At 58.3% G+C, this 56,280-nt stretch carries 57 protein-coding genes, 3 tRNA genes and 1 other RNA gene (2 of these 61 running past the window's edge); 17 read left to right on the top strand and 44 right to left on the bottom strand.

Features of this window, described 5'->3' with window-relative positions:
• The 3 genes from modB to D7S44_RS01960 all read right to left on the bottom strand — a co-directional run.
• On the bottom strand, positions 1-110 hold the 5' end (the start) of the coding sequence (modB, locus tag D7S44_RS01970; protein ID WP_120451531.1) for a molybdate ABC transporter permease subunit. 580 nt of this gene lie to the left of the window's left edge; the window shows 110 of its 690 coding nt (coding positions 1-110); it begins with the start codon at positions 108-110; its stop codon lies off the left edge, out of view.
• On the bottom strand, positions 107-880 hold the full coding sequence (gene modA, locus D7S44_RS01965) for a molybdate ABC transporter substrate-binding protein (protein ID WP_120451529.1): 774 nt from the start codon (positions 878-880) through the stop codon (positions 107-109). Before modA ends, modB begins: the two co-directional genes overlap by 4 nt.
• Positions 881-1,014: 134 nt before the next feature.
• The gene (locus D7S44_RS01960) at positions 1,015-1,167 is read right to left on the bottom strand and encodes an AcrZ family multidrug efflux pump-associated protein (protein ID WP_120451527.1); all 153 of its coding nucleotides are present in this window, start codon (positions 1,165-1,167) and stop codon (positions 1,015-1,017) included.
• 134 nt (positions 1,168-1,301) lie between these two features.
• Between D7S44_RS01960 and modE the strand changes: the two genes are divergently transcribed.
• The 6 genes from modE (at position 1,302) to gpmA (ending at position 8,006) form a co-directional block, all read left to right on the top strand.
• Positions 1,302-2,084, top strand: a complete 783-nt coding sequence (modE, locus tag D7S44_RS01955; RefSeq protein WP_120451525.1) for a molybdenum-dependent transcriptional regulator — start codon at positions 1,302-1,304, stop codon at positions 2,082-2,084.
• A gap of 76 nt (positions 2,085-2,160) precedes the next feature.
• Positions 2,161-3,633 carry a molybdate ABC transporter ATP-binding protein ModF gene (modF, locus tag D7S44_RS01950; protein WP_120451523.1) on the top strand — a complete coding sequence of 491 codons (1,473 nt, stop codon included), beginning with the start codon at positions 2,161-2,163 and terminating at the stop codon, positions 3,631-3,633.
• 234 nt (positions 3,634-3,867) lie between these two features.
• A complete protein-coding gene (gene galT / locus D7S44_RS01945; RefSeq protein WP_120451521.1) occupies positions 3,868-4,917 on the top strand; it encodes a galactose-1-phosphate uridylyltransferase in 1,050 nt (349 codons plus the stop codon).
• Positions 4,914-6,062, top strand: coding sequence for a galactokinase (gene galK / locus D7S44_RS01940; protein ID WP_120451518.1), 1,149 nt, complete (start codon positions 4,914-4,916; stop codon positions 6,060-6,062). The genes galT and galK overlap by 4 nt, the downstream gene beginning before the upstream one ends.
• Positions 6,056-7,090: a galactose-1-epimerase gene (gene galM, locus D7S44_RS01935; protein WP_120451516.1), complete on the top strand. Its 1,035-nt coding sequence runs from the start codon at positions 6,056-6,058 to the stop codon at positions 7,088-7,090. Before galK ends, galM begins: the two co-directional genes overlap by 7 nt.
• A gap of 163 nt (positions 7,091-7,253) precedes the next feature.
• On the top strand, positions 7,254-8,006 hold the full coding sequence (gene gpmA, locus D7S44_RS01930; protein WP_103794935.1) for a 2,3-diphosphoglycerate-dependent phosphoglycerate mutase: 753 nt from the start codon (positions 7,254-7,256) through the stop codon (positions 8,004-8,006).
• Between the two features lie 96 nt (positions 8,007-8,102).
• On the opposite strand, the gene aroG is transcribed toward gpmA, so the two are convergent.
• Positions 8,103-9,155, bottom strand: a complete 1,053-nt coding sequence (gene aroG, locus D7S44_RS01925) for a 3-deoxy-7-phosphoheptulonate synthase AroG (RefSeq protein ID WP_120451514.1) — start codon at positions 9,153-9,155, stop codon at positions 8,103-8,105.
• Between the two features lie 288 nt (positions 9,156-9,443).
• On the opposite strand from aroG, the gene D7S44_RS01920 reads away from it, so the two are divergent.
• The 4 genes from D7S44_RS01920 (at position 9,444) to zitB (ending at position 14,451) form a co-directional block, all read left to right on the top strand.
• Positions 9,444-9,800, top strand: a complete 357-nt coding sequence (locus tag D7S44_RS01920) for a YbgS-like family protein (protein ID WP_120451512.1) — start codon at positions 9,444-9,446, stop codon at positions 9,798-9,800.
• A gap of 88 nt (positions 9,801-9,888) precedes the next feature.
• Complete coding sequence (locus tag D7S44_RS01915) at positions 9,889-10,470, top strand: response regulator transcription factor (protein WP_120451510.1); 582 nt, start codon at positions 9,889-9,891, stop codon at positions 10,468-10,470.
• Positions 10,452-13,505, top strand: a complete 3,054-nt coding sequence (locus D7S44_RS01910) for a hybrid sensor histidine kinase/response regulator (protein WP_120451508.1) — start codon at positions 10,452-10,454, stop codon at positions 13,503-13,505. Before D7S44_RS01915 ends, D7S44_RS01910 begins: the two co-directional genes overlap by 19 nt.
• Positions 13,495-14,451, top strand: coding sequence for a CDF family zinc transporter ZitB (zitB, locus tag D7S44_RS01905; RefSeq protein WP_120451506.1), 957 nt, complete (start codon positions 13,495-13,497; stop codon positions 14,449-14,451). The genes D7S44_RS01910 and zitB overlap by 11 nt, the downstream gene beginning before the upstream one ends.
• Here zitB and pnuC read toward each other — a convergent pair.
• From pnuC to D7S44_RS01890, 3 genes are all read right to left on the bottom strand, one after another.
• Entirely contained in the window at positions 14,445-15,167 is a 723-nt protein-coding gene (pnuC, locus tag D7S44_RS01900; protein WP_120451504.1) for a nicotinamide riboside transporter PnuC, read from the bottom strand. The genes zitB and pnuC overlap by 7 nt on opposite strands.
• Before the next feature lie 10 nt (positions 15,168-15,177).
• Entirely contained in the window at positions 15,178-16,239 is a 1,062-nt protein-coding gene (nadA, locus tag D7S44_RS01895) for a quinolinate synthase NadA (RefSeq protein ID WP_120451502.1), read from the bottom strand.
• Between the two features lie 139 nt (positions 16,240-16,378).
• Positions 16,379-16,897, bottom strand: a complete 519-nt coding sequence (locus D7S44_RS01890) for a methylated-DNA--[protein]-cysteine S-methyltransferase (protein WP_120451499.1) — start codon at positions 16,895-16,897, stop codon at positions 16,379-16,381.
• A gap of 157 nt (positions 16,898-17,054) precedes the next feature.
• Between D7S44_RS01890 and D7S44_RS01885 the strand changes: the two genes are divergently transcribed.
• A complete protein-coding gene (locus D7S44_RS01885) occupies positions 17,055-18,527 on the top strand; it encodes an AlkA N-terminal domain-containing protein (RefSeq protein ID WP_120451497.1) in 1,473 nt (490 codons plus the stop codon).
• A gap of 111 nt (positions 18,528-18,638) precedes the next feature.
• On the opposite strand, the gene D7S44_RS01880 is transcribed toward D7S44_RS01885, so the two are convergent.
• The 23 genes from D7S44_RS01880 to sdhC form a co-directional block, all read right to left on the bottom strand.
• Positions 18,639-18,772, bottom strand: a non-coding RNA gene (locus D7S44_RS01880) — RtT sRNA.
• 43 nt (positions 18,773-18,815) lie between these two features.
• A tRNA-Lys gene (locus D7S44_RS01875) sits at positions 18,816-18,891 on the bottom strand.
• A gap of 42 nt (positions 18,892-18,933) precedes the next feature.
• Positions 18,934-19,009 (bottom strand) — tRNA-Lys (locus D7S44_RS01870).
• Between the two features lie 68 nt (positions 19,010-19,077).
• A tRNA-Lys gene (locus D7S44_RS01865) sits at positions 19,078-19,153 on the bottom strand.
• A 166-nt stretch (positions 19,154-19,319) separates the two neighbouring features.
• Positions 19,320-20,132 carry a cell division protein CpoB gene (cpoB, locus tag D7S44_RS01860; RefSeq protein WP_120451495.1) on the bottom strand — a complete coding sequence of 271 codons (813 nt, stop codon included), beginning with the start codon at positions 20,130-20,132 and terminating at the stop codon, positions 19,320-19,322.
• 9 nt (positions 20,133-20,141) lie between these two features.
• The gene (pal, locus tag D7S44_RS01855; RefSeq protein WP_120451493.1) at positions 20,142-20,666 is read right to left on the bottom strand and encodes a peptidoglycan-associated lipoprotein Pal; all 525 of its coding nucleotides are present in this window, start codon (positions 20,664-20,666) and stop codon (positions 20,142-20,144) included.
• A gap of 50 nt (positions 20,667-20,716) precedes the next feature.
• Entirely contained in the window at positions 20,717-22,012 is a 1,296-nt protein-coding gene (tolB, locus tag D7S44_RS01850; RefSeq protein WP_120451491.1) for a Tol-Pal system beta propeller repeat protein TolB, read from the bottom strand.
• Between the two features lie 112 nt (positions 22,013-22,124).
• Complete coding sequence (gene tolA / locus D7S44_RS01845) at positions 22,125-23,447, bottom strand: cell envelope integrity protein TolA (protein ID WP_120451489.1); 1,323 nt, start codon at positions 23,445-23,447, stop codon at positions 22,125-22,127.
• Positions 23,448-23,473: 26 nt separating this feature from the next.
• Positions 23,474-23,902 (bottom strand): colicin uptake protein TolR, encoded by a 429-nt coding sequence (gene tolR / locus D7S44_RS01840; protein WP_033751683.1) that lies wholly within the window; start codon positions 23,900-23,902, stop codon positions 23,474-23,476.
• Positions 23,903-23,915: 13 nt separating this feature from the next.
• Positions 23,916-24,602: a Tol-Pal system protein TolQ gene (gene tolQ, locus D7S44_RS01835; protein ID WP_120451487.1), complete on the bottom strand. Its 687-nt coding sequence runs from the start codon at positions 24,600-24,602 to the stop codon at positions 23,916-23,918.
• Positions 24,599-25,003: a tol-pal system-associated acyl-CoA thioesterase gene (gene ybgC / locus D7S44_RS01830; protein WP_120451485.1), complete on the bottom strand. Its 405-nt coding sequence runs from the start codon at positions 25,001-25,003 to the stop codon at positions 24,599-24,601. Before ybgC ends, tolQ begins: the two co-directional genes overlap by 4 nt.
• 177 nt (positions 25,004-25,180) lie before the next feature.
• Positions 25,181-25,474, bottom strand: coding sequence for a cyd operon protein YbgE (ybgE, locus tag D7S44_RS01825; protein WP_120451484.1), 294 nt, complete (start codon positions 25,472-25,474; stop codon positions 25,181-25,183).
• Positions 25,474-25,587 (bottom strand): cytochrome bd-I oxidase subunit CydX, encoded by a 114-nt coding sequence (gene cydX, locus D7S44_RS01820; protein WP_120451481.1) that lies wholly within the window; start codon positions 25,585-25,587, stop codon positions 25,474-25,476. Before cydX ends, ybgE begins: the two co-directional genes overlap by 1 nt.
• A gap of 15 nt (positions 25,588-25,602) precedes the next feature.
• Positions 25,603-26,742: a cytochrome d ubiquinol oxidase subunit II gene (gene cydB, locus D7S44_RS01815; RefSeq protein ID WP_120451479.1), complete on the bottom strand. Its 1,140-nt coding sequence runs from the start codon at positions 26,740-26,742 to the stop codon at positions 25,603-25,605.
• A gap of 11 nt (positions 26,743-26,753) precedes the next feature.
• Entirely contained in the window at positions 26,754-28,325 is a 1,572-nt protein-coding gene (cydA, locus tag D7S44_RS01810; RefSeq protein WP_120451477.1) for a cytochrome ubiquinol oxidase subunit I, read from the bottom strand.
• A gap of 615 nt (positions 28,326-28,940) precedes the next feature.
• A complete protein-coding gene (gene sucD, locus D7S44_RS01805; protein ID WP_013025067.1) occupies positions 28,941-29,816 on the bottom strand; it encodes a succinate--CoA ligase subunit alpha in 876 nt (291 codons plus the stop codon).
• A complete protein-coding gene (sucC, locus tag D7S44_RS01800; RefSeq protein ID WP_120451475.1) occupies positions 29,816-30,982 on the bottom strand; it encodes an ADP-forming succinate--CoA ligase subunit beta in 1,167 nt (388 codons plus the stop codon). The genes sucD and sucC overlap by 1 nt, the downstream gene beginning before the upstream one ends.
• Positions 30,983-31,055: 73 nt before the next feature.
• Positions 31,056-32,276: a 2-oxoglutarate dehydrogenase complex dihydrolipoyllysine-residue succinyltransferase gene (gene odhB / locus D7S44_RS01795; protein ID WP_120451473.1), complete on the bottom strand. Its 1,221-nt coding sequence runs from the start codon at positions 32,274-32,276 to the stop codon at positions 31,056-31,058.
• Positions 32,277-32,292: 16 nt separating this feature from the next.
• Positions 32,293-35,100 carry a 2-oxoglutarate dehydrogenase E1 component gene (sucA, locus tag D7S44_RS01790; RefSeq protein ID WP_120451471.1) on the bottom strand — a complete coding sequence of 936 codons (2,808 nt, stop codon included), beginning with the start codon at positions 35,098-35,100 and terminating at the stop codon, positions 32,293-32,295.
• Positions 35,101-35,303: 203 nt separating this feature from the next.
• The gene (locus D7S44_RS01785) at positions 35,304-36,020 is read right to left on the bottom strand and encodes a succinate dehydrogenase iron-sulfur subunit (protein WP_120451469.1); all 717 of its coding nucleotides are present in this window, start codon (positions 36,018-36,020) and stop codon (positions 35,304-35,306) included.
• Between the two features lie 14 nt (positions 36,021-36,034).
• Positions 36,035-37,801 carry a succinate dehydrogenase flavoprotein subunit gene (gene sdhA, locus D7S44_RS01780; RefSeq protein ID WP_120451467.1) on the bottom strand — a complete coding sequence of 589 codons (1,767 nt, stop codon included), beginning with the start codon at positions 37,799-37,801 and terminating at the stop codon, positions 36,035-36,037.
• Entirely contained in the window at positions 37,802-38,149 is a 348-nt protein-coding gene (gene sdhD, locus D7S44_RS01775; RefSeq protein WP_120451465.1) for a succinate dehydrogenase membrane anchor subunit, read from the bottom strand.
• Positions 38,143-38,532: a succinate dehydrogenase cytochrome b556 subunit gene (sdhC, locus tag D7S44_RS01770; protein ID WP_081136285.1), complete on the bottom strand. Its 390-nt coding sequence runs from the start codon at positions 38,530-38,532 to the stop codon at positions 38,143-38,145. The genes sdhD and sdhC overlap by 7 nt, the downstream gene beginning before the upstream one ends.
• Before the next feature lie 633 nt (positions 38,533-39,165).
• Here sdhC and D7S44_RS01765 point away from each other — a divergent pair.
• A complete protein-coding gene (locus D7S44_RS01765; protein WP_120451463.1) occupies positions 39,166-40,455 on the top strand; it encodes a citrate synthase in 1,290 nt (429 codons plus the stop codon).
• 201 nt (positions 40,456-40,656) lie between these two features.
• On the opposite strand, the gene nei is transcribed toward D7S44_RS01765, so the two are convergent.
• The 11 genes from nei to D7S44_RS01710 all read right to left on the bottom strand — a co-directional run bounded on the left by nei (position 40,657) and on the right by D7S44_RS01710 (position 49,862).
• Entirely contained in the window at positions 40,657-41,445 is a 789-nt protein-coding gene (gene nei, locus D7S44_RS01760) for an endonuclease VIII (protein WP_120451461.1), read from the bottom strand.
• A gap of 10 nt (positions 41,446-41,455) precedes the next feature.
• Positions 41,456-42,103: a pyroglutamyl-peptidase I gene (pcp, locus tag D7S44_RS01755; protein WP_120451460.1), complete on the bottom strand. Its 648-nt coding sequence runs from the start codon at positions 42,101-42,103 to the stop codon at positions 41,456-41,458.
• Between the two features lie 7 nt (positions 42,104-42,110).
• Positions 42,111-43,127 carry a DUF979 domain-containing protein gene (locus D7S44_RS01750; RefSeq protein WP_120451458.1) on the bottom strand — a complete coding sequence of 339 codons (1,017 nt, stop codon included), beginning with the start codon at positions 43,125-43,127 and terminating at the stop codon, positions 42,111-42,113.
• The gene (locus D7S44_RS01745) at positions 43,127-43,855 is read right to left on the bottom strand and encodes a DUF969 domain-containing protein (RefSeq protein ID WP_120451456.1); all 729 of its coding nucleotides are present in this window, start codon (positions 43,853-43,855) and stop codon (positions 43,127-43,129) included. Before D7S44_RS01745 ends, D7S44_RS01750 begins: the two co-directional genes overlap by 1 nt.
• 53 nt (positions 43,856-43,908) lie before the next feature.
• Positions 43,909-44,646 carry a 5-oxoprolinase subunit PxpA gene (pxpA, locus tag D7S44_RS01740; protein ID WP_120451454.1) on the bottom strand — a complete coding sequence of 246 codons (738 nt, stop codon included), beginning with the start codon at positions 44,644-44,646 and terminating at the stop codon, positions 43,909-43,911.
• Positions 44,636-45,568 carry a 5-oxoprolinase subunit PxpC gene (gene pxpC / locus D7S44_RS01735; protein ID WP_120451452.1) on the bottom strand — a complete coding sequence of 311 codons (933 nt, stop codon included), beginning with the start codon at positions 45,566-45,568 and terminating at the stop codon, positions 44,636-44,638. The genes pxpA and pxpC overlap by 11 nt, the downstream gene beginning before the upstream one ends.
• Positions 45,562-46,218 carry a 5-oxoprolinase subunit PxpB gene (gene pxpB, locus D7S44_RS01730; protein WP_120451450.1) on the bottom strand — a complete coding sequence of 219 codons (657 nt, stop codon included), beginning with the start codon at positions 46,216-46,218 and terminating at the stop codon, positions 45,562-45,564. Before pxpB ends, pxpC begins: the two co-directional genes overlap by 7 nt.
• A gap of 136 nt (positions 46,219-46,354) precedes the next feature.
• The gene (locus D7S44_RS01725; protein ID WP_120451448.1) at positions 46,355-47,098 is read right to left on the bottom strand and encodes a type 2 GTP cyclohydrolase I; all 744 of its coding nucleotides are present in this window, start codon (positions 47,096-47,098) and stop codon (positions 46,355-46,357) included.
• Between the two features lie 16 nt (positions 47,099-47,114).
• Positions 47,115-48,542: a deoxyribodipyrimidine photo-lyase gene (gene phrB / locus D7S44_RS01720; protein WP_120451446.1), complete on the bottom strand. Its 1,428-nt coding sequence runs from the start codon at positions 48,540-48,542 to the stop codon at positions 47,115-47,117.
• Position 48,543: 1 nt separating this feature from the next.
• Positions 48,544-49,500: a YbgA family protein gene (locus D7S44_RS01715; protein ID WP_120451444.1), complete on the bottom strand. Its 957-nt coding sequence runs from the start codon at positions 49,498-49,500 to the stop codon at positions 48,544-48,546.
• Between the two features lie 161 nt (positions 49,501-49,661).
• A complete protein-coding gene (locus D7S44_RS01710) occupies positions 49,662-49,862 on the bottom strand; it encodes a YbfA family protein (RefSeq protein ID WP_120451442.1) in 201 nt (66 codons plus the stop codon).
• A gap of 233 nt (positions 49,863-50,095) precedes the next feature.
• On the opposite strand from D7S44_RS01710, the gene kdpE reads away from it, so the two are divergent.
• Positions 50,096-50,770 carry a two-component system response regulator KdpE gene (kdpE, locus tag D7S44_RS01705; protein ID WP_120451441.1) on the top strand — a complete coding sequence of 225 codons (675 nt, stop codon included), beginning with the start codon at positions 50,096-50,098 and terminating at the stop codon, positions 50,768-50,770.
• A 117-nt stretch (positions 50,771-50,887) separates the two neighbouring features.
• Here the strand turns inward: kdpE and pgm are convergent, their stop codons facing one another.
• Together pgm and seqA are read right to left on the bottom strand one after the other, a co-directional pair.
• Positions 50,888-52,528, bottom strand: a complete 1,641-nt coding sequence (pgm, locus tag D7S44_RS01700; protein WP_120451439.1) for a phosphoglucomutase (alpha-D-glucose-1,6-bisphosphate-dependent) — start codon at positions 52,526-52,528, stop codon at positions 50,888-50,890.
• A 25-nt stretch (positions 52,529-52,553) separates the two neighbouring features.
• Entirely contained in the window at positions 52,554-53,105 is a 552-nt protein-coding gene (gene seqA, locus D7S44_RS01695) for a replication initiation negative regulator SeqA (RefSeq protein ID WP_120451437.1), read from the bottom strand.
• Positions 53,106-53,355: 250 nt separating this feature from the next.
• Between seqA and ybfF the strand changes: the two genes are divergently transcribed.
• The 4 genes from ybfF to fur all read left to right on the top strand — a co-directional run bounded on the left by ybfF (position 53,356) and on the right by fur (position 56,014).
• Positions 53,356-54,120 (top strand): esterase, encoded by a 765-nt coding sequence (ybfF, locus tag D7S44_RS01690; protein ID WP_120451436.1) that lies wholly within the window; start codon positions 53,356-53,358, stop codon positions 54,118-54,120.
• Between the two features lie 154 nt (positions 54,121-54,274).
• Positions 54,275-54,550, top strand: a complete 276-nt coding sequence (gene ybfE, locus D7S44_RS01685; RefSeq protein WP_120451434.1) for a LexA regulated protein — start codon at positions 54,275-54,277, stop codon at positions 54,548-54,550.
• 135 nt (positions 54,551-54,685) lie between these two features.
• Positions 54,686-55,216 carry a flavodoxin FldA gene (fldA, locus tag D7S44_RS01680; RefSeq protein WP_081136329.1) on the top strand — a complete coding sequence of 177 codons (531 nt, stop codon included), beginning with the start codon at positions 54,686-54,688 and terminating at the stop codon, positions 55,214-55,216.
• Positions 55,217-55,570: 354 nt separating this feature from the next.
• Positions 55,571-56,014, top strand: a complete 444-nt coding sequence (fur, locus tag D7S44_RS01675) for a ferric iron uptake transcriptional regulator (protein WP_120451433.1) — start codon at positions 55,571-55,573, stop codon at positions 56,012-56,014.
• A 57-nt stretch (positions 56,015-56,071) separates the two neighbouring features.
• Here the strand turns inward: fur and D7S44_RS01670 are convergent, their stop codons facing one another.
• Positions 56,072-56,280 carry the 3' portion of a hypothetical protein gene (locus D7S44_RS01670; RefSeq protein WP_120451431.1) on the bottom strand. It continues 187 nt past the right edge of the window, so only the last 209 of its 396 coding nucleotides appear in the window; the start codon falls outside the window, past its right edge — the gene reads right to left on this strand; its stop codon occupies positions 56,072-56,074.

The raw sequence follows: 56,280 nt of genomic DNA, 5'->3' as shown, positions 1-56,280 counted from the left end.
ACCAGAATCCAGGCCACAAGGATGCCAAACGGCAGGCTAAACAGCACTGCAATGCTGGAGACTTTCAGGCTGAGCATTACCGCCTGCCATTCGGGATCGCTGAGTATCATGCTTTCGGGGAGAATCCGTACTGTTTAAACACTGCGGCCGCTTCCGGGCCTTTCAGATAATCATAAAACGCCTTAACGGCGGCGTTATTATGCGCTTTTACTATCGCCATGGGATATTCAACCGGCTTATGGCTGGAGGCCGGGAAAGTACCGACCACCTGCACTTTATCGCTGGCGACCGCGTCCGAACCGTAGACGATGCCGTAAGGCGTCTCATTGCGCTCCACCAGCGCCAGCGCGGCGCGGACGTTATTGGCGCGCGCCAGCGACGGCGATACCGTCTGCCAGGCACCCAGCTTTTGCAGCGCTTCCTGCGCATAGATGCCGGCCGGAACATGGTCAGGATCGCCTACCGCCAGACGTTCGCCTTTCAGCAGGCTTTTCCAGTCGGTTTGTTCATTCAGCGTAACGGGCTTCGCGCTGTCGCTGCGCGGCGCGACCAGCACCAGCTCGTTACCGAGCAAGGTCACGCGCGTGGCGTCATCCATGCTCTTTTTCGCGACGGCGTCATCCATCCACTGCTGATCGGCTGAAATAAAGAGATCGGCGGGCGCGCCCTGTTCAATCTGGCGCGCCAGCGTGGAGGAGGAGGCAAAAGAGGACACCACTTCCACGTCGGTTTTCTTTTTATATTGCGTCGCAATTTCCTGCAGCGCGTTGGTCAGCGACGCGGCGGCGAAGACAGTCACTTTTTCAGCGGCCACAGCCTGCCCGGCCAGCGTGACGCTCAGCGCAGCGGCAAGCCCCCAGCGGTACGAACGAAATGTCATGAGTTTTCTCCTGTTATGCGTTATGTAAGCGATGATACAACGCAGATGTGGGGAGCGTTACAAAATTATCGGCAGGAAAAGGAGAAGGTTGAGCGGGCGCAATAAAAACGCCCGCTTAAGCGGGCGTCGGGAAATCAATGGGTGGAGCGTGAAGAGTGCTCGCGGCGGCCAAATTTCGAGATGACGTTGAACACCTCGCCCAGACCATAAATCAGGCCCAGCATAATCGCCATTACCACCGGCACCATAATCACCGCCACAGCAAGGCTTTTAATCAGTTCCAGCATGGAAGTCTCACTCAGCAAAGCAAAAAAGTGATTGTAACGTCTGAGGAAAAAAACGCACTGCCCTTTTCGTGCTTTTACTTTTTACGTCCGACACCGCTATGATCGTTGCATTCACATCTTCTGGAGAAGCGACTATGCAGGCTGAACTTTCCCTTACCATCCGGCTGCAGCAGAAGCTGTTTGCCGATCCGCGCCGTATGACGTTACTGAAACGCATCCGCGAAACCGGCTCTATCAGCCAGGGCGCGAAGCTGGCGGGCATCAGCTATAAAAGCGCCTGGGACGCGATCAACGAGATGAACCAGCTGGCTGACGAAACCCTGGTGGATCGCGCCACCGGCGGCAAAGGCGGCGGCGGCGCGCAGCTGACGCGCTACGGCGAGCGTCTTATTCAGCTGTTTCAGCTGCTGGAACAGATTCAGCAAAAGGCGTTCGACGCCCTGCAAAACGACTCAGTACCCCTCGACAGCCTGCTGGCGACCATCGCGCGCTTTTCGTTGCAGACCAGCGCGCGCAACCAGCTATTCGGCACCGTGGTGGCGCATGACGAACAGCATGTGGTGCAGCGCCTTCAGGTGCGGCTGGCGGACGGCGCAACCCAGCTTAACGTCGCGCTGACCCAGCGCAGCGTCGAGCGCTTGCAGCTCGAAGCGGGCAAAGAGGTTCTTGTGCTGATTAAAGCGCCATGGATTCAGGTCAGCCGCGAGGCGTCGCAGGCGGATAATCAGCTCAACGCGCAGGTGAGTCAGATTGAGCCAGGAGAGCAGATGAGCGAAGTGCTGATGACCCTGCCGAGCGGCGAAATCCTCTGCGCGACGCTGCCTAATCAGCAGGTGCAGCAGCAGAATCTGCAGCCAGGAGAGAGCGTGACGGCGAGTTTTAATGCCGAACACGCGATTATTGCTACGCTGCTCTGATCGATGCGCCATGATTTGACTTCCCTGACAGCTGTGGTTACAACTCGGTAATACAGTGCATAAAATGGGATAAATCATGGCTTCATTGCAAATTTCGCAAGGCACGTTTCGTCTTAGCGACACCCGATTACTCAACCTTAACGATTTGCGGCTGACAGGCGGCCAGAGCTGGGCCTTTGTCGGCGCCAACGGCAGCGGCAAATCGTCGCTGGCGCGCGCGCTGGCGGGCGAGCTGACGCCGGAAAAAGGCGATTTTATCAGCCAGTTCGCGCGTCCGACGCGTCTGTCGCTGGAGCAGCTGCAAAAGCTGGTCACCGATGAATGGCAGCGCAACAACACCGATCTGCTGAGCGAAGGCGAAGATGATACCGGCCGCACCGCGCTGGAGATTATCCAGGACGAGATAAAAGATAACGCGCGCGCACTGGCGCTGGCGGAGCGGTTCAGGATTGGTTATCTGCTCGACCGGCGCTTTAAATATCTTTCCACCGGCGAGACGCGCAAAGTCCTGCTCTGTCAGGCGCTGATGAAACAGCCCGATCTGCTGATCCTCGACGAGCCCTTTGACGGCCTTGATGTCGCCTCGCGCGCCAGCCTGACGGAGACGCTGGCGAGCCTGCAGCAGCCTGATGTCGCTCTGGTGCTGGTGCTCAACCGTTTTGACGATATTCCCGATTTTATTCAGCAGGTAGGCGTGCTTGCGGAGTGCACCCTGACCCACGTCGGCGCGCGCGATGCGATCCTGGCGGAGGCGCTGGTGGCGCAGCTGGCGCACAGCGAACAGCTGGAGGGGATGGCCCTGCCGGAGCCGGACGCCCCCGATCAGCTTCCACAGCTGGCAGCGGATGCGCCGCGCGTCATACTGCGCAACGGCGTGGTCTCTTACAATGATAAAGCGGTAATTAACGGGCTGAGCTGGCAGGTTAACGCCGGCGAACACTGGCAAATTGTCGGCCCTAACGGCGCGGGTAAATCGACGCTGCTGAGTCTGGTCACTGGCGATCATCCCCAGGGCTACAGCAACGATCTCACGCTGTTCGGCATCAGGCGCGGCAGCGGCGAAACCATCTGGGATATCAAACAGCATATCGGCTATGTCAGCAGCAGCCTGCATCTCGACTATCGCGTCAGCGTGAACGTGCGCACCGTGATCCTCTCCGGCTTTTTCGATTCGATCGGCCTCTATCAGGCGGTATCGGAACGGCAAAAGGCGCTGGCGCGGCAGTGGCTGGCGCTGCTCGGCATGGACAACGCGCTGGCCGACGCGCCGTTCCACAGTCTCTCCTGGGGTCAGCAGCGGCTGGTGCTGATCGCGCGCGCGCTGGTGAAGCATCCGGCGCTGCTGATCCTTGATGAGCCGCTTCAGGGACTGGATCCCATCAACCGCCAGCTGGTGCGCCGTTTCGTCGATATTCTGATTGGCGAAGGCCGCACGCAGCTGCTGTTCGTTTCGCATCATGCCGAAGACGCCCCGCGCTGCATTACCCATCGCCTGAGCTTTGTCCCTGCCGCAGAGGGCTACGCCTACCAGCAGGAGAGCCTGCGTTAATCAGCGCGACGCCGCCCGGCGGCGTCCGCTTATCCCGCCTGCCCCGCCTCATGTAACCGCTACCATTGCTTAGCCTTTTTAAGTTACTTATCCCACAGAGAAAGGCTTTGAATAAGAATTTTCAGCTTGTGTAAACGATTCCATTTATCCAGACTTGATCACGCTTTATCGGGCGCTGATGTGCTACTTTTTAACAATGCCTGTCTGGCTTTTTGACGTTAACCAGGACTCAACATGGAAAAATTTAACCCGGTCGATCATCCGCATCGCCGTTACAATCCGCTGATCGATCAGTGGATCCTCGTTTCGCCACACCGTGCCAAACGTCCCTGGCAAGGCGCGCAGGAAACCACATCGCAAGAGACGCTGCCGGCGCACGATCCGGACTGCTTCCTCTGCGCGGGCAACACGCGCGTCACCGGCGACAAGAACCCTGACTATAAAGGCACTTACGTCTTCACTAACGATTTCGCCGCGCTGATGACCGAGACGCCAGAGGCGCCGGAAAGCAGCGACGTGCTGATGCGCTGCGAAAGCGCACGCGGCACCAGCCGAGTGATCTGCTTCTCGCCGGACCACAGCAAAACGCTGCCGGAGATGTCGCTGCCTGCGCTGGAAGAGGTGGTAAAAACCTGGCAGGAGCAGACCGCCGATCTCGGCCAGCGCTATCCCTGGGTGCAGGTTTTTGAAAACAAAGGCGCGGCGATGGGCTGCTCCAATCCTCATCCACATGGTCAGGTGTGGGCCAACAGCTTTTTACCCAACGAAGCGCAGCGCGAAGACACTAATCAGCGCGCCTATTACGCCGCGCACCGCTCGCCGATGCTGGTGGATTACGCCGCGCGCGAGCTCAGCGACGGAAGCCGCACCGTAGTCGAGACCGAACACTGGCTGGCGGTGGTGCCCTGGTGGGCGGCCTGGCCGTTCGAGACGCTGCTGCTGCCGAAGAAAGCGCAGGTTAAACGCCTGAACGATCTCTCGCCTGAGCAGAGCGCAGATCTGGCGAAGGCGCTCAAGCAGCTGACCAGCCGCTACGACAACCTGTTCCAGTGCTCTTTCCCCTACTCCATGGGCTGGCACGGCGCGCCGTTCAACGGTGAAGAGAACGATCACTGGCAGCTGCACGCGCACTTTTACCCGCCGCTGCTGCGCTCGGCTACGGTTCGCAAATTTATGGTCGGCTACGAAATGCTGGCCGAAACCCAACGCGATTTAACGGCGGAACAGGCGGCGGAACGCCTGCGCGCCGTTAGTGATATTCATTTCCGCGAGGCAAAACAATGAGCTTAAAAAGCACCACGCAGCAGATTTTCACCGACACCTTTGGCTATGCGCCGACCCACACGATCCAGGCGCCAGGCCGCGTCAACCTGATTGGCGAACACACCGACTACAACGACGGCTTCGTGCTGCCGTGCGCCATCGACTATCAGACGGTGATTGCCTGCGCGAAACGCGACGATCGTCAGGTGCACGTCGTCGCGGTGGATTACGATAATCAGCAGGACAGCTTCTCGCTCGACGCGCCGATTATGAGCGTGAAAGAGCCGATGTGGGCCAATTACGTGCGCGGCGTGGTGAAACATCTGCAGCAGCGTGACGCCAGCTTCGGCGGCGTAGATATGGTGATCAGCGGCGACGTACCGCAGGGCGCTGGCCTGAGTTCGTCAGCGTCGCTGGAAGTGGCGGTCGGCACCGTATTTCAGCAGCTTTATCACCTGAAGCTCGACGGCGCGGCCATCGCCGTCAACGGTCAGGAGGCAGAGAACCAGTTCGTCGGCTGCAACTGCGGCATTATGGATCAGCTGATCTCCGCGCTGGGCAAGAAAGATCACGCCATGCTGCTCGACTGCCGCACGCTCGGCACCCGTCCGGTCTCTATGCCGAAAGATATCGCGGTGGTGATCATCAACTCTAACTTCCGCCGCAATCTGGTTGGCAGCGAATACAATACGCGCCGCGAACAGTGCGAAACCGGCGCGCGCTTCTTCGCCCAGCCTGCGCTGCGCGACGTAGATATCGAACAGTTCAAAGCGGTAGAGCACGAGCTGGATCCGCAGGTAGCAAAACGCGTGCGTCACGTTCTGACCGAAAACGCCCGTACGCTGGAAGCCGCCGACGCGCTGAGCAGAGGCGACCTGAAACGCATGGGCGAACTGATGGCGGAATCACACGCCTCAATGCGCGATGACTTTGAGATCACCGTTCCGCCGATCGATACGCTGGTCGAGATCGTCAAAGCGGAGATCGGCGAGCGCGGCGGCGTACGTATGACCGGTGGCGGCTTCGGCGGCTGCGTCGTGGCCCTGATGCCGTTCGATCTGGTCGATCAGGTGAAAGCGGCGGTCGCGGAGCAGTACGAAGCGAAAACCGGCATTAAAGAGACGTTCTACGTCTGCACCGCCTCAGAAGGAGCCGGCCAATGTTAAGCGACGTCAATTCACACGCGCCAGACGGCCAGCCGTGGCGCATTACCGTTTTACGCAACGCCAACGGCATGGTGGCGACGTTTATGGACTGGGGCGCGACCTGGCTGTCGGCGCGCGTGCCAATGCGTGACGGCAGCGTGCGTGAAGCCCTGCTCGGCTGCGCCACGCCTTCCGACTACCTGCATCAGGATGCCTATCTCGGCGCGACTATCGGACGCTATGCCAACCGCATCGCCAATGCGACGCTGACGCAGCAGCATATTCAGCTGGCGGCGAATCAGGGCGAGCATCAGCTACACGGCGGGCCGCAGGGTTTCGACAAGCGCCGCTGGCAGATCGTCAGCCAGAGCGAAACCAGCGTGGTTTACCGGCTTGACTCGCCAGACGGCGATCAGGGCTATCCAGGCAATCTGCTGGCGCAGGTGCGCTATGAGCTGGACGACGACAATTGCCTGTCGATCAGCTATCAGGCCGAGGTCGATAAGCCCTGCCCGGTCAACCTGACGAACCACGCCTACTTTAATCTTGACGCGCATCATGGCGACGCGCGCCAGCATCGCTTACAACTGCTGGCCGAACATTATCTGCCTGTCGACAGCGCCGGTATTCCCAACGCGCCGCTGAAAGCGGTGACAGGCACCAGCTTCGATTTTCGCGAGGCGAAAATCGTGGCGCAGGATTTCCTCGCCGACGCGGATCAGCAGGCGGTTAAGGGCTACGATCACGCCTTTCTGCTCGACAGCGCTGGCGACGCCAGCCAGCCTGCCGCGCAGCTCTGGTCCGCCGACGGCGAATTGCAGCTGACCGTGATGACCGCCGCGCCCGCGCTGCAGTTCTATACCGGCAACTATCTGGCGGGAACGCGCGCGCGTGAGCAGGAAAGCTATACTGCTTTCCAGGGTATTGCGCTTGAGAGCGAATTTTTACCGGATTCGCCGAATCATCCTGAGTGGCCCCAGCCCTCATGCTGGCTGCAGCCGGGCGAGCGCTGGGAGTCCGTGACGCGCTACCGCTTTACGCCGCGCTGAGCCGCCGGATGAAAAACGCGCAGTGCGTCGCCGACAGGCTTACGCCCTGCGCCGTTTTCCGCTATGGTATGGCGCTATCCATGTGCCGCCGGGCGCGCGCGTCGGGTTGGTTGCAGCAAGGTTTCCATTATCGTAGAAACATCAAAGAGTTAAGGAGTTAACTATGGCCGTAACTAAGCTGGTTCTGGTCCGCCACGGCGAAAGTCAGTGGAACCAGGAAAACCGCTTTACCGGATGGTATGACGTGGACCTTTCTGATAAAGGTCGCACCGAAGCCAAAGCAGCCGGTCAGCTGCTGAAAAAAGAAGGTTTCGTCTTCGATTTTGCTTACACCTCCGTGCTGAAACGCGCCATTCACACTCTGTGGAATGTTCTTGATGAGCTGGATCAGGCCTGGCTGCCGGTTGAGAAATCCTGGCGTCTGAACGAGCGCCACTATGGCGCGCTGCAGGGTCTGGACAAAGCGGAAACCGCTGCCAAATATGGCGACGACCAGGTGAAACAGTGGCGTCGCGGCTTCGCGGTTACACCGCCGGAGCTGGATCGCAGCGACGAGCGTTTCCCCGGCCATGACCCGCGCTATGCGAAGCTGAGCGCTGAGCAGCTGCCGACCACTGAGAGCCTGGCGCTGACCATCGATCGCGTTATCCCTTACTGGAACGAGAGCATTCTGCCGCGCATCAAAAGCGGCGAGAAAGTGATCATCGCTGCGCACGGCAACTCGCTGCGCGCGCTGGTGAAATACCTCGACAATATGAGCGAAGATGAGATCCTTGAGCTGAACATCCCGACCGGCGTTCCGCTGGTTTATGAGTTCGACGAGAATTTCAAACCGATCAAACACTACTATCTGGGCGATGCGGACGAGATCGCGGCGAAAGCTGCAGCCGTCGCTAACCAGGGTAAAGCGAAGTAAGCGTTAGCTGAAATGCAGAAAGGCCAGAAAGATGTCTGGCCTTTTTTATTGCTGCCGCTCGGGTGGTGACGTGAACGGCATCTGAGTCGCTGCTAATCAGCCGCGGCGCTGCTTAACGGCGGCCGCCAGCTGGCGCAGCACTTTATCTGTGTCACTCCAGCCGATGCAGGCGTCGGTAACGCTCTTGCCGTAGACCAGCGGCTCGCCGCTCTCCAGGCTCTGATTGCCCTCGACCAGATGACTTTCAATCATCACGCCCATAATGCCGTGCTCGCCGCCTGAAATTTGCGCCGCCACGTCATCTGCTACTTCCATCTGCTTCTGATACTGCTTGCTGCTGTTGGCGTGGCTGAAGTCGATCATCACCTGCTGAGGCAGACCGGCCTTCTCCAGCCCGGCTTTTACCGCGCTGACGTGCTGCGCGCTGTAGTTTGGCTCTTTGCCGCCGCGCAGAATGATATGGCAGTCCGCATTGCCGCTGGTTTCCACAATCGCCGAGTGGCCGTACTTGGTCACAGAAAGGAAACAGTGCGGCGAACCGGCGGCGTTAATCGCATCGATAGCCACTTTGATGGTGCCGTCGGTGCCGTTTTTGAAGCCGACCGGACAGGAGAGTCCTGACGCCAGTTCGCGATGCACCTGCGACTCGGTGGTGCGCGCGCCGATGGCGCCCCAGCTCATTAAGTCCGCCACGTACTGCGGCGTAATCATATCGAGAAACTCGCCTGCCGCTGGCAGTCCGCTGTCATTGATCTCCAGCAGCAGCTGGCGCGCCAGACGCAGGCCGTCGTTCAGCTGGAAGCTGCCATCCATATAGGGATCGTTAATCAGCCCTTTCCAGCCCACGGTGGTGCGCGGCTTTTCAAAATAGACGCGCATCACCACTTCCAGCTCGCCTTTCAGTTCGTCACGCAGCTTCAGCAGGCGCGAAGCGTACTCTTTTGCCGCCTGCGGATCGTGAATCGAACAGGGGCCAATTACCACCAGCAGGCGATCGTCCTGGCCCTGCAAAATCTGATGGATAGCGTCGCGGGCGCGGGCAACGGTGCGAGCGGCATTATCGGTTGCGGGAAATTTTTCCAGCAGCGCAACGGGAGGCAGCAGCTCTTTGATATCCCGAATGCGTAAATCATCGTTCTGGTAATTCATTAATCATTCCATTTATTTCTGGCCCAACGCGCGTCGGGCACAACCCGCCCAATTTATCCCGTTGCGCCCGGAGTGTAAATTCAGGACGCATCTTAAATGCACGCGTGAAATTTGCATTTATAGGGTTCTCAACTAGGCTTTTACTTGTAAGCACTGAGGAATGGTTCGCTTACATTATTTATCTCTTCCGGACGACCTTTGGGTGAAATTAAATTTCGCCGGAACATCTTTGCGTCAAACTGCAGCATCGGGTTTCAAACAGCAGCTTTCATTGATTACAGGAGCATAATGATGAATAAATTTGCAATGATTTTTCTGACGGCGGCAATGACATTAGGCAGCGGCGCGGCAATGGCCGACAATAACGGTACCGCTAACCAGGCGGCTGAAGCAGGCGCGGCAGCGGGCGGCGCAAAACAGAATCTGCCGCCGAATAAAGTCAATAATGACAAGATTAATAACACTGACACCAATACTAATCCTGCGGCTAATGGCGGCAGCACGAGCGGCAGCAATATGTCCGCTAACGAAATGGATCAAAATAGCCAGTGTAAAGATGGCAAGTGCCCGGATATTAACAGCAAGGTGCAAACCAAAGAGGGCGGCGGTAAAGTCGACCGTAAAACCGACGGCACCACACAGTAATATATTCTGGAGAGCTTCGGCTCTCCATTATTTTTCTCTACGCTAACTTCCGCTATGCTGGGGCAATGAATCCTGTCAGGAAATTTTCATGGCCTCGCTGTTGTTGATAGATGACCATCCGCTGGTTGAAGTGGCGCTGGAAGCCGCGCTTGAACGAGCGCCCTTCCCCATCCTTTTACGGTCCGCCGCCAGCGAACAGCAGGCGCGCCAGCTGCTGACGCAGCCCACTGATATTATCGTGCTGGATATCGGGCTGCCGGACGGCGACGGGCTGGAAATCCTGCGTCGCCTGAAGATCCACTTCCCCTTGATCCCGGTTCTGATCTATTCGGCTCAACAGAGCAGTCACTATTTGCGCAGCGCGCAGGCGCTGGGCGCGGCAGGCTATGTCGTCAAAAGCCAGCGTATGGAGCAGCTGCTGAGCGCTATTCTCGCCGTGCTGGGCGGCCAGCTCGCTTTTCCGCCCGCCGCTGACGCGCCTGCCCTGCCGCTCACCAGTAAAGAACAACAGGTGCTGGCACTGCTGGCGACCGGCCTCTCTAATCTGCAAATCGCCGAACAGCTGCATATCAGCAACAAAACCGTCAGTACCCATAAAAAGAATATTCTGGAAAAAACCGGCGCGCGCTCGGTGGTGGAGCTGGCTGACCTGTGGAAAGCGCAGCAGTGAAATGGCTGCTACTGCTGCTCTCTCTGGTCGTTACCCTAACCTGGGCGGAAGTGCGGCCGGTCAGCAGCCTGGATCTGCCGATGATGATGCCTGTCAACGGCGCCGATACGATGCAGGGAAAAACGCTGCGCGTCGGGCTGCTGGAGGAGAGTAACGCGCCCTGGACGATGCGCGTCGGCGACGAGCTGTACGGTCTTGACGCCGATGCGCTGGCCGCGCTGCATCAGCTCACCGGCGCCCGCTTCACACTAAAGCTGTTCGCCGATCGCGCGCAGCTGATGGCAGCGCTGCAGAGCGGCCAGATCGATTTTGCGCTGGGCGCGCTGCCGAACCCGCTGCCGGCGGGCGTGCTGCACAGCGAAAGCTGGTTCAGCAGTCCGCTGCGCATCTATCGCAGCCAGCGCAACGCGCGCGCCGTGATGTTCAATAGTCAGAACGCGCAGCTCGCTATTAGCGGCGTGACGCTGGCGCAGCTGCCCGCAGCGGTTGCGGAAAAACATCGCTGGCGCACCTACAGCAACGATCTCCAGGCGCTCTCCACGCTGCTGAATCAGCAGAACGACTATGTGGTGGCGGATGAGATCAGCGCCAGTTTTCTGCTCAGTCAGCTGCAGCAGGGGGAGATCTATCAGATCGCCTCACAGCTGGATGTCGGCCAGCTGACGCTGCGCGCTTTCGCCCGTGATGCCGGGCTGATCGACTGGCTGAATCAGAGTCTGCGCCAGCTGCCTGCCGAGCTGGTGACCAATCTGCAGTCGCGCTGGGGCGCACCGCTGCCGCGCTATCAGGATACGCAAACCCTGATGCTGAGCGCGGCGGAGCGCGCATGGCTGCGCGCGCATCCGGTGATCGACTACGCGGCGGAAAGCGACAACGCGCCCTGGAGCTACCGTGACAGCAACGGCGCGGCGCGCGGCTACAGCGTCGATCTGCTGAACGCTATCGCGCAGAGCAGCGGCGTTCGCTTCGCGCCGCGCTGGGTCGCTGGCCCGCAACAGGCTGATGAACTGCTGGCGCAGCATCAGGTGATGCTGCGGCTGACACAGCCGCTCAACGGCGAAGCGACGCAAAACGCCACGCTGCCGGTCTGGCGCGCGCTGTGGGGCATTTATAGTCGGCGCGACGCCAGCTTTAGCCGCTGGCACGATCTGTCGGGCAAACGCATCGGCCTGTTGCGCGACGATGTGGCGACGCAACTGTTGCCGCCGGACGTGACGCCGCAGGTATTTACCGATCGCGCCAGCCTGTACGACGCGCTGGCGAATGGGCAGATCGATGCGCTGGCCGATAATGTATTGTCGGCGCGCTGGCGCATCGCCGGACGCTACGGCGATCGGCTGCATCTCGCCTTCGCCGCCAGCGATATCGCCTGGCCGATCGCGCTGGGCGTGACCGCCGACCAGCCGCTGCTGCGTCCGCTGATCAACCGCGCGCTACAGCAAATTCCCGTCGACACGCAGCGTCAGATGCGTGACGGCTGGCTGACGCCGCCGCAGCCGGGCAATGTGATGGCGATGCGCGCACTGCCGCGGCTGGTGCTCGCCGCGGCGGGCGCGGCTATCGTCATTTTACTGCTGCTGCTGGCGCGCCGTTACTGGCAGCAGCGTCGCGAGCGTCTTCAACGTCAACAGGCCGAGCGCGCCAATGCGATGAAAAGCCAGTTTCTTGCCACCGTCAGCCATGAGTTACGTACGCCGATGCAGGCGATTCTGGGTCTGCTGGAGCTGGAAAAAGCGCGCTCCGCGAACCTGGCGCTGGTCTACAGCAGCGCCCGTTCGCTGCTGACGCTGCTGAACGATCTGCAGGATCACGCGCGTATTGAGAGCAACAGCTTTGCCCTTGCGCCGCGTCCGCTGGCGCTGGGGGAATGGCTGGCGCAGCAGCAGCGCTTTTATCATCCGCTGATGCGCGTGGACGGCCCGACGCTGAGCGTCGAGGCGCTGACGCCGCTGCCGGATCGCGTGATGATAGATGCGGATCGGCTGCAGCAGGTGATCAATAACCTGATGACCAATGCGCTGAAATTCACGACCGAGGGCGAGATACGCCTGACGCTCGCCGCCGACGAACGGCTGGTATTTACTTTGCGCGACAGCGGCAGCGGCATTCCGCCGGAAGAGCAGGCGAAGCTGTTCGATCCCTGGTATCAGGCGCCGTCCGGCAAAAAGGTATCGGTGCAGGGCAGCGGGCTGGGGCTGTTTATCTGCCGGGAGATTGTGCAGCGCATGGGCGGCGACATCGCGCTGCGCTCGCAGCCCGGCAGAGGCACCGACGTGACGGTGACGCTGCCGCTGCAGCGCTGCGAGGCCGCGCCGCAGGAGAACGCTATCCTGCCCCGCTACGCCGCGCTGCGCGTCGCCATCGTCGACGATCATCCGGCGAATCTGCTGGTGTTGCAGCAGCAGCTGGCGCGGTTCGCGGTTGAGGCGGACTGTTTTGCCGAGGGGCGCGCCCTGCTGCGCGCCGACGCCGCTCGGCCCTACGATCTGCTGTTTATCGACCAGATGATGCCGCACCCGGACGGCCAGCTGCTGCTGCGGCTGCTGCGTCGCCGCGACCGCCAGCGTCAGACGCTGCCGATGCGGGTGCTCTGCTCCGCAGACGCGCAGTTGCTCAGCCTGCCTCTGCAGGAGAACGAACGCGTGCTGATCAAGCCAGTGCAGCTCAGCGATCTCGCCGCGCTGCTGGCGCATTTCGATCGGGACCCGCTGGCGGCGCTGGATGATAATCTGCGGCAGCTGGCGCAGCAGAACGAGAAATTTCTGGCGCGTCTCAGCCAGACTCTGCGCGACGCGCTGAACAGCGACGTGGCGCGCATTACAGCGGCGCGCGCGACAAGCGACTGGACACAGCTGGCGGAGGCGGCGCATCGCCTGAAGGGAAGCTGGCTGCTGATCGGTATGCAAGAGGGTGCCGCACTCTGTCAGCAGCTGGCCGATCGCGCTAAACAGCAGCAGGACGCGCCGGACGACTGGGATTTGCTACTATTACTCACCAACAGGTTACTGAAAAAACTGGACTCTTATGGCTCATAATCACTCTCATAGCGCGCCGGCAGGCAATCGTAAACGCCTCGCGGCCGCCTTCGCCGTGACGGCACTCTTTATGGTGGCGGAGGCGGTTGGCGGATGGATCTCCGGCTCGCTGGCGCTGCTGGCCGATGCCGGACATATGCTCACCGACGCCGCCGCGCTGCTGATGGCGCTGCTGGCGGTGCATTTCGCCCAGCGCAAACCCAACGCCCGTCACACCTTTGGCCTGCTGCGTCTTACCACGCTGGCGGCGTTCGTTAACGCAATAGCCCTGCTGGTGATCACCGCGCTTATCGTCTGGGAGGCGCTGCGCCGCTTTTACCAGCCGCAGCCGGTAACCGGCGGCCTGATGCTCGGCATCGCCATCGGCGGCCTGCTGGCGAATATGCTCTCTTTCTGGCTGCTGCACCATGGCAGCGAGGAGAAGAACCTTAATGTGCGCGCTGCTGCCCTGCACGTGATGGGCGATCTGCTCGGCTCGGTCGGCGCGATTGTTGCGGCGTTGATTATTCTTTATACCGGCTGGACGCCCATCGACCCGATTCTGTCTCTGCTGGTGTCGCTACTGGTGCTGCGCAGCGCCTGGGCGCTGCTGCGCGAAAGCCTGCACGAACTGCTGGAGGGCGCGCCGGAAGTGATCAATGCGGAGAAGCTGACGCGCGATTTAACGCTGAATATTCCGGAGGTGCGCAACGTGCACCATGTGCACGTCTGGCAGGTGGGCGAGAAACCCGTGGTAACGCTGCACGTGCATGTGATCCCGCCTTACGATCACGATGCGCTGCTGCAGCGTATCCATCACTATCTGCACCAGAAGTATAAAATTGAACACGCTACGGTGCAGATGGAGTATCAGCCGTGCGCCACGCCCGACTGCGAGCTTGGCTTTAGCGATAGCTCAGAGCCGGCGCATCACCATCATCACGGCGAACATGCGCATCCTCACTGACGCGCCAGCGCGCGCGAGCCATGCTGGCGCGCGCTCGCTATCCACATGCGCGAACCGTTAACCGCAATCAGCGTCAGAATCACATACTCCAGCGCCATGGCGTAGACGCCCTGACGCGCGAAGATCATGACGCTGATGATGTCGATAACCACCCACAGCAGCCAGTTTTCGACATATTTACGCGTCATCAGGATCATCGCCACGATAGAGAGCACCATCATGCTGGCGTCCCAGAACGGAAAGGCATCGGGCTGCAGCGTCGGCATCGCAACCTGCAGGCCAAGCGCGTTCATCAGCGATACGGCGATCTGGGTCAGGAAAGCGAAGACCGGATCGATATAGCGCGTCATCAGCGCAATGGCGACGACGCAGACCGCCCCCCAGCCCAGCGCTTTCGGCAGCGGCAGCCAGCGGATTTTCAGCGCAGCCTGGCGATCGTCGGTTTGTCGACTCCATGCGTACCAGCCATAGACATTCGCGACGAAGAAGAAAAGCTGCAGCAGCAGGCTGGCGTAGAGCTGGATCTGAAAGAAGATCGCGGCGAACAGCGTGACGTTGATCAGGCCGAACGGATAGTTGATGACTTTCTCCAGACTGGCAAGCCAGATGCAGAGCAGCCCCGCCAGCGTGCCGATGGCTTCAATCCATGAAAGATCGTAGCCGCCCGCGCCGAGCGGAATATGAACCAGGATATTGCTTGTGCTGAAAAAATCCATCATCTGTTCCTCAGGCGTTCCCTTTGACCTTAAGTTTAAGTTCCGCAGCAAAGGATAGCATGCGGTTGAGCGGCAATAATGCCGCCTCGCGCAGCGCAGCATCAACCGCTATTTCATGCTGCGCGCCGCCCTGCTCCAGCCCTTCGGCAATGGCTTTAAGGCCGTTCATCGCCATCCAGGGGCAGTGCGCGCAGCTGCGGCAGGTGGCGCCTTCGCCCGCGGTGGGCGCTTCCAGCAGCGTTTTTTCCGGCACCGCCTGCTGCATTTTGTAGAAGATGCCGCGATCGGTCGCCACGATCATTTGCGGATGCGGCAGCCGCTGCGCCGCCTGAATCAGCTGGCTGGTCGAGCCGACCGCGTCAGCCAGATCGACCACCGCCTGCGGCGATTCCGGATGCACCAGCACCGCCGCGTCGGGATAAAGCGCTTTCATGCGCAGCAGCGCCTGGGTTTTGAATTCGTCATGCACAATGCAGGCGCCCTGCCAGCAGAGCACGTCCGCGCCGGTTTTTTGCGTAACGTAGCGGCCGAGATGACGATCCGGCGCCCAGATGATCTTTTCGCCCAGGCTGTCGAGATGGTCGATCAGCTCAACCGCAATGCTGGAGGTCACAACCCAGTCAGCGCGCGCTTTGACCGCCGCCGAGGTGTTGGCGTAAACCACCACGGTACGGTCGGGATGGGCATCGCAAAAAGCGGTGAACTCTTCAATGGGGCAGCCGAGATCAAGGGAACATTCAGCCTGCAGCGTTGGCATCAGCACGGTTTTTTCCGGGCTGAGGATTTTGGCGGTTTCGCCCATAAAACGCACGCCCGCCACCAGCAGCGTTGAGGCGGGATGCGTGCTGCCAAAGCGCGCCATCTCCAGCGAGTCCGCTACGCAGCCGCCGGTCTCTTCCGCCAGCGCCTGGATTTCCGGATCGGTGTAGTAGTGAGCCACTATCACCGCATTGCGTTCTTTTAGCAGGCGTTTGATTTTGCTGAGGTAAAATTGTTTTTCGTCGGCACTGAGCCGCGCGGGTTTGGCCGGAAAGGGCCAGGCTGCGTTTTCTGTATCGAATAAAGCACTCATTACACCGCTCTCGTTTTATCAAATGAACGAAAATCATTTAAAATAGCGGATATATGCGTTCATTCCGCCATCGTGTTTTATATGCTAAACACGATAGCGGAAACGACCCGTGGTGTCGTGCTCTTTTTTAAGCAGCAGCTTAGCGCGGCTCCTCGACGAACAGCGGCAGCACGCCCGCTTTTTGCGGCATTTCCAGATCCAGCAGGAAGGCTTTGACCTCCAGCCCGCCGGCAAAGCCTGTGAGCTTGCCGTTGGCGCCGATAACGCGATGACAGGGCGCGACGATAGAGAGAGGATTTCTGCCGTTCGCCGCCCCCACCGCGCGCACCGCCTGCGGATGCCCAATCTGGCGGGCGATTTCGCTGTAGCTGCGCGTTTCTCCAAAGGGGATCGCCACCAGCGCATTCCACACTTTTTTCTGAAACTCGGTGCCGACGAAGTCGAGCGGCAGCGTAAAGCAGCGGCGTTCGCCGGCAAAATATTCCCGCAGCTGACGCTCGGCTTCAATAAGGACTGGATGCGCCTCATCGCGCGTTTGTGGCAGAAAGCGCGAACCATGCGGGTCGTCGTTTTTCCACAGGATGGCTGCGAGTCCGCGCTCGCTCGCCACCAGTTTCAGTTCGCCCACCGGCGTGGAGACAAGTTTGAAGTGATACATGATGCCGTTCTCCCGGTTTGAGACAGTCTCTATTGTCGCATTTTATCCATGGCGCGCTGGCCGTTTTCGGTCATCAGGCTAAACTGCTTTGCTGTCCGAAAACAGCGAGTCTGCATCAAAAACCGGGTATAGGCTCTGTTTATTTGCAGGAGTCATCATGTTCGATTCTGAGATTGCTTATCAGGCGTTAACCTCGCGCGATACCCGTTTCGACGGCGTTTTTTTCGTCGGCGTCACGTCGACCGGCATTTACTGCCGCCCCATCTGTCCGGTTAAAGCGCCGCAGCAGAAAAACTGCCTGTTTTTCGCCAGCGCCGAAGCGGCGGAGAAAGCCCATTTTCGTCCCTGCTTGCGCTGTCGGCCCGAGCTGGCGCCGGGCAATGCGCCGGTCGACCAGCCTCACCGCGTGGCGGATCGGCTGATTCAGCGTATTGAAGAGGGCATGCTGGAGGAGCGCGAAGGGCTGGAGGCGATCGCCGCCGAGTTTGGCGTTAGCCTGCGTCAGCTACGTCGTATCGTGCAGCAGGAACTTGGCGTATCGCCGCTGGAGCTGAAGCAGACGCGCCGTATGCTGCTGGCGAAGCAGCTGTTGACGGAGACGCAGCTGCCGGTGACGGAAGTGGCCTACGCCAGCGGTTTCAGCAGCCTGCGCCGTTTTAACGACGTGTTTCGGGCGCGCTATCGCATGACGCCGAGCGCGCTGCGAAAAGGCATCAGCGCCGCGACGCGCACACAGCCGGGCGACAGCGCCACGCTGCGCCTTGTGTATCGCCCGCCCTATGACTGGGAGGCGATGCTGGCCTTTTTGCAGACGCATGTCATGAAAGAGGTCGAGGCGGTGCAGGATGGCACCTACCGGCGCACCGTGGCGCTGGGCCGCTGTCGCGGCTGGGTCAGCGTGTCCCATTTGCCTGACAAGAGCGCGCTGCAGGTCACTTTTTCCACTTCGCTGACGCCGGTGTTGCCGCTGCTGCTTCGACGACTGCGCGATCTTTTCGACCTCAACGCCCAGCCGCAGATAATTGCCGCCTGTCTGGCTCAGGATGCGTTACTGGCTCCCAGCCTGATAGCGCATCCCGGTTTACGTGTGCCGGGCGCATTCGACGCGTTTGAGCTTGGCGTGCGCGCTATTATCGGCCAGCAGGTGACGGTTAAGGCCGCCACCACCGTCAGCAGCCGCTTTGCCGCCGCCTTTGGCGAGCCCTGCGAGACGCCCTTCCCCGATCTGACGCGCTACACAGCCCAGCCAGAGCGCATTGCCAGCCTGACGGTAGACGATGTTGCGCCGCAGGGTATCGTCAGCGCGCGCTCGCGCGCCATTATCGCTTTTGCGCAGGCGTGCGCAGCAGGAACGCTGCGCTTTAACGCCACTCAGTCGCCGGAGACGGTAATGAAACAGCTGGTCGCGCTGCCGGGCATTGGCCCCTGGACGGCGCACTATATTGCTATGCGCGCCCTGCGCTGGCCGGACGCTTTCCCCAAAGAGGATATCGCCATCCGTAATAATCTTGGCGGCCTGAAGCCGTCTGAGGCGGAGGCGCGTTCCCGGCAGTGGCGTCCATGGCGCAGCTATGCGGTGATGCATATCTGGGAGAGCCTTACGGCTGCGAAGGCGAAGAAAAGGTCGTAACCGAGAGGAGGGCGCGGAAATAAAATTTGTCCTGCGCAGGCTCTCATCCTGCACGTTAAGCTCAGGTGCACAGAAACGAAAAAAGCGCCCATAAGGCGCTTTTTTCTGAACTGGTGGGTCGTGCAGGATTTGCCTCGGCCCGTCCGGGGCCTCGCCCTCGGGGTGATGCTTCGCATCAGCCTGAATCGCTCCGGCGATTCAGTCGAACCTGCGCAGGCTCTCATCCTGCTCGTTAACCTTGTACGCGCAAAAACGAAAAAAGCGCCCGTTGGGCGCTTTTTCCTGAATTGGTGGGTCGTGCAGGATTCGAACCTGCGACCAATTGATTAAAAGTCAACTGCTCTACCGACTGAGCTAACGACCCGCTTGGGGCTTACAACCCGCAAACCTGAAGCCTGCGAAAAGATGGTGGGTCGTGCAGGATTCGAACCTGCGACCAATTGATTAAAAGTCAACTGCTCTACCGACTGAGCTAACGACCCATCTTTAGGTTGTGAAGCGATGCTGAAGTTTCGCAGTAACAGAGAAAAGAACCTGTTCGCTGAGAAGATGGTGGGTCGTGCAGGATTCGAACCTGCGACCAATTGATTAAAAGTCAACTGCTCTACCGACTGAGCTAACGACCCATCTTCAGGCTTGCCAGACACATTTGTAATCTGTCCCGGCAACGGCGGCATATATTACTGATTTACCGATGTAGCGCAACCCTTATTTTCCACCAGCGGCGTCAACTGCTTACCTTTCATGCTGCCAGACCAGAAATCAGGCAAAATCCGGTGCTGGCTGCACAAATTACAGCCCGTCGAGGCGTTTTTGCGCCTGCTTTGCTGAATCGGTATTGGGGTAAAGTTTGATCACCTGCTGGTAAACCGCTTTAGCTTTCGCCGTGTCGTTTTTCTCCTGCATGATGACGCCAACCTTTAGCAACGCTTCAGAGGCTTTCGGCGACTTCGGGTAATTTTTCACCACGGTGGCGTAATAATAAGCCGCGTCGTCTTTTTTACCTTTGTTGTAATTCAACTGCCCCAGCCAGTAATTGGCGTTCGGCTGATAAGTTGAATCAGGATAGCGCTTCACCCACGCCTGCAGCGCGGCGATCGCCTGGTCATACTGTTTCTTTTCCAGAATCAGCGCTACCGCAGCGTTATAGTCGCTGTTAGCGTCGCCGCTCTGCACCGGCGCGCCTGATGAGGCCGCTGCGGCGCCTGCGCCCGCACTGGCCGCCGCACCCGCACCTGCATCAGCGCCTGCAGCCGGTGCGGCAGCGCCGCTTTGCGCCGCATTATTCGCGCCGCTGCTGCTCAGGCTGTCGATCTGCTGATAGAGCTGCTTTTGCCGCTCGATGACCTGATTAAGCTGGTAGCTGTTTTGCTGGATTTGCCCGCGCAGGGAATCGATATCGCTTTGGTTGTCGCTCATCTGCTGCTGCAGTTGCTGCAGAAGCTGAGCCTGGGCATTGGAAATTCGTTCAAGATTGGTGACACGGTCTTCGACCGAGCCAGAGCCGACGCTACTGATTGACGCCTGGGCATTAGCGGCCCAGGGGGCCGCTACGCCAACCAGTAACGACAGACCCAACAGATGAAGTCTGAAGTTACTAATCATGTGATTCTCTTAGTAGACCAGAACGGCACGACGGTTTTTAGAGTAAGCCGCTTCGTCATGACCCAGAACAGCCGGTTTCTCTTTACCGTAAGAGACGATTGACATCTGGTCAGCTGACACGCCTTTGCCCTGCAGGTACATCTTCACGGCGTTAGCACGACGCTCGCCCAGTGCGATGTTGTATTCCGGCGTACCGCGCTCATCCGCGTGACCTTCGATGGTCACTTTGTATGACGGGTTGCCGCGCAGGAAGGCTGCGTGCTGGTCCAGCATCTGAGCGTAATCAGACTGCACGTCATATTTGTCCAGACCGAAGTAAACGATGTTGTTCTGCTGCAGCTGCTGCATCTGCAGACGCGCCTGCTCGTCAGAAGACATGTTGCCGCTGCCGTTCATGCCAGAACCGTTGCCGTAAGCGCCATCAGCGCCCATGCCAGTCTGGTCGTTATTGTTGTTTTTGTGTGAGCTACAAGCGGCTACAGCCAGAACCGGCAGAGCCAGCATCAACCCTTTCAGCACTTTGTTCAGTTGCATTTCAAAATCCCATTATTGTTAGATGTTTGCTTAACCCGCAGAAACGGGTATCACAGATACGGCGACCAGGCAGGGAATTTAACCTGTCCATCGGTTGCCGGAAGACGCGCTTTGAAACGCCCATCGGTTGAGACCAACTGCAACACGGAACCCATCCCCTGAGTAGAGCTATAGATTACCATCGTGCCGTTCGGTGCCAGGCTTGGCGTTTCATCCAGGAACGTGTTCGTCAACGTTTGGACGGCACCCGTTTCCAGATCTTGTTTGGCGACGTGCTGCGCACCACCGCTGGTGCTGATCATCACCATAGACTTACCATCGGTTGAGACGTCCGCATCCTGGTTTTGTGCGCCTTCCCAGGTAATACGCTGCGGCGTGCCACCGTTGATGCCAATTTTGTAGATTTGCGGCGCACCAGCCTGATCCGAGGTATAGGCCAGCGTCTGGCTGTCCGGGAACCAGGTCGGTTCGGTGCTGTTATAGCGTCCGTCGGTTATCTGACGCGTCTGGCCTGAGCCCAAATCCATTACGTAAAGGTTAAGACTGCCGGTTTTCGACAGGGCGAACGCCAGTTTAGAGCCGTCCGGAGAGAACGCCGGCGCGCCGTTGTGACGCGGATAAGAAGCGACCTGACGGATAGCGCCGTTAGAGAGCGTCTGCACCACCAGCGCCGATTTGCCGCTTTCAAAGGTGACGTAAGCGACTTTGGAACCGTCCGGCGACCATGCAGGCGACATCAGCGGCTGCGGCGAGCGATGCACCACAAACTGGTTGTAACCATCGTAATCCGCTACGCGCAGCTCATACGGGAACTGGCCGCCGTTGGTCTGCACGACGTAGGCGATACGGGTGCGGAACGCGCCCTTGATGCCCGTCAGCTTTTCAAATACTTCGTCGCTGGCGGTGTGCGCCGCATAGCGCAGCCACTGTTTCGTGACCTTGAAGGAGTTCTGGGCGATAACATTGCCCGGCGAACCGGCGGTATCGACCAGCTGGTAAGAAACCTGATAGCTGCCGTCCGGGTTCGACTGAACCTGACCGACGACTACCGCGTCGATGCCCAGCGCGGTCCATGCCGCAGGCTGAACTTCCTGGGCGCTGGTCGGCTGCTGCGGCAGACGAGAAACGTCCAGCGGATTGAACTTGCCGCTGTTGCGCAGGTCAGCGCCGACGATGCCGCCGACATCTTCCGGCGCCGCGCCGGAACCGGCCCATTTAAAAGGCACAACGCCAATTGGACGGGCCGTGTTGACGCCCTGTGTAATTTCGATGCGGACTTCTGCATGCAGCATGGCCGCCCACAACAGTATAAAAAAGCCTAACGTGACACGAAGAGCTTGCTTCATCTTATCTCCCTTATCTGAACCTCAGTCCACGATAACTGGCACAGTTCCTGAAAAACATGACTTCTGTTTGTTTACGGCTTAACCATAGATCAAGCTGACGTAAGATACTGCATTATTGCGGCTTGAAATCCAGCGGCGCGTTCTTAAAGACCTGATAAACGTCCTGCGTCGGCGGCTTAGGAATACGCGCCTGACGCGCGGCCGCTAACGCCGCCTGACAGAGCGCGGGATCGCCCCCTTCCGCTTTGGCGTCAATCAGCAAACCATCCGGCGCCAGCTTGATGCGCAACGTACAGGTACGACCCTTGTAGTTTTCCCAATCGTAAAACTTACTCTGGATCGCTGCCTGGATCTGGCCCGCATAGTTGCTGATATCCGCACCGGACGCGCCCGATTTTTTCTGGTTGCCCTGCCCTGCCGGCGCGCCGCCGCTGGCGTTGCCGCTCTTCGGCGCATTTTTGCCGGAGGTGAGGCCGCCAAGCAGATCGTCAACGTCGCTGCTGTTTTTCGCCGCTTCCGCCGCTGCTTTTTTCTTCGCATCGGCTTTCGCTTTAGCCGCCGCTTCCGCTTTGGCCTTCGCCTCGGCAGCTGCTTTCTCTTTCGCGGCCTCCGCCTTCTCTTTCGCGGCCTCCGCTTTTTCTTTGGCTTCCTGCGCGGCCTTCTCTTTGGCCGCTTCGGCTTTCTCTTTCGCTTCCTCAGCGGCCTTCTCTTTTGCCGCCTCGGCTTTTTCTTTCGCTTCCTGCGCGGCTTTCGCTTTGGCATCCGCCGCTGCTTTCGCTTTCGCCTGCGCCTCGGATTTTGCCTTCGCGTCAGCAGCTGCTTTGGCGTCAGCAACCGCTTTCTCTTTCGCAGCAGCGGCGGCGGCGGCTTTCGCCTGCTCTTCCGCCTTTTTCTTCGCGTCGGCAGCAGCCTGTTTTGCCTGCTCTTCCGCTTTCTGCTTCGCTTCAGCGGCGGCTTTCGCCTGCGCCTGCGCTTCAGCTTTCGCATCGGCTTTGGCTTGCGCGGCGGCGGCTTCGGCCGCTTTCTGCTGCTCCTGCGCCGCTTTAGCAGCCGCTTCCGCCTGTTTCTGCTGCTCAGCCTGCTCTTTGGCCGCTTCCTGCGCCTGCAGGCGCTCTTTTTCCAGCGCCTTCAGGCGTTGCTGTTCAGCGGCCTGCTTCTGTTGAAGCTCTTCAGCCTGCTGCTGCGCCTGCTTCTGACGCTGCTGCTCGGCGCGCTGGCTGTCGCTTTTCTGGTTCTGCTGACGATTGTACTGTTCCACTACAGCGCCGGGATCGACCATTACCGCGTCGATATCGCTGCCGCCGCCACCGCCGCTCGCCTCAATATTCTCGTTGAACGAGCTCCAGACCAGCAGCGCGATCAGCACGACGTGGAGAGCTATCGATATAATTATCGCGCGCTTTAACTTCTCGTTTTGCTCGGTTGCCTTCGACACACTCGGTTCCCAAAAACGGTTCGACTTTAAATCGGCTGCGTCATCAAACCGACAGATTTAACGCCTGCCTGATGCAGCAGGTTAAGCGCTTTAATAATTTCGTCGTAAGGCACATCCTTTGCGCCGCCAATTAAAAAGACGGTTTTTGGATTCGCCTCAATGCGACGCTGCGCTTCGCTTACTACCTGTTCCGGCGGCAGCTGCTCCATACGATCGTGATCCACCACCAGGCTGTACTGGCCAACGCCCGAGACTTCTACAATCACCGGCGGATTATCGTCGCTGGAGACCGTTTTCGAATCGGTGGCGTCCGGCAGATCCACTTCTACGCTCTGGGTAATAATCGGCGCTGTCGCCATAAAGATCAGCAGCAGCACCAGCAGGACGTCGAGCAGCGGAACGATATTGATTTCCGATTTCAGGTCGCGGCGACCGCGACCACGTACTCTGGCCATGAGTTACCTCCGCTTACTTCGCGTTATCGCTGGAGAAAGCCTGACGGTGCAGGATGGCCGTGAACTCTTCCATAAAGTTGTCGTAGCCCTGCTCCAGCTTATTGACGCGCTGGTTCAGTCGGTTATAGGCCATGACTGCCGGGATCGCGGCAAACAGACCGATCGCGGTGGCGATCAGCGCTTCGGCGATGCCCGGCGCAACCATCTGCAGCGTCGCCTGTTTTACCGCGCCCAGCGCGATAAAGGCATGCATAATGCCCCAGACGGTGCCGAACAGACCGATATAGGGGCTGATAGAGCCGACGGTGCCAAGGAACGGAATATGGTTCTCCAGGGTTTCCAGTTCGCGGTTCATTGAGATGCGCATGGCGCGGCTGGCGCCTTCGACCACGGCTTCAGGCGCGTGGCTGTTAGCGCGATGCAGACGGGCGAACTCTTTGAAGCCGGCATAGAAAATCTGCTCTGAACCGCTCAGCTCTTCGCGACGTCCCTGGCTCTCCTGGTAGAGACGAGAAAGCTCAATGCCAGACCAGAATTTGTCTTCGAACGCTTCCGCCTCGCGTCCCGCCGCATTCAAAATACGGGTGCGCTGAATAATGATGGCCCAGGAGGCAATGGAAAAGCCGATCAAAATCAACATGATAAGTTTGACCAGAAGGCTCGCCTTCAGGAACAAATCAAGAATGTTCATGTCAGTCACTGCTTGAACTCCGCGACAATAGACTTGGGAAGCGCAATCGGCTTCATAAGATGTGGGTTAATGCAGGCAATCAGGACTTCTGCTTCATTCAGGACTTTGCCTTCTGCATTCACGATACGCTGGGAAAATGTCATGGTCGCGCGCGTCATCGCGGTGACTTCGCTCTGGATTTCCAGAAGGTCATCAAGACGTGCCGCCGAAACATAGTCCACCGTCATGCGCCGCACCACAAAAGCAACCTGCTCTTCCAGCAGAGTTTGCTGATTGAAATGGTGCTGACGCAACATCTCGGTACGTGCTCGTTCATAAAAAGCGATATAGCTGGCATGGTAAACCACGCCACCGGCATCGGTATCTTCGTAATAGACCCGAACCGGCCAGCGAAACAGCGTTGTACTCACTCTACATCCCGGTCTCGTTTTTAAACGTTGCTACTATACGCAAGAGATTTGGGGTTGGGAATGGGATGCCAGAGCCAGGAGAAAATAATTATCGGACGGAAACAAACGGAAGGATTTTCAGTAGATTTCTTGACCTGCCGCTGACAATACTCCACAGCCAGCGGCAGCTGTTACAGGTTATCGCCAGAACCAGTAGAGAGCCAGCAACAGGACGATCAGGGCCACCGGCGGCGAGAAGAGCGCCTGCCAGCGCGTACGGCGCGGGTGAAAGCCTACGCCGTGGATCACGCCAGCGCATACCGCCCAGATCACCAGAATGCCTTGCCATACCGACAGGGTGCTGGTGCGCGCGGCGTAGCGCGAGGGATCCCAGAACAAACAGCCCGCCACAATCAGCGCCAGAATGAGCGAAAGGGCCCGCAGGGGCCCTTTGTTCATCAGACGATATGCCGTCCGAATCAGCTTGCGCATCAGGCACGCTCGTCCTGTGCGGCGCTCTCTTCAACATGCTCAAGCGCCAGCGCGGTGATCACGCCAAAAGCGCAGGCCAGCAGGGTGCCGAGAATCCAGGCAAAATACCACATGCGTCGTCTCCTTAATCAGTAGAGAGAGTGCGTATTGCGCTCAATATGTTCTTTCGTGATACGCCCGTACATCTTGTAATAGCACCAACTGGTGTAGGCCAGAATAATGGGCACGAAGATGATGGCGGCAAAGGTCATAACCGTCAGCGTGCGCTGGCTCGAGGTGGAATCCCACATCGTCAGGCTCATGCCGGGTTCGATGCTCGACGGCATGACAAAGGGAAACAGCGCAATACCTGCGGTCATGATGACACACGCCAGCGTCAGCGATGAGCTGACAAACGCCCAGCCGCCCTTCTCGCTGCGCGAGAACATCACCGTCAGCAACGGCAGCACCACGCCGAGCAGCGGAAAGAGCCACAGCGCCGGCATATGATTAAAGTTCGCCAGCCAGGCACCCGCCTCGCGTACGACGGTTTTTCCCAGCGGGTTCGACGCCGCGTGGTGATCGATAGCGCTGGTGATGACATAACCATCGATGCCATATTTCACCCAGACGCCCGCCAGCACGAAACAAACCATCATCACCAGCGCGGCGACCTGCGACACGGTGCGCGAACGCAGGTGCAGTTCGCCAGTGGTGCGCATCTGCAAATAGGTTGCGCCCTGCGTCAGAATCATCGCCACGCTGATAACGCCCGCCAGCAGCCCGAACGGATTGAGCAGCTGGAAAAAGTTGCCGGTGTAGTCGAGGCGTAAATATTCATCCGCATGGAACGGCACGCCCTGCAGCAGATTGCCGAACGCCACGCCAATCACCAGCGGCGGAACGAAGCTGCCAAGAAAGATGCCCCAGTCCCACATGCCGCGCCAGCGCATATCTTCAATTTTAGAACGATAATCGAAACCTACCGGACGAAAAAAGAGTGACGCCAGCACCAGAATCATCGCCACGTAGAAGCCAGAGAAGGCGGCGGCGTAGACCATCGGCCAGGCAGCGAACAGCGCGCCGCCTGCGGTGATCAGCCAGACCTGGTTGCCATCCCAGTGCGGCGCGATGCTGTTGACCATAATGCGGCGTTCGGTATCGTCGCGTCCCATCAGGCGCGTCAGCATGCCGACGCCCATATCAAAACCGTCTGCCACGGCGAAGCCCACCAGCAAGATGCCGACCAGCAGCCACCAGATAAAGCGCAGAACTTCATAATCAAACATGGTTGCTCTCCTTAACCGCGTACCGGCTCAGCCGCCGTCGGGACCTGCTCATGGTGATATCGTCCGGTTTTCAGGCTGCTCGGACCAAGGCGCGCGAATTTAAACATCAGATACATTTCCGCCACGAGGAACAGCGTGTAGAGACCGCAAATCAGCAGCATGGAAAAGAGCAAATCGCCCACGGTCAGGGAAGAGTTCGCTACCGAGGTCGGCAGCACTTCGCCGATCGCCCAGGGCTGGCGGCCATATTCGGCGACAAACCAGCCCGCTTCTACCGCGATCCACGGCAGCGGAATGCCGTAGAGCGCCGCTTTCAACAGCCAGCGATGCTTGCCAATACGGTTGCGGATCACGCTCCAGAACGAGAAGGTGATGATACCCAGCAGCAGCACGCCCGCCAGCACCATAATGCGGAAGGCGAAATAGAGCGGCGCCACGCGCGGAATAGAATCTTTTACCGCCTGCTGGATCTGCGCTTCAGTCGCATCCGCCACGTTCGGCGTATAGCGTTTTAGCAGCATGCCGTAGCCCAGATCCTGTTTGCTCTGGTTAAACGCCTCGCGCACCGCCGGATCTTCGCTGCCGCTGCGCAGCTGGTTCAGCAGCGCATAGGCTTTCATGCCGTTGCGGATACGCACCTCATGCTGCGCCATCAGATCTTTCAGGCCGGTTACCGGCGTATCGATAGATCGCGTCGCAATCAGGCCAAGCAGCCAGGGGATCTGCACCGCATCGGCGTTTTCATGTTTCTCCTGATTTGGCAGGCCGAACAGCGTAAAGGCCGCTGGCGCAGGCTGGGTTTCCCATTCAGCCTCAATAGCGGCGAGTTTGGTTTTCTGCACGTCGCCCATTTCGTAGCCCGACTCGTCGCCCAGCACAATCACCGAGAGCACTGCAGCCATGCCGAAGCTGGCGGCGATGGCGAAAGAACGTTTCGCGAAGGCGACATCGCGTCCTTTAAGCAGATACCAGGCGCTGATGCCGAGGATAAAAATGGCGCCGGTGGTGTAGCCCGCCGCGACGGTATGCACGAATTTCACCTGCGCCACCGGGTTAAGCACCAGTTCGGAGAAGCTCAGCATCTCCATGCGCATGGTTTCATAGTTGAATTCAGAGGCGATGGGATTCTGCATCCAGCCATTCGCCACCAGGATCCAGAGCGCCGAGAGGTTGGATCCCAACGCCACCAGCCAGGTGACTGCCAGATGCTGCGTTTTGCTCAGGCGATCCCAGCCGAAGAAAAACAGGCCGACAAAGGTGGATTCCAGGAAGAACGCCATTAACCCTTCAATGGCGAGCGGCGCACCGAAAATGTCGCCGACGTAGTGAGAGTAATAAGACCAGTTGGTTCCGAACTGAAACTCCATGGTCAGGCCGGTGGCCACGCCCAGCGCAAAGTTAATTCCGAATAACTTGCCCCAGAATTTGGTCATATCTTTATAGATTTGTTTGCCGCTGAGGACGTAAACCGTTTCCATAATAGCCAGCAAAAACGCCATACCGAGCGTTAACGGGACAAACAGGAAATGGTACATCGCCGTTAAGGCAAACTGTAAACGCGACAGCTCGACGATATCTAACATAATGACTCCTTGCTCCTCGCATGACCTTATTCTGCGAATAACAACGGCGAACAGCAGGTATTGACGCAGAGAATAAGATTCAGGAACGACTGATTATTGATTCCAGTTTTTTGTTACCGACGGCTCACAGTGATCCGCGGCCCGACGTGAGCGAGTAACGGTAGTGAAACTTCCCCTAAAAGCATCCTCAGTCCGTTCCGGGCAGGCGAGAGAACAACTGCCGCCATCCGATTATTGATCTCTGGCGCAATCTCCTGGATGTTTCTGGAAATGACTGAATTGATGCAGCGCAATTAAAACCGGTTGGCTTACGCTTTGCCAGCGGTAAAGTTTGTTAAATATCGAGAAGCTTTGATCTGGATTAACGCTTTTAATTTCCAGATATGTAGTCTGAAGATTATTGTTAATTAGTTGTCACAGAGAAATGGCGTAATTTAGAAAAGCATTACCTTTAATTTTACTTTTTAACTCTACTTCCAAAAAGAAACTCCTTTTTTTCCGCCACGCCAGCCTCTTTTTACCCGCTCTGTAATGGGAGTTTTCGCCGCACCGGCTTTCTTTTGGGCAAAAAAAAGCCACCCCGAAGGGTGGCCTGAGTGCTGATGCGTAACGCGCTTATTTCGCTGGCAGCACCGCTTTTACCGCATCGCCAATATCCGCCAGGCTGCGAACGGTTTTCACGCCTGCCGCTTCCAGCGCAGCGAACTTCTCGTCCGCTGTGCCCTTGCCGCCGGCGATAATAGCGCCTGCGTGGCCCATACGTTTGCCTTTCGGCGCGGTCACGCCTGCGATGTAGCCGACAACCGGTTTGGTGACGTGCTCTTTAATAAACGCCGCCGCCTCTTCTTCCGCGCTGCCGCCGATCTCGCCGATCATGACGATCGCTTCAGTCTGCGGATCATCCTGGAACATTTTCAGGATGTCGATGAAGTTAGAACCCGGGATCGGGTCGCCGCCGATGCCGACACAGGTAGACTGGCCGTAGCCGATGTCTGTGGTCTGCTTCACCGCTTCATAGGTCAGGGTGCCGGAGCGCGACACGATGCCGACGCGGCCAGGCTGGTGAATGTGGCCCGGCATGATGCCGATTTTGCATTCGCCTGGGGTGATCACGCCCGGACAGTTTGGTCCGATCATGCGCACGCCCGCTTCGTCCAGCTTCATTTTCACCGTCAGCATATCCAGCGTCGGGATGCCTTCGGTAATGGTAATGATCAGCTTGATGCCTGCGTCGATCGCTTCCAGGATGCCGTCTTTACAGAACGGCGCAGGAACATAGATTACCGTCGCAGTCGCACCGGTCGCTTCTACCGCTTCACGCACGGTGTTGAACACCGGCAGGCCCAGATGCGTGGTGCCGCCTTTGCCCGGCGTAACGCCGCCGACCAGCTGCGTGCCGTAAGCCAGCGCCTGTTCAGAGTGGAAAGTCCCCTGACCGCCAGTGAAACCCTGGCAAATCACTTTAGTGTTTTTGTCGATCAGAATAGACATTATTTCCCCTCCGCAGCCGCAACAACGCGCTGTGCCGCGTCAGTCAGGCTGGTTGCTGCAATGATGTTCAGTCCGCTGTCCGCCAGTTTCTGCGCGCCCAGCTCGGCGTTGTTTCCTTCCAGACGTACCACGACCGGTACGTTGACGCCCACTTCAGCGACGGCGCCGATGATGCCGTCAGCGATCAGGTCGCAGCGCACGATGCCGCCGAAGATGTTAACGAAGACCGCTTTTACCGCGTCGTCGGAGAGGATGATTTTAAAGGCTTCAGTTACGCGCTCTTTGGTCGCGCCGCCGCCCACGTCAAGGAAGTTAGCTGGCTGGCCGCCGTGGTGTTTCACGATGTCCATGGTGCCCATCGCCAGACCTGCGCCGTTAACCATACAGCCGATGTTGCCTTCCAGCGCGACGTAGTTCAGTTCCCACTGCGTTGCGTGCGCTTCGCGCGGATCTTCCTGGCTCGGATCGCGCATTTCGCGCAGCTCCGGCTGACGGAACAGCGCATTGCCGTCCACGCCCAGCTTGCCGTCGAGGCAGACCAGATCGCCCTGCTTAGTGATCACCAGCGGGTTGATCTCAACCAGCGCCAGATCGCGCTCCAGGAACATGGTCGCCAGGCCCATAAAGATTTTAGTGAACTGGCTGACCTGTTTGCCGGTCAGGCCCAGTTTGAACGCCAGCTCGCGGCCCTGATAAGGCTGCGGACCGGTCAGCGGATCGAGCGCCATTTTGTGGATCAGGTGCGGCGTCTCTTCCGCTACTTTCTCAATCTCAACGCCGCCTTCGGTCGAGGCCATAAAGACCACGCGACGGGTAGCGCGATCGACTACCGCGCCCAGATAGAGTTCCTGATCGATATCGGTCGCCGCTTCAACCAGGATCTGGTTTACCGGCTGGCCTTCTGCGTCAGTTTGATAGGTCACCAGGCGTTTGCCCAGCCAGTTTTCAGCGAAAGTACGGATATCTTCCTTGCTGTTGACCACTTTCACGCCGCCCGCTTTACCGCGTCCGCCGGCATGAACCTGACATTTAACTACCCACGGGCCTGAACCAATTTTAGAGGCCGCTTCTTCCGCTTCGCGTGGCGTAGTACAGGCGTAGCCCGTTGGTGCCGGCATACCATACCGTGCAAACAGCTGTTTCGCCTGGTATTCGTGTAAGTTCATGATGTTCTATCCATTCAGGTCTGAAAAGAGTAATAAGGTTGGGCGCGCGTTCAATCGGCGCGCCCGGCGAAAATCAGACGTCCAGCAGCAGACGCGCCGGATCTTCCAGCAGCTCTTTCACCGCCACCAGATAGCCGACTGATTCACGGCCGTCGATCAGACGGTGATCGTATGAGAGCGCCAGATACATCATCGGCAGCACCACGACCTGACCATTCACCGCCATCGGACGATCCTTGATGGCATGCATGCCCAGGATCGCGCTCTGCGGCGGGTTGATGATCGGCGTCGACATCAGCGAGCCGAAGACGCCGCCGTTGGTGATGGTAAAGTTACCGCCGGTCAGCTCTTCAACCGTCAGCTTGCCGTCGCGGCCTTTCACTGCCAGCTCTTTAATTTTCTTCTCGATGTCCGCCATGCTCAGCGCGTCGACATCTTTCAGCACCGGTGTCACCAGGCCGCGCGGCGTGGAGACTGCGATGCTGACGTCGAAGTAGTTGTGGTAAACCACGTCTTCGCCGTCGATAGAGGCGTTAACTTCCGGGAAACGCTTCAGCGCTTCCACCACCGCCTTCAGATAGAAGGACATAAAGCCCAGACGCACGCCGTGACGCTTCTCGAAGGATTCGCCGTACTGCTTGCGCAGATCCATGATCGGCTTCATGTTCACTTCGTTGAAGGTGGTCAGCATGGCGGTGCTGTTCTTCGCTTCCAGCAGACGCTCGGCCACGCGCTTACGCAGGCGCGTCATCGGCACGCGTTTTTCGCTGCGGTTAGCGACAGCGGTCTGCGGCGCAGCTTCAGCGGCGGCAGGAGCAGCTTTGGCCGCTTCCGGTTTCTTCGCCAGATGTTTTTCCACATCTTCGCGAGTGATACGACCGCCTACGCCGGTGCCTTTAATCTGCGATGCGTCCAGATTGTGCTCGGCAATCAGACGACGGATCGCCGGGCTCAGCGTATCGTTGCTCTCTTCTTCCAGCGACGCCGTCTGACGCTGCGCCGGAGTTGACTCGTTGGTGTCCGCTTTAGCGCTGGTCTCTTTGCCTGCGCTGTTGCCTTCTTTCAGGCGACCCAGGATCTGGCGCGAAGTGACGGTCGCGCCTTCATCTTCCAGTACGGCTTCCAGCACGCCGTCAGCCTGGGCCGGCACTTCCAGTACCACTTTGTCAGTTTCGATCTCTACCAGCACTTCGTCGCGGCTTACCGCATCGCCTGGTTTTTTGTGCCAGGTTGCCACGGTGGCATCGGCAACGGATTCAGGCAGGTCGGGAACGAGAATATCTACGCTACTCATTATCTTTCCTTTTAAATTAACCAAGGTTCAGCGCGTCATTAACCAGGTCTTGCTGCTGTTGTTGATGTACGGACATATAGCCCACAGCCGGCGAAGCGGAAGCCGGACGGCCCGCATAGCGCAGCGAAGCGCCGAACGGAACCACTTCGCGGAAGTGATGCTGGCTGCAATACCATGCGCCCTGATTCAGCGGCTCTTCCTGACACCAGACGAAATCTTGCACATGGGCATAATCTTTTAACGCATCCTGCACCGCTTTATGCGGGAACGGATAGAGCTGCTCGATACGCACGATGGCGACATCGGTCTGCTCGTTTTTACGGCGCTGCTCAAGCAGATCGTAGTAGACCTTACCGGAACAGAGCACCACGCGTTTCACCTGCTGCGGATCGAGCGCATCGATTTCGCCAATCGCGGGCTGGAAGCTGCCGTTAGCCAGTTCGTCCAGCGAAGAGACCGCCAGCGGATGACGCAGCAGCGATTTCGGCGACATGACGATCAGCGGACGGCGCATACCGCGCAGCGCCTGACGACGCAGCATATGGTAGACCTGCGCCGGGGTAGAGGGCACACACACCTGCATGTTCTGCTCTGCGCAGAGCTGCAGATAACGCTCCAGACGCGCTGAAGAGTGTTCCGGGCCCTGACCTTCGTAGCCGTGCGGCAGCAGCATGACCAGACCGCACATGCGGCCCCACTTCTGCTCGCCGGAGCTGATGAACTGGTCAATCACCACCTGCGCGCCGTTGGCGAAGTCGCCGAACTGCGCTTCCCAGATCGTCAGGGTACGCGGTTCAGCGGTGGCGTAGCCATATTCGAACGCCAGCACCGCCTCTTCCGACAGTACGGAGTCCCACACCTTGAACTGCCCCTGTCCATTATGGATATGGTGCAGCGGCGTGTAGGTGGAGCCGTTGGACTGGTTATGGATCACCGCATGGCGATGGAAGAAGGTGCCGCGGCCGGAATCTTCGCCAGAGAGGCGCACCGGAATGCCCTCATCCACCAGCGTGGCGTAGGCCAGGTTCTCCGCGCCGCCCCAGTCGAAAGGCTTGTTGCCTTCGGCCATCTCTTTACGATCATTGTAGATTTTCGCGACGCGTGCCTGCACCTCGACCGCTTCCGGGATCTGGCTGATACGGCGTGCCAGCTCCTGCAGACGTTTCGGTTCGACGGTTGACGGGTAGCTCTCATCCCACTCATGGTTGAGATAAGGCGACCAGGTAAAGGAGTGCAGGCTCATTGGACGCCATTCGGCTACCACGCACTCGCCCGCATCCAGCGCGTCGCGATAGAGATTCACCATCTCGGTCGCGTCTTCCGGGCTGGCGGAGCCTTCCGCCTCCAGACGATCGGCGTAGAGCTTACGCGGCGTCGGATGCTTTTTGATTTTCTGATACATCAGCGGCTGGGTTGCGCTCGGCTCGTCGGCTTCGTTATGGCCGTGACGGCGGTAGCAAACCAGGTCGATAAAGACGTCGCGCTTAAAGGTATTGCGATAATCGAGCGCCAGGCGAGTCACAAACGCCACCGCTTCCGGATCGTCCGCGTTGACGTGGAAAATCGGTGCCAGCACCATCTTACCGATATCGGTACAGTATGGCGTCGAGCGCGCGTCACGCGGGTTGGAGGTGGTGAAGCCCACCTGGTTGTTAATAACGATACGAACGGTGCCGCCGACTTCATAGCCGCGCGCCTGAGACATGTTCAGGGTTTCCTGCACCACGCCCTGGCCGATAACCGCGGCGTCGCCGTGGATAGTGATCGGCAATACCTGATTGCTGCCCGGCGAATCGAGACGATCCAGACGCGCGCGCACCGAACCCATAACTACCGGGCTGACGATTTCCAGATGCGACGGGTTGAACGCCAGCGCCAGATGCACCAGACCGCCTTCGGTCTCCACGTCTGACGAGAAGCCCATATGGTATTTTACGTCGCCGGTGCCGAGGTGATCTTTATGCTTGCCGGAGAACTCGTCGAAGAGATCCTGCGGTTTTTTGCCCAGCACATTGATCAGCACGTTAAGACGACCGCGGTGCGCCATGCCCAGCACGACTTCGCGCGTGCCGCTCTTGCCCGCATGGCGGATCATTTCGCGCAGCATCGGGATCAGCGCATCGCCGCCTTCCAGCGAGAAGCGTTTCGCGCCCGGGAATTTCGCGCCAAGGTATTTTTCCAGCCCTTCTGCCGCGGTCAGCTCTTTCAGGAAACCTTTTTTCTCTTCGCTGCTAAAGGCAGCGCGGCCCGCCACCGATTCCAGGCGCTGCTGGATCCAGCGCTTCTCTTCGGTGTTGTTGATGTGCATGTACTCTGCACCGATGGAGCCGCAATAGGTCTGCTGTAGCGCTTCATAGAGATCGGCCAGCTTCATGGTCTCTTTGCCGATGGCGAAAGAGCCTACGTTAAAGCTTTCCTGAAAATCGGCGTCGGTCAGATCGTGAAAGGCGGGATCGAGGTCAGCGACGCGATCCTGCTTCCACAAACCAAGCGGGTCGAGATTCGCATGCTGATGGCCGCGAAAACGGAAGGCGTTAATCAGCTGCAGGACTTTAACCTGCTTTGAATTGGCGGCCGGATCGGAAACGGTGGAGGTGTAACGAGATGCATCTTTCGCCAGGCGACGAAAGTATTCGCGCGTGGTGGAGTGAAACTGTTCAGGTTTCACGCCGGTGCCCGGCAGCTGTTGGAACATCGTGCGCCATACTGCATCGACAGAGTCCGGATCGGTCAGGAAATCCTCATAGAGTTGCTCTATGTAAGACTGGTTCGCGCCGGCCAGCCAGGAGGAGTCCAGCCAGGGCTTCATCGCGCTGTTCTGCATTGTGATCCCTTAAGCATTACTATGCTTTTTTGAGGTTTCATTTGTTGCCGCTTTCGCGGTTTGCCGTAGTGAGTTCAGCGATACGAGCCTGTGCGCTCACACGCGCCCTGCCCGTAAGGGAACCTTGCTAAGCGTGGCGCCGCCGCGCTTAGCAAGGCTTCCGTAAAACGCCGGGAACCTGAGGTTCCCGGACGGATAAGGTTTTATGCATTCCGTTGCAGCAGCATCGACTTGATATGGCCGATGGCGCGCGTCGGGTTAAGCCCTTTCGGACACACGCTCACACAGTTCATGATGCTGTGACAGCGGAAAACGCTGAAAGCGTCGCTCAGGTTGTCCAGACGCGCATTGGTTTCCGTGTCGCGGCTGTCGATCAGGAAGCGATACGCGGCGAGCAGACCAGCAGGACCGACGAACTTATCCGGGTTCCACCAGAACGACGGACAGGAGGTTGAGCAGCAGGCGCAGAGAATACACTCATACAGGCCATCCAGATGCTCACGCTCGGCAGGCGTCTGCAGATGCTCGCGCGCCGGCGGATTCTCTCCATTATTCAAAAGGTAAGGCTTAATCTTCTCATACTGCGCATAGAATTGCCCCATATCCACAACCAGGTCGCGGATAACCGGCAGGCCCGGTAGCGGACGGATCACAATCTTCTGCTTGCCGTTGCCCAGCGCGGAGACCGGCGTGATGCACGCCAGGCCATTTTTACCGTTCATATTGAGGCCGTCGGAGCCGCACACGCCTTCACGGCAGGAGCGACGAAACGCCAGCGTCGGGTCTTTCTCTTTCAGACGGATGAGCGCATCCAGCAACATCATGTCGCGCCCGTCTTCCGATTCCAGAGTGTAATCCTGCATGCGCGGCGCGGCGTCGACCTCAGGATTGTAGCGATAAATAGAAAACTCGAGTCTCATGATCGTCTCCGCAATTAGTATGTACGCACTTTCGGCGGGAAGGCCGCGCGCAGTTTCGGCTGCATGTTCACCTCGCGGCGCGTCATGCTCTCGGTTTCGGGGACGTAGAGACTGTGGCACAACCAGTTTTCATCATCGCGATCCGGGTAGTCGAATCGACTGTGCGCGCCGCGGCTCTCAGTGCGGAAGTTTGCCGCAACCGCCGTGGCGTAAGCCGTTTCCATCAGGTTATCCAGCTCCAGGCACTCAATACGCTGGGTATTGAAGTCCGGTGAACGGTCATCCAGACGGGCTGATTTCAGACGTTCGCGAATCTGTTTCAGCTCTTCCAGACCCTGCTTCATCGCATCGCCTTCACGGAATACTGAGAAGTTGTTCTGCATGCAGCGCTGCAGCGCTTTACGGATTTCGACCGGATCTTCGCCAGTGGTGTTGTTTTCCCAGCGGTTGAAGCGCGCCATAGCGGCGTCGATCTCTTCCGTCGTGGCGTCGCGCAGCGGACCTTGCTGTTCGATGCACTCCATCAGGTGTACCCCGGCCGCGCGGCCGAACACCACCAGGTCCAGCAGCGAGTTGCCGCCGAGACGGTTGGCGCCGTGCACCGATACGCAGGCGATTTCGCCGACGGCGAACAGCCCAGGAATGACTTCATCTTCGCCCTGCGCATTAACGCGCAGCGCCTGGCCGGTAACTTTGGTCGGAATACCGCCCATCATATAGTGGCAGGTCGGGATAACCGGAATCGGCTCTTTAACCGGATCGGCATGCGCGAAGGTGCGCGACAGCTCCAGGATGCCCGGCAGACGCGATTCCAGCACTTCTGCGCCCAGGTGATCGAGCTTCAGCTTGATGTGCGGGCCCCACGGGCCATCGCAGCCGCGTCCTTCGCGGATTTCGATCATCATAGAACGCGCAACCACGTCGCGGCCTGCCAGATCTTTAGCGTTCGGCGCATAACGCTCCATAAAGCGCTCGCCATGTTTGTTCAGCAGGTAGCCGCCTTCGCCGCGGCAGCCTTCAGTCACCAGTACGCCCGCGCCAGCGATGCCGGTCGGGTGGAACTGCCACATCTCCATATCCTGCACCGGCACGCCTGCGCGCAGCGCCATGCCGACGCCGTCGCCGGTATTGATATGCGCGTTGGTGGTCGACTGGTAGATACGGCCCGCGCCGCCGGTCGCCAGAATAGTCGCTTTCGCTTTGAAGTAGACGGTTTCGCCGGTTTCAATGCAGATCGCCGTACAGCCGACGATGGCGCCATCCTGGTTTTTTACCAGGTCGAGTGCATACCATTCGGAGAAGATAGTGGTTTTGTTCTTCAGGTTCTGCTGATAGAGCGTATGCAGCAGTGCGTGGCCGGTACGGTCCGCCGCCGCCGCGGTGCGTGCCGCCTGCTCGCCGCCGAAATTTTTCGACTGGCCGCCGAACGGACGCTGGTAGACGCGGCCATCCTCCAGACGGGAGAACGGCAGACCCATATGTTCCAGCTCCAGAATCGCTTCCGGGCCGGTTTTACACATATACTCGATCGCGTCCTGGTCGCCGATATAGTCGGAACCTTTGACGGTGTCATACATGTGCCATTCCCAGTTGTCTTCATGGGTATTGCCAAGCGCGACGGTAATGCCGCCCTGCGCAGACACGGTGTGGGAACGGGTCGGAAAAACTTTCGATAACAGGGCGCAGGTCTGGCCCGACTGGGAGATTTGCAATGCGGCACGCATACCTGCGCCGCCTGCGCCGATCACCACGGCATCAAATTCTCTGACTGGCAAATTCATTTACACACCCCACACCACAACAGTTCCATAGATTGCATACCACAGCAGCGCAACCACGATCGCCATCTGCAGAATCAGACGGACGGCCAGATGCTTGACGTAATCGGTCAGCACTTGCCACATTCCAATCCAGCCGTGGATCAGAATGGAGAACAGCGTCAGCAGGGTGAAAACTTTTGTGAATGACGAGGCGAAGAAGCCGCGCCAGACGTCATAGGTCAGCGTATCGGTCAGGGCGATGAAGCCGACAATGTAAATGATGTAGAGCGTAATGAGGATTGCCGAAGCGCGCAGCAGCAGCCAGTCCTGAATGCCACTACGGCCCAACGCGGATGCATTGCTTACCATACGAGAACTCCAGCCAAAATTGAAAGCACGACAGTAATGCCAAAGGAGACCCAGGCGGATTGACGGCCGATAGCCAGCGTCTCAGCCAGGTAACCAAAATCCATCAACATATGACGAATCCCGCCCACCGTGTGGAATGCCAGCGCCGTGAGAATACCCCACAGAATAAACTTCACGAAGAAGCTATCCATAATGGCGGCAGCGTGCTGAAAACCTTCCGGGGAAGAGAGAGAAGTGCCCAGCAACCAGAGCAGGATACCGAGGGCCACAAAGGTAATGACGCCGGAAACGCGGTGGAGAATGGACGATATTGCAGTAACGGGAAACCGGATCGTCGAGAGATCCAAGTTGACAGGTCTTTGTTTTTTCACGGTTTTGCCCACACAGCTCTTTTTTATTTTGCTTCCTCCGGTCCCTGAGGCGGAGTCGAATCACAGGTGTGTTCAGACTTTAACCGTCACCAAATCAGCAACATCCAGTGTTAATTGACGCGGTAGAAACGCTGGGTGGCTCCTGGTGTCAGGGGGTTTCCGGAGACCTGGCGGCAGTATAGGACGATCACATTCTTATTACAATTACCCTACAATCTCTTTGGGTACATTTGAGTGAAACAGTGATCTGACTCACGAATTTCACATTTAATACAAATTTAATTATCTGATTTGACAAAAGTTCAACAATTCAGTTACAAACTAGGGCATCAAACCCCAGTGATGCACAAAAGTTATGGGGATACACTTTCCCCTAAGCACAAGTTATGTAACATTCTGATTGTGAGCACCCTAAAACAACAGGTTGTTGATTACCAGGAAGTTATGTCCAGACCGGATCTTTAACAACCGCGATATGCAGATTTTCATGACTGCCTCGTTCCCTGTCGGGACACGCCTCTCACTCTGTACCCTGCACCCGCGTTGTTACCGCAGAGTGTTATTGTGAAGTAAATGGCGACCGCAACATGACCGCTTTTCAGGTGTCTAAGATCCATACTTACATAAGGCGCTATGGAGACGAAAATGACAGATAAAAAAGTGACGCTAACCCTACAAGATGAATCGGTGCTTGAGCTGGACGTGCTGAAAGGCACGCTGGGCCAGGATGTGGTTGATGTCCGCGCTCTGGGTTCAAACGGCCTGTTCACCTTTGATCCGGGTTTCACTTCTACAGCGTCCTGCGAATCCAAAATCACCTTTATCGATGGCGATGAAGGTATCCTGCTGCATCGTGGCTTCCCTATCGATCAGCTAGCGACCCACTCCAACTATCTGGAAGTGTGCTATATCCTGCTGAACGGCGAAGCGCCAACGCAGCAGCAGTTTGAAGAATTCCGCGAAACCGTGACCCGCCACACCATGATCCATGAGCAGATTACCCGTCTGTTCCACGGCTTCCGTCGCGACTCTCACCCGATGGCGGTAATGTGCGGCGTCACTGGCGCGCTGGCAGCCTTCTACCACGATTCGCTGGATGTGAATAACGAGCGTCACCGTGAAATCGCCGCGTTCCGTCTGCTGTCCAAAATGCCGACCATGGCGGCAATGTGCTACAAATATTCTATCGGCCAGCCTTTTGTTTATCCACGCAACGATCTCTCCTACGCGGGTAACTTCCTGCATATGATGTTCGCTACGCCTTGCGAAGAGTACAAGGTGAACCCGGTGCTGGAGCGCGCCATGGATCGTATTCTGATCCTGCATGCTGACCATGAGCAGAACGCCTCTACCTCTACCGTACGTACCGCTGGCTCTTCCGGCGCCAACCCGTTCGCCTGTATCGCGGCAGGCATCGCCTCGCTGTGGGGACCGGCGCACGGCGGCGCGAACGAAGCCACACTGCGCATGCTGGAAGAGATCAGCACCGTTGAGCATATTCCGGAATTTGTGCGTCGCGCGAAAGACAAAAACGACTCTTTCCGCCTGATGGGCTTCGGTCACCGCGTGTACAAAAACTACGACCCGCGCGCGACCGTTATGCGCGAAACCTGCCACGAAGTGCTGAACGAGCTGGGCATGAAGGATGACCTGCTGGAAGTGGCGATGGAGCTGGAACATATTGCGCTGAACGACCCCTACTTTATCGAGCGCAAACTCTACCCGAACGTCGATTTCTACTCTGGCATTATTCTGAAAGCGATGGGCATTCCGTCATCAATGTTCACTGTGATCTTCGCCATGGCGCGTACCGTCGGCTGGATTGCGCACTGGAAAGAGATGCACGACGAAGGTATGAAAATTGCCCGTCCGCGTCAGCTCTACACTGGCTATACCGAGCGTCAATTCACCTCTGCGCTGAAAAAAGAAGATTAAGGCAATATAAAAAGCGGAGAGAAATCTCCGCTTTTGCTTTTTGGCTCTGTGCCAACGCGGGTAACTGGGCTCGATCGCAAAGTCGCTTTTCGCATCCCTGCTCGCTCGTCCCGCGCCTTCCCTGCCGCGGGACGCTTTGCTCTTCGAGCCCAGTCACCCGCTTCCCGAACTATCGCGCCACCTGTACTGCTCATTTTTCGCTTAGTGCTGGCAGCCGGGACACCAGTAAAAAGGCCGCGAAGAGAGCGTCCCCTTCTGAATAATCTCACCGCAGCGACGACATTTCTTTCCCTGACGATGGAACACTTCAAAGCGAAACGCCGCGCCGTGATGGTACTTCTTCATTGTGCCGCGCATACGGTAAGAGTGACGCGGTATCGCCAGCAGCGCCTCGCTGAGCGTATCAAGCTGCTCATCCGTTAGCGCCTGCGCGCGATGCTGCGCCAGCAGACCCGCCTGCCAGAGGATCTCCACCCGCAGATAGTTGCCCAGACCCGCCAGAAACGCCTGATCGAGCAGCAGCCCGCTAAACTGACGACGGCGAAAGCGCGGCGACAACAGCCTTTCACGCACCGTCGCCACATCAAGCTGCGGATCGAGCACATCTGGCCCGACGCGATTGAGAAACGGATGCGCCGCCAGCGATTCGGCGTTAAGCAACTCAATATCGGAAGCGCTGTAAAGCAGAATGGCGCGATCGGCGACCGCGAGGCGCACGCGCAGCTGGCGTTTCGTTTCCGGCACCTTGTCACTCTCTACCACGCGCCAGACGCCATACAGCTGGTTATGGCTGTAAAGCGTCAGGCCGTTGGAAAAGTGCGTCAGCAGCGCTTTGCCGCGCGTCTCGATGGCGTTGACCTGCTCGCCCAGCAACGCAGGTTCGTAAGTCTTGAGTTCGGGAAAGGCAAACCAGACCTCCGTCAATGGCTTGCCGACAATCGCTTCCTCTAGCTGATCCGCCGCGCGGCGGATCTCCGGTCCTTCTGGCATGCTTGTCCTCTTAGTGCGTTGCGCCGCCGGCGACTTTCAGGTCCGTTTCCGTCTCCAGCGAGACACGAATAGCGATCTCCAGCGCCTGCATAACGTTATCCCGCGCCATGCTGGGCGCGCCTGGATGCTGCGCCGCCTGCTCCGGCAGATAGGGAATATGCACAAAGCCGCCGCGCACGCGGTTGCCCTCGGTATGCAGCCGGTGCAGCAGACCGTACATCACACGATTGCAGGTAAAGGTCCCGGCAGTTTGCGAAACCGACGCGGGAATGGCCGCCTCGCGCAACGCCGCGACAATCGCCTTAATCGGCAGCGTGGAAAAATAGCCTGCCGGTCCGTCTGCCACAATCGGCTCGTCCACCGGCTGCTGCCCTGCGTTATCGGGAATACGCGCATCATCGACGTTAATGCCGATGCGCTCCAGGGTAATATCGCTGCGGCCGCCCGCCTGTCCGACCGACAGAATCAAATCGGGCTGTACCTCATCCATCGCGGCGTAAAGCACCCCCAGCACGTCGCTGAAGACGACCGGCAGCTGGCGCGCCACAATGCGCGCGCCGCCGAGCGTTTTGCCGTCAAGCGCACGTACCGCCTCCCAGGAAGGGTTAAGACTTTCGCCGCCGAAAGGTTCAAATGCCGTCACCAATACAGTCTTCATATGGACCTCATCGGAACATTAAGAAATAGAGCAGGAACACGTTAACGATTAACAGTAGCACACCGGTCGGCACCTGAGCCTTGATCACCGCATTGCGATCCGGCAGCTCCAGCAGCGCGGCGGGCACGATATTGAAGTTGGCCGCCATCGGCGTCATCAGCGTACCGCAGTAGCCCGAGAACATGCCTATCGCCGCCATAACGGCGGGATCGCCGTGGTGCTGCAGCACCAGAATGGGAATGCCGACGCCAGCGGTAATAATGGGGAAAGCGGCAAAAGCGTTGCCCATAACCATGGTCAGCAGCGCCATGCCAACGGTATAGACCGTCACGGCGACGAAGCGGTTATCGACGGCCAGGTAGCTCTCCGTCAGATGCGAAATCGCGCTGCCGACCCCTGCGCTGGTAAACAGCAGACCAAGCGTGGCAAGGATTTGCGGCAGGATAAAGGCCCAGCCGATCGCATCCAGCAGGCGTCGCGTCTCCTGCATCGACTGTACCGGCTTCTCATGCGTCATCTTTAGCGCAATCAGCCAGCCGAGCAGGCAGCCAGTCATCATGGAGAAGAGCGTTACCAGCGTCGAATGGTTGCCTGCGCCGAACACCGCCTCCTGCAGGCCGGGAATATGGTTAAAGGCCAGCACGCCGACCACCGTCACGACCGGGATCGCCAGCGCGGGCAGAAACAGCTTATTGCCGAGACGGCGAGCGCTTGCCTGCTTCTCCTCGTCGCTGCGCTGATGGTAACGTCCGAGCCGCACACCGCCGCAGCCGGCGATCAGCGCCATCGCGACCACCAGTACGCCAACCAGAATGTGCAGATAGCGTGTGCCCAGCTCCGGCGTGCCGGCCAGCGCGCTCATCATCTGCGTGGTCCAGTCGCCGACCAGAAAAATCAGACCATACAGCGCCCAGAACAGCCCGGTCGTCAGACGGCGCGGGTTATGGGTGTCGCGCCAGGAGAGCAGCGCGACCACCAGCAGAATAAGTCCCGCCAGCCACATCAGATATTGTTGTTGAAACATCAGCGGCCTCCTTTCGCTTTCAGCGCTTCGTTGTTCAGCACGCGCAACTCGCGCGCCAGCCTGCGATCGAGGCGCACCAGGCGCGTCGAGTGGATAAGAAAGGCGGCCACGGCGGTAGGAATGCCCCAGACCGCGATATGCAGCGGTTCGGTCTGAATATTGGCTGACTCCAGCATAAAGTTGTGCATAAAAATAATCGCGCCGAAGGCAACGAAAATATCTTCGCCGAAGAACAGCCCGACGTTATCTGTCGCTGCCGACATGGCGCGCAGGCGATGCCGCACCTCGGGTGAAATCTCGCCGTAACGGCTTTCGGTCGCGCCTTCGGCCATCGGCGCGAGCAGCGGACGCACCATCTGCGGATGACCGCCGAGGCTGGTCAGGCCGAGTGCCGCCGTAATCTCACGCACAAAGAGATAGACGATCAGCAAACGCCCGGCGGTGGCGGTTTTAATTTGCGCAATCCAGGTCTGCGCGCGCTCTTTCAGGCCGTGTCGCTCCAGCAGGCCGATAACCGCCAGCGGCAGCAGCAGGATCAGCGGCAGGTTGCGCGTATTCAGAAAGCCCGCACCCAGTTTTTCCAGAATATCGCTCAGCGGCATCAGCGCGGCAAAGCCGGTGACGAAGCCGGCGACAATCACCACCAGTACCGGATTGAAGCGCAGCAAAAAGCCGATCACGATGGCTGCGATGCCCAGCAGCGGCCAGAGGTTTATCACATTATCCATGTTGACCCTTATGTTGAAAAACCCGGCTGCGAGGCCGGGCAAAGTATGAAAAATCAGGCGCTGGTGACGGCGATCCCCTCGGCAGCGAAGCGATCGCGCAGACGCTGCGCAAACAATAAGGCGTGCGCGCCGTCGCCGTGCAGACAAACGGTTTGCGCATTAACGGCGATCCACTCGCCGCTGATGCTTTCTACTTTTCCCTCTTTAACCATCGACAGCGTTTGCTGGATAGCGCGCTCTTCCTCTTCGATCATCGCGCCCGGCTGGCTGCGCGGCACCAGCGCGCCGCTGCTGAGATAGCCGCGGTCGGCGAACACCTCTTCGCGCGTGCGCAGACCGTGATGCACCGCGGCGCGCACGGATTCGCTGCCCGCCAGCCCAACCAGGATCAGGCGTGCGTCGACCGCTTTTACCGCGCGGGCGATGGCATCCGCCAGCGCCGGGTCGGCTGCAGCCTGGTTATAGAGCATCCCGTGCGGCTTAACGTGCATCAGCGTCTCCCCTTCACTTTCCGCCAGGCTTTTCAGCGCGCCGATTTGATAGATCATCTGCGCGTAGACCGTTTCCGGCGGGAGCTGCATTGCCGTGCGGCCAAAGTTCTCCCGATCCGGGAAGCTCGGATGCGCGCCAATCGCAACGCCAAATTCTTTTGCCCAGCGCACCGACTGCAGCATGGTTTCAGCATCGCCGGCATGAAAGCCGCAGGCGATATTGGCCGAACTGACCAGCTGTAGCAGCGCGCGATCGCTGCCGCTGCCTTCACCGAGATCGGCATTCAGATCAATTTTCATCAGCAAGTCCCCATGCCATATGGTCGAGTGCGCGCTGCTGATGCATGCGTGCCTGCATGGCGACCGGCAGCGAACACTGGATAAAGTGAATCGGCTCGCCCAGACGGATCTGCGCCAGCTGATAGAGATCGGCGTCGATAACGCAGGCGATGCGCGGATAGCCGCCGGTGGTCTGCGCATCGGCCATCAGCACGATCGGCTGCCCGTTTGGCGGCACCTGCACCACGCCGGGCACCAGCCCGTGCGACAGCAGCTCGCGCGAGGTTTCGCGCTTCAGTTCCGGTCCCTGCAGGCGATAGCCCATGCGGTTGCTCTGCGGGCTGAGCATCCAGGGCGTACGCCAGAAGGCCATCTGCGCCTCGCGGCTGAATTCATTATATTCCGGCCCCGGCAGCGCGCGGATGCGGTTACTCCACAGCAGCTGGCGGACGCCTGCTTTACGGGTGAAGAGCTGCGTCGGCTTGCCGAGCGGCAGCCGGTCGCCATCTTCCAGCTTGCGCCCCTGCCAGCCGCCAAAGCCCGCTTTGAGATCGGTGCTGACGGAGCCGAGCATCGGCTCGACGTCGAAGCCGCCGTGGATTGCCAGATAGCTGCGCATGCCGTGCAGCGGCATAGAGAGCGTCAGCACCTGCCCTTTTTTCACCGGCAGCCGCCAGCCGGTCCAGACCGGCTTATCGTCCAGTTCGGCGTTGCAGGCCGCGCCGGTCAGGGCGAACCAGCCGTCACGCATAAATTCCGCTTTAAACTGGCCTAATACGATCTCCAGCACCGCGCTGTCTGGAGCATTGCCGACCAGCAAATTCGCGGTGCGCATTGCAGGCAAATCGAGTACGCCACCGACGCTGATGCCGGACTGACGCCAGCCGGTGCGGCCACTGTCCTGTAAGGTGGTGGCCAGTCCTGCGCGCAATATCCTTAACATATGCCCTCCTTTTGCGGCACAAAGCGCACGCTGTCGCCGGGCCGCAGCAGCGTCGGCGGCTGCTGTTGTGGGTTAAACAGCGCAACGGGCGTCTGCCCCAGCAGCTGCCAGCCGCCGGGCGTCGCGAGCGGATAGATGCCGGTCTGGCTGCCGCCAATGCCTACCGAACCGGCCGGAACGCTCAGGCGCGGCTCAGCGCGACGTGGGGTGTGGAGACGGCTGTCAAGGCCGCCAAGATAAGGGAATCCCGGCTGAAAACCGATAAAATAGACCATGTAGTCGATGCTGCTGTGCAGCTCTACTACCTGCTTTGGCGTCAGGCCGGCGTGATCGGCGACTACCTGCAGATCCGGCCCGGCCTCGTTGCCGTATATCACCGGAATTTCCACCAGCCGCGACGTCGCCTCCAGCGCCTCGCTCTCTTCCCACCAGCGCTGCAGATGTTCAATAGCGTCCAGCGCGCTCTGCTGCGGGTCGCGCAGCAGCAGCGTAATGTTGTTCATGCCTGGAATAACTTCCGCCACCTGCTCATGCTGTTGCAGATGCTGCGTCAACCCCCAAATGCGCTGCTGGCTTTGCAGCGATACCGGTGGTTCAAGCTCCAGCACCACCGCCTGTTCACCAAGCAGATAACATCGTGCTCGTTGCAAATCCCACCTCCACTTTTCCGCTACGCTATCCGCGCGGCGGCTGACGATTATCAGAATAAAGCGAATAGTTATGCGAAAGTGTCAGAACGGTGTCAACAGATTTGCGCCCGAAAGCGGGCGCATAACAGGAGAAAAATCAGGCGGGATTGGGAATATCGATGAAGGTAACCTCAAGGCCGTGCTGTTCGGCCAGCCATTCACCCAGCGCTTTGATGCCACCGCGCTCGGTAGCGTGGTGACCGGCGGCGAAGAAATGGATCCCCTGTTCGCGAGCGCTGTGAATCGTCTGCTCGGAGACCTCGCCGGTAATATAGGCGTCCACGCCGAAGGCGGCTGCGCTGTCTATAAAGCCCTGGCCGCCGCCGCTGCACCAGGCGACGCGGCGGATCTGCGCCGGAGCGTTATCGCCGCAGTGCAGCGGCGCGCGTCCCAGTCTCTCTTCGATGCGCTGCGCCAGCGCCTCGCCGCTCAGCGGCGTCGCCAGCTCGCCCCAGAAAACCAGCGGCTGCACTTCGCCTTTTACCTCGATATCCAGCAGCTTCGCCAGCTGAGCATTGTTGCCCAGCGTCGGGTGCGCGTCGAGCGGCAGATGCCAGCCGTAAAGATTAATGTCGTTCGCCAGCAGCGCGCGCAGACGGTTACGCTTCATACCTTTGATGACCGCTGGCTCGCTTTTCCAGAAGTAACCGTGATGCACCAGAATCGCATCGGCGTTGCGCGCCACGGCTTCATCCACCAGCGCCTGACAGGCAGTAACACCGGTAATCAGGGTTTTTACGTCTGTTCGTCCCTCAACCTGCAGTCCGTTAGGCGCGTAGTCGCTAAAGGCGCCGCTGTTTAGCTGCTGGTTGACGATATTTTCAAGTTCATAGTGATTCATAACGGCTCCGGCCGCCTCAGGCTGCGTTTTTCGCGCGCACAAAGGCGTCTAATGTCTTTTTACGTGCCTGCTTATGTTCCACGATTGGCGAGGGATAATCGAGTCTCTTGTGGTTTTTCTCTGCCCAGCGCTGCGGCTGATGGATATCGCTGTCCGGCACCTCTTTCAGCTCCGGCAGCCACTGACGGATAAAAGCGCCCTGACTGTCGAAGCGCTCGCCCTGCGTCGTCGGGTTAAAAATGCGGAAGTACGGCACGGGATCGGTTCCCGTCGACGCCGCCCACTGCCAGCCGCCGTTATTCGCCGCCAGATCGCCGTCAATCAGGTTTTGCATGAAATAACGCTCCCCTTCATGCCAGTCGATCAGCAGATCTTTAACCAGGAAGCTGGCGGTTATCATACGCAGCCGGTTGTGCATCCACCCCAGCGCTTTCATCTGCCGCATCGCCGCGTCGACGATGGGGTACCCGGTTTTGCCTGTTTTCCACGCGGTAAAGTGCTCCTCGTTGCGCTGCCAGTCAACATGCCGCGTCCATTCAACAAAGGGCTGATGCCTGCAAAGCGCTGGAAAAGCCACCATCAGATGGCGATAAAACTCGCGCCAGATAAGCTCATTAAGCCAGGTAAAGAGCCTGCTCTCCTCCAGCGCGCGCGGATGCTCTTTCAGCACGCGATGCAGGCACTGGCGCGGCGACAGCACGCCGGTAGCGAGATAGACCGACAGGCGGCTGGTGCCATCCACCGACGGCGTGTCGCGCGCCACGCAGTAATCGGTTATCGGCTGTCGGGCAAAATGGCGCAGACGCTGCAGCGCCGCGTTTTCCCCCGGCGGGAAACGCTCGCGATCGTACTCTTCCATGGGGTAGTCAAAGCGCTCCGCGGCCTTTATTACCTTCACGGCGCCGCCGCTACGCGGTTTCGGCGCGCTGACGCACGCCGGCAGGGCAAGCTGCAGACGGCGCACGAAGGCTTTACTGAAGGGGGTATAGACTTTGTACATCTTGCCGTCGCCGGTCTGGACGCTGCCCGGCGCCAGCATAACGCTGTCATCAAATCCCTGGCATACCACGCCCGCCCGATCGAGGCGCTTTTCCGCCTCGGCATCGCGCTTACGCTCGTTCAGCTCATACTGATAATTGTAAAACAGCGCATCGACGCGGTGACGCTCGCAAAAGGCGACCAGCAGGTCAACCGACGCGGCAAAATCGTCGCACGCTTGCGTCAGCAGTTCAATGCCGCGATCGGCCAGCGCCTGTTGCAGCTCCAGCAGGCTGTCATAGATAAAAGCTGCCTGCTTCGGCGCCATGTCATGCTGACGCCACTGCTGTGGCGTTGCAATAAAGAGCGCGATCACCTTCGCATCGGCGTCGCGGCAGGCGGCGTTCAGCGCCAGATTGTCATTTATGCGTAAGTCATTACGCAGCCAGACCAGATGCGTGCGCATATTACTGGCCGTAACGCAGGCGCAGCGCCTCCGGGTAGGGATCGAAATAGCGCTGCTGCGTCAGCCAGGGATGCGGATACTGCGACATATAGTGTTTCAGCATGGTGATAGGCGCCAGCAGCGGCTGAACGCCGCAGCGGTAGCGATCAATCAGCTCTGCCAGTTCCTGACGCTGCGGCGAGCTAAGCTGTCGACGGAAATAGCCCTGCGCATGCATCAGCACGTTGGTATGGTTGCGACGCGTCGCAGGCTGCGACAGCAACGCCATCATGCGGTTACGGTATTCAAAGGCGAAAGCCTCCAGCGAATCCCACTGGCTCATCGAGGCGACAAACGGTCCAAGCTCACGATATTTTTCCTGTGAATGCGCCAGCATCAGCAGCTTGTAGCGGCTGTGGAAAGCGATAAGCTGCGCGCGCGTCAGACCCCGCTTACACATCTGATTGAATTCGTGCAGTGCGCAGATGCGCCCAACGAAGTTTTCGCGCAGCGCCGGATCGTGCAGACGGCCATCCTCTTCGACAGGCAGCCAGGGCATTTCCGCCGTTAGCCTCTCAGCAAAGAGCCCCATGCCCGCTTTACGATTGTTGTTGGTGTCAGGTTCATAGACGCGCACGCGTTCCATGCCGCAGCTGGGTGATTTTGCGCACAGAATATAGCCGCACAGATGATGCAGGGATGTTACCCGTTCGGCTGACCAGTCGCGCATCTGCTGGGTCAGCTCTTCGCCGCCCTCTTTACTGAAGCAGAGATGGATCTCTTCATCGCTCTGTTTCACCAGCCGCAGGGCCGGGCGCGGCGTCGGCAAGCCAATCGCCATTTCGGGGCAAATCGGTTCGAAACGTACAAAAGGCGCAAGCTCGTTGACGGCGAACGCCAGACGTTTATGACCGCCGTCAAAACGGACTTGTTCTCCCAGCAGGCAGGCACTGATACCCAGCGGAATTTTTACGCTCATACTTGTACAACCTCCGAAATCTTGTAGAGGTTTAAGTGTAGCTGAAAATAGAATGAATAACAGCCTCATCCCAGGGCTGGAGAGGGTTTTCTCTGTGACGGGGCTTCAGAAACAACAAAGCCCGATAGCATGATCGGGCTCTGTTTCGCTATGCCAGCGCATTACCAGAAAACGCCGCCTGCGGCTTCCGTTTGCGCCAGCCAGACCGGCTTGGCGCTGGTTTTGCACCACATACGATGCAGATAGCTGTAGAAGCGCGCCCGGTCCTGACGAAACAACATCACCGGCAGCGCCGTTACGCCCAGCAGGATAACCAGCGCACGACGCAGGAAAATTTTATAGAAGGGATATTTCTGGTACATCGTTGGCCTCCTTTGAAGCAGCGGCTGAAATGTGATCTTGCTCAGATATTACGCTGCCCTGTGTAATTTTACTACTCATCCGACCACTATTTTTGGCTTTAAAGACTCAGTTTCAGATAATAGTGAAAGTAAGTTACAAAATGGTTAATCCTCTGATCGCTTTATGATCAATACGCAGCCTGTGGTTTTGCTGATAAAGTAGCGACAGGTTTTCAGGCAGGGAGCAGCGCCGCGTGGCCACCGTATTAATTGTTGAAGATGAAAAAGAGATCCGGCGTTTTGTTCGTCTCGCGCTGGAAGGAGAAGCGCTCAAAGTCGTTGATGCCGATACGCTGCAGCGCGGCCTGATTGAAGCAGCCACGCGCAAGCCCGATCTGGTGATCCTCGATTTAGGTCTGCCTGACGGCGACGGGCGCGATTTTATTCGCGATCTGCGTCAGTGGAGCGCCGTACCGGTCATTGTGCTGTCGGCACGCGTCGATGAGCAGGATAAAATAGATGCGCTGGACGTCGGCGCGGATGATTATCTGACGAAGCCCTTCGGCATTGGCGAGCTGCTGGCGAGGGTGCGCGTGGCGCTGCGCCGCCATCCGGGGCAGCAGCCGGAGCCGGTGATTCGCTTTAGCGATGTCAGCGTAGACCTGGCCGCGCGCCGCGTACTGCGCGCCGGGCAGGAAATTCACCTGACGCCGATTGAATTTCGCCTGCTGGGCATTTTGCTGAACAATATCGGGAAAGTGCTGACGCAGCGCCAGTTGCTGAGTCAGGTCTGGGGGCCGAATGCGGTTGAGCACAGCCACTATCTGCGCATCTATATGGCGCACTTGCGGCAAAAGCTGGAGGCAGATCCAACGCAGCCAAAACATTTGCTGACTGAAACCGGCATCGGCTACCGCTTTATGCCATAAAAAAGCGCCCAGAGGGCGCTGATATAAGCAGGTAATGTGAAAGGTGGGCGAGCGGACCATGAAATCCGCCGGGCGCCCTGGCCTGTTGCTCCAGAGTGCCTCAGCCCACCTCTTCTGTCAGGCGTTTTTCAGCACTTCGCTAACAATCTCTACCGCTTCTTTCTCGATCTGCGCGCGATGTTCCGCACCCAGGAAGCTCTCGCAGTAAATCTTGTAAGCGTCTTCGGTGCCTGACGGACGCGCGGCGAACCAGCCGTTTTCCGTCATCACTTTCAGACCGCCGATAGACGCGCCATTGCCCGGCGCTGCCGTCAGACGCGCGGTAATGGGATCGCCCGCCAGCGTATCGGCGCTGACCATCTCCGGTGACAGCTTAGAGAGAGCCGCTTTCTGGGCAGAGGTCGCAGGCGCCTGCAAACGGTTGTAGCTCGGCGCGCCGAAGCGAGCAGCCAGCTCGTCATAGTGCTGCTGTGGGTTCTTGCCGGTAACCGCGGTAATCTCCGCCGCCAGCAGGCAAAGAATGATGCCGTCTTTATCGGTTGACCAGGCAGAGCCGTCGAAGCGCAGGAAAGACGCGCCTGCGCTCTCTTCGCCGCCGAAACCGAGGCTGCCGTCGAACAGGCCGTCAACGAACCACTTAAAGCCCACCGGCACTTCCACCAGCTTACGGCCAATATCGTTAACCACGCGGTCGATCATTGCGCTGGAGACCAGCGTTTTGCCTACGGCGACCTCTTTGCCCCACTGCGGACGATGCTGGAACAGATAATTGATAGCAACGGCCAGATAGTGGTTCGGGTTCATCAGGCCTGACGGCGTCACGATGCCGTGACGGTCATAGTCAGGGTCGTTGCCGAACGCCAGATCGAACTTGTCCTTATACGCCAGCAGACCCGCCATGGCGCACTCGGAAGAGCAGTCCATACGTACCACGCCATCTTTATCCAGATGCATAAAGCGGAAGGTCTGGTCGATTGCATCGTTCACGATGGTGAGATCGAGTTTGTAATGCTCAGCGATGCGCTTCCAGTACTCCATGCCGGAGCCGCCCAGCGGATCAACGCCCAGCTTCAGACCCGCTTTCTGAATAGCGGCAAAGTCGATCACCTGCGCCAGCCCTTCAACATAGGGCTGAATCAGATCTTTCTCGACGATACGGCCGCTCGCCCACGCCTGATCCAGCGGCAGACGTTTTACCTCTTGCAAGCCTGCTTTGATCAGCTGGTTAGCGCGATCCTCCACCACTTTCGTGACGTTGGTGTCGGCCGGGCCGCCATTCGGCGGATTGTATTTAATGCCGCCATCTTCCGGCGGGTTGTGCGACGGCGTAATGACGATGCCGTCCGCCTGCGCGCCGCCCTGCTTGTTGTGCTCAAGGATAGCGTTAGAGATAGCGGGCGTCGGGGTATAGCCATTGTCCTGCTGCACAATGACGTCTACGCCGTTAGCGGCCAGCACTTCCAGCACCGACAGAATCGCTGGCTCAGAGAGCGCGTGCGTATCTTTACCGACATAGCAGGGACCGGTGATGCCGTTTTTCTTGCGCTCTTCGGCTATCGCCTGGGCGATCGCCAGAATATGCTGCTCGTTAAAGCTCTGACGGCCTGCGCTACCACGATGCCCGGAGGTGCCGAATTTCACCGCATGGTCCGGGTTCGCCACGTCGGGCTGCAGGACATAATACTGTGATGTTAACTGTGCAACGTTAATCAAATCGCTCTGCTGGGCGGGTTGCCCGGCACGGGGGTGACTGGCCATTGGCGCTTCTCCCTGACGCTTCAGTTTAAATGGTGCCGCAAACTTTCTCTGCCAGCTCCTGCGGGAACTGCATCGAGACCATGATGTGTTCCACCATGCTGCGTTTACGGCCGGTATTGGTATTGGTGATCACCCAGTACGGCGTGCCGGGTACGTGCTTCGGCTTAGTATGGGTGCCATTTTGCAACAGCGTTTGCTCGTCACCCGCAAAATAAACGCGAGTACGGCCCTGCAGCGATGCAGTAGCCTCAGCAAAAGCCGAAGGATCAAGACGATAGAGCGTTGACAAAATCATCATAAAACGATTAACCGCTTTCTTCTGTTCGGCGTATTCGTCCGACAGCAGCAGTTCACGTACGGCGCGTACCCGATCCTGCGGACGGTTTTCCGCGCGCACCGGCTGAATCGTTTTTTGCGCCGTATCGCCCGCCGCTAACGGCGCTGCCGTCGCAGGCGCGCTTTGACCGGCAGTAAATTTTAGCATCCGCCGTAAAATGTCAGAGGCGCTCTCGCCGATATGTTGCGTGTGGCTGGCGATATAGCGGTAGAGGTCTTCGTCAACTTCGATCGTTTTCATCTTTTTCCGTACGGTTTTGACTCGTGACAGAACCACGCCAGCCTGAAAAACGCCGCTGCAAAGCTCGGTTGTTCGCTGGACGGGCGGGTTCTAACATAAGGATTATAAAGTTAAAACCAGGCGGGCTGATAGCATTCGCACGCTCAGAGGGCAAAAGTCGGAATATGCCCTAAAGCCTGTCGTGTCGTCGCGCCTGGAAAGGTAAAAGCATGATAACCTAACCCAAGGTCCCCATCGTAAGAACTTTGCCATGATTTTAAATGCTCGTCTGCAAACTGACCAATCAATCGCTGACTCCTTACCCATCCTCTTCATTCACGGCCTGTTCGGCAGCCTGGATAACCTTGGCGTGCTGGCGCGCGGCCTGAAAGACGCAGGGCCGCTGATTCAGGTGGATGTACGCAACCACGGCCTCTCGCCGCGCGCCGAAGAGATGAGCTATCGCGCCATGGCGCAGGATATGTTCGAGACGCTGGACGCGCACCATATCGATCGCGTCGCCGTTATCGGCCACTCGATGGGCGGTAAAATTGCCATGGCGATGAGCGCGCTGGCGCCGCAGCGGCTGGAGAAGCTGGTGCTGATCGATATCGCGCCGGTGGATTACCAGACACGACGCCACGACGAAATTTTCGCCGCCGTCCGCGCAGTGAGCGACGCAGGCGTGCGCCTGCGCAGTGAGGCCGCGCAGGTGATGCGCACTCATATTAAAGAGGACGGCGTTATCCAGTTCCTTCTTAAATCGTTTCAGGATGGCGAGTGGCGCTTCAACGTTCCGGCGCTATGGGATAATTACGCTACAATAACTGGCTGGGAAGAGGTGCCGGCCTGGCCCCATCCCGCGCTCTTTATTCGCGGCGGCGACTCGCCCTATCTCGACAATCACTACCGCGACGCGCTGCTGCGTCAGTTTCCGGCGGCCCATGCGCACGTGATCAGCGGCGCTGGCCACTGGGTGCACGCCGAGAAGCCTAATGCCGTATTGCGCAGCGTTCGTCGCTTTTTTGCGCTTTAAAAGCAAAAGCTTGCCGTTCGCGGTTTAGCATTGGCGTCATCTCTTCGGCTGGAGTATGATGGCGCGCTAAATTTTGCCGCTGCTCATTTTTTGTCGCGGCAATGGCCCATTTCGTTATAAACGCGCCTGTTCGCGCCTTCAGTTTTACTAAGCCATGGCAAAAGAACACACTGACCGCACCACGCTGGATCTGTTTGCAAACGAGCGTCGGCCCGGTCGACCGAAAACCAGTCCGCTATCGCGTGATGAACAGCTGCGCATCAATAAGCGCAATCAACTGAAACGTGACAAAGTGCGCGGGCTGCGCCGTGTCGAACTCAAAATGACCAGCGAAGCCGTGGATGCGTTGAATACGCTGGCTGAGCAGCGCAACATCAGCCGCAGCGAACTGATTGAACAAATGCTGCTGGCGCAACTCAAACTGGACTGAATCGCGCAAAGCGCACGCAGAAGCAAATCGCGCGGCTTTTCAAGTTCCGCCCGTTTGCTCGCTCTGCTATCATTCGCTTAATTGTGCGCTCTGCGCATGCATCTCATTATCAGGATTTAAGAGGTTATTTACCCCATGGCAATCGTAGGCATCTTCTTTGGCAGCGATACCGGCAACACCGAAAACATTGCAAAAATGATCCAGAAACAACTGGGCAAAGACGTTGCGGAAGTGCATGACATTGCCAAGAGCACTAAAGAAGATCTGGAAGCGTTCGACATTCTGCTGCTGGGCATTCCTACCTGGTACTACGGCGAAGCGCAGTGCGACTGGGATGATTTCTTCCCGACGCTGGAAGAGATCGATTTTAACGGCAAGCTGGTGGCGCTTTTCGGCTGCGGCGATCAGGAAGACTACGCAGAATATTTCTGCGACGCGATGGGCACCATTCGCGATATCATCGAGCCGAACGGCGCGGTGATCGTGGGTCACTGGCCGACCGAAGGTTATCACTTTGAAGCCTCTAAAGGTCTGGCGGACGACAAACACTTCCTTGGTCTGGCCATTGATGAAGATCGTCAGCCGGAACTCACCAGCCAGCGTGTCGACGCCTGGGTTAAACAGATCTATGACGAACTGCAGCTGCAGGCGATCATCGAAGCCTGATTACCCACATACTCAATGTGGGCGCTGGCTCACATTGAGTTAATGTTTTTTCCTATAGAAATAATAGCTACAGCTTTTTAACTTTTATCTCCGATTCTGTACAATACCCACATCGGTTATCTGCTTATTTCTCCCGCGAGGTCATGAAGTTAGCGAAATGATAACGAACCTCCTGTATTTCTCCGCCCGGTGCCGTTACGTATCTTCTTACAGCCCGTGTTGATCTCAGGCGTTTCCCTCGGTTTTCATTTCAATACTTCACCTCTATAATGAGACGCAAATGAGAACAGACACCGAACGACATTCAAGGCAAGGCGCCTCAAGTAACCAGCAAAGTAACAGGACAATATCCGCATGACTGACAACAACACCGCATTAAAGAAGGCTGGCCTGAAAGTCACACTGCCCAGACTTAAAATTCTGGAAGTGCTTCAGGAACCTCAGTGCCATCACGTCAGCGCGGAAGATCTTTATAAACGCCTGATCGATATGGGCGAAGAGATTGGTCTGGCTACCGTTTATCGTGTACTTAACCAGTTTGACGATGCGGGCATTGTGACGCGTCACAACTTTGAAGGCGGGAAATCGGTTTTCGAACTGACCCAGCAGCAGCATCACGATCATCTGATCTGCCTCGACTGTGGCAAAGTGATCGAGTTCAGCGATGAGTCGATCGAAGCGCGCCAGCGGGATATCGCAACCCGCCACGGCATCAAGCTGACTAACCACAGTCTTTATCTCTACGGTCACTGTGCGCTGGGCGATTGCCGCGAAGACGAAACGCTCCACGACCAGTAAAAATGTGCTATGCAGTCATTCTAAAAGCCGGTATGTCTACCGGCTTTTTTATGGGCGTCAGGCAACCAGCGTTTCGTGCAGGTAGCGCCAGCGGGGAACGGACGTGCTGCAGTCCAGAATCGCCAGCGAGATGCGCGTCTGATCGCTGCCGTTCATCATTTGCAATTCACGGTACTGAATGGTGATTTCATCTTTTTGCTGAGAGATGACGGCGTGCTCGCTGGTCGCGATGCGCATTCCTTCTCGTCGTCCCTGCAGCTGGCGGA

Source organism: Pantoea piersonii (genome assembly GCF_003612015.1).
GTDB lineage: Bacteria > Pseudomonadota > Gammaproteobacteria > Enterobacterales > Enterobacteriaceae > Pantoea > Pantoea piersonii.
Note: the sequence above shows the minus strand (reverse complement) of the source record. Positions and strands in the feature narration are given on the sequence as shown.

Bases quoted from the DNA above. Each gene is read 5' to 3' on its own strand.
- pxpA (WP_120451454.1), bottom strand. From the start codon at position 44,646: ATGAAAATTGATCTGAATGCCGATCTCGGTGAAGGCAGCGGCAGCGAT.
- ybfF (WP_120451436.1), top strand. From the start codon at position 53,356: ATGATTTTAAATGCTCGTCTGCAAACTGACCAATCAATCGCTGACTCC.
- ybgE (WP_120451484.1), bottom strand. From the start codon at position 25,474: ATGCGCAAGCTGATTCGGACGGCATATCGTCTGATGAACAAAGGGCCC.
- sucA (WP_120451471.1), bottom strand. From the start codon at position 35,100: ATGCAGAACAGCGCGATGAAGCCCTGGCTGGACTCCTCCTGGCTGGCC.
- galK (WP_120451518.1), top strand. From the start codon at position 4,914: ATGAGCTTAAAAAGCACCACGCAGCAGATTTTCACCGACACCTTTGGC.
- pcp (WP_120451460.1), bottom strand. From the start codon at position 42,103: ATGAAGACTGTATTGGTGACGGCATTTGAACCTTTCGGCGGCGAAAGT.
- gpmA (WP_103794935.1), top strand. From the start codon at position 7,254: ATGGCCGTAACTAAGCTGGTTCTGGTCCGCCACGGCGAAAGTCAGTGG.
- pxpC (WP_120451452.1), bottom strand. From the start codon at position 45,568: ATGTTAAGGATATTGCGCGCAGGACTGGCCACCACCTTACAGGACAGT.
- galT (WP_120451521.1), top strand. From the start codon at position 3,868: ATGGAAAAATTTAACCCGGTCGATCATCCGCATCGCCGTTACAATCCG.
- tolR (WP_033751683.1), bottom strand. From the start codon at position 23,902: ATGGCCAGAGTACGTGGTCGCGGTCGCCGCGACCTGAAATCGGAAATC.
- D7S44_RS01710 (WP_120451442.1), bottom strand. From the start codon at position 49,862: ATGTACCAGAAATATCCCTTCTATAAAATTTTCCTGCGTCGTGCGCTG.
- D7S44_RS01885 (WP_120451497.1), top strand. From the start codon at position 17,055: ATGTTCGATTCTGAGATTGCTTATCAGGCGTTAACCTCGCGCGATACC.
- seqA (WP_120451437.1), bottom strand. From the start codon at position 53,105: ATGAAAACGATCGAAGTTGACGAAGACCTCTACCGCTATATCGCCAGC.
- D7S44_RS01715 (WP_120451444.1), bottom strand. From the start codon at position 49,500: ATGAGCGTAAAAATTCCGCTGGGTATCAGTGCCTGCCTGCTGGGAGAA.
- D7S44_RS01920 (WP_120451512.1), top strand. From the start codon at position 9,444: ATGATGAATAAATTTGCAATGATTTTTCTGACGGCGGCAATGACATTA.
- pal (WP_120451493.1), bottom strand. From the start codon at position 20,666: ATGCAACTGAACAAAGTGCTGAAAGGGTTGATGCTGGCTCTGCCGGTT.
- pnuC (WP_120451504.1), bottom strand. From the start codon at position 15,167: ATGGATTTTTTCAGCACAAGCAATATCCTGGTTCATATTCCGCTCGGC.
- D7S44_RS01745 (WP_120451456.1), bottom strand. From the start codon at position 43,855: ATGGATAATGTGATAAACCTCTGGCCGCTGCTGGGCATCGCAGCCATC.
- odhB (WP_120451473.1), bottom strand. From the start codon at position 32,276: ATGAGTAGCGTAGATATTCTCGTTCCCGACCTGCCTGAATCCGTTGCC.
- phrB (WP_120451446.1), bottom strand. From the start codon at position 48,542: ATGCGCACGCATCTGGTCTGGCTGCGTAATGACTTACGCATAAATGAC.
- nei (WP_120451461.1), bottom strand. From the start codon at position 41,445: ATGCCAGAAGGACCGGAGATCCGCCGCGCGGCGGATCAGCTAGAGGAA.
- sucD (WP_013025067.1), bottom strand. From the start codon at position 29,816: ATGTCTATTCTGATCGACAAAAACACTAAAGTGATTTGCCAGGGTTTC.
- fur (WP_120451433.1), top strand. From the start codon at position 55,571: ATGACTGACAACAACACCGCATTAAAGAAGGCTGGCCTGAAAGTCACA.
- modF (WP_120451523.1), top strand. From the start codon at position 2,161: ATGGCTTCATTGCAAATTTCGCAAGGCACGTTTCGTCTTAGCGACACC.
- fldA (WP_081136329.1), top strand. From the start codon at position 54,686: ATGGCAATCGTAGGCATCTTCTTTGGCAGCGATACCGGCAACACCGAA.
- galM (WP_120451516.1), top strand. From the start codon at position 6,056: ATGTTAAGCGACGTCAATTCACACGCGCCAGACGGCCAGCCGTGGCGC.
- pgm (WP_120451439.1), bottom strand. From the start codon at position 52,528: ATGGCCAGTCACCCCCGTGCCGGGCAACCCGCCCAGCAGAGCGATTTG.
- tolB (WP_120451491.1), bottom strand. From the start codon at position 22,012: ATGAAGCAAGCTCTTCGTGTCACGTTAGGCTTTTTTATACTGTTGTGG.
- sdhA (WP_120451467.1), bottom strand. From the start codon at position 37,801: ATGAATTTGCCAGTCAGAGAATTTGATGCCGTGGTGATCGGCGCAGGC.
- cydX (WP_120451481.1), bottom strand. From the start codon at position 25,587: ATGTGGTATTTTGCCTGGATTCTCGGCACCCTGCTGGCCTGCGCTTTT.
- D7S44_RS01725 (WP_120451448.1), bottom strand. From the start codon at position 47,098: ATGAATCACTATGAACTTGAAAATATCGTCAACCAGCAGCTAAACAGC.
- sdhD (WP_120451465.1), bottom strand. From the start codon at position 38,149: ATGGTAAGCAATGCATCCGCGTTGGGCCGTAGTGGCATTCAGGACTGG.
- ybfE (WP_120451434.1), top strand. From the start codon at position 54,275: ATGGCAAAAGAACACACTGACCGCACCACGCTGGATCTGTTTGCAAAC.
- aroG (WP_120451514.1), bottom strand. From the start codon at position 9,155: ATGAATTACCAGAACGATGATTTACGCATTCGGGATATCAAAGAGCTG.
- cydA (WP_120451477.1), bottom strand. From the start codon at position 28,325: ATGTTAGATATCGTCGAGCTGTCGCGTTTACAGTTTGCCTTAACGGCG.
- nadA (WP_120451502.1), bottom strand. From the start codon at position 16,239: ATGAGTGCTTTATTCGATACAGAAAACGCAGCCTGGCCCTTTCCGGCC.
- cpoB (WP_120451495.1), bottom strand. From the start codon at position 20,132: ATGATTAGTAACTTCAGACTTCATCTGTTGGGTCTGTCGTTACTGGTT.
- D7S44_RS01915 (WP_120451510.1), top strand. From the start codon at position 9,889: ATGGCCTCGCTGTTGTTGATAGATGACCATCCGCTGGTTGAAGTGGCG.
- D7S44_RS01890 (WP_120451499.1), bottom strand. From the start codon at position 16,897: ATGTATCACTTCAAACTTGTCTCCACGCCGGTGGGCGAACTGAAACTG.
- modE (WP_120451525.1), top strand. From the start codon at position 1,302: ATGCAGGCTGAACTTTCCCTTACCATCCGGCTGCAGCAGAAGCTGTTT.
- D7S44_RS01765 (WP_120451463.1), top strand. From the start codon at position 39,166: ATGACAGATAAAAAAGTGACGCTAACCCTACAAGATGAATCGGTGCTT.
- modA (WP_120451529.1), bottom strand. From the start codon at position 880: ATGACATTTCGTTCGTACCGCTGGGGGCTTGCCGCTGCGCTGAGCGTC.
- sucC (WP_120451475.1), bottom strand. From the start codon at position 30,982: ATGAACTTACACGAATACCAGGCGAAACAGCTGTTTGCACGGTATGGT.
- zitB (WP_120451506.1), top strand. From the start codon at position 13,495: ATGGCTCATAATCACTCTCATAGCGCGCCGGCAGGCAATCGTAAACGC.
- D7S44_RS01960 (WP_120451527.1), bottom strand. From the start codon at position 1,167: ATGCTGGAACTGATTAAAAGCCTTGCTGTGGCGGTGATTATGGTGCCG.
- cydB (WP_120451479.1), bottom strand. From the start codon at position 26,742: ATGTTTGATTATGAAGTTCTGCGCTTTATCTGGTGGCTGCTGGTCGGC.
- D7S44_RS01750 (WP_120451458.1), bottom strand. From the start codon at position 43,127: ATGTTTCAACAACAATATCTGATGTGGCTGGCGGGACTTATTCTGCTG.
- D7S44_RS01785 (WP_120451469.1), bottom strand. From the start codon at position 36,020: ATGAGACTCGAGTTTTCTATTTATCGCTACAATCCTGAGGTCGACGCC.